This is a genomic window from Alcaligenes sp. 13f, assembly GCF_020496585.1.
GTDB classification, from domain to species: Bacteria; Pseudomonadota; Gammaproteobacteria; order Burkholderiales; family Burkholderiaceae_B; genus Alcaligenes; species Alcaligenes phenolicus.
The window spans coordinates 230,687-288,357 of record NZ_JAHKKC010000002.1; the positions used below are offsets into that span (position 1 = coordinate 230,687).

The window sequence follows — 57,671 nt, forward strand, 5'->3', positions numbered from 1 at the left end:
GACCAACCATCAGAATGTGGAAGGCACGCATCAAAATGCTTATGCCATTTGGGGTTTCAAGGTCGCTTATCAGCATGACAAGCATTGGAGTGCTTATCTGATGGCAGATAACATTTTTGACAAGACGTATGCCAGCAGTTATGTGATTCGACGTTCGGCTTCGGAGGCGATGCCTACTTATCTGGCGGGCAATGGCAGGAGTTTCTTTGGTGGGGTGAAATATAACTTCTGATTGTTTTTGATGCCTTGGTTTTTGGCTTGATGATTAGTTAACGATTAGGCAGGAATTGTCTCAGTGAAGACGCCCCTCTGGCCTGCGCCGGGGCCTTGGGGCTTGAGCACTTGCCGGTGCTGCGCACCGGTCCCCTTGTCAAGAGATCAGGCAGGGCGCACCCAGAACTCACCCGGTACTTGGTCCCCCGGACCAAGTACAAGCGTCGGGTTCAAACAGCTGGGTGCTTGAACCCCCGCCTGATCTCTCGCCTGCGGCAAGCACTCTGAATCGCCCCAAGGCCCCGGCGCAGGCCAGAGGGGCTCACAGGGAATTCTTGCCTTAAGGCTTTCCGACTACAGGGGCGTGACTTGGGCTTTCATTGCACGGTCCCTTGAATCGGCCACGGGTTTATGACGCTGCGTCTGGGTGGATTAAGGCCCGCTTGTATCTGAATTGTTGTTGTTGTTGTTGTTGTTGTTGTTGTTGTTGTTGTTGTTGTTGTTGTTGTTGTTGTTGTTGTTGTTGTTGTTGTTGTTGTTGTTGTTGTTGTTGTGTAGTGCTGTGGGAGAGTGCCTCTGACGTGTTCAGGGGCTTTTTTTTGGTCTGTTTGGATGTGTGTCTTGATCAGGATCAGCCGATAGGGCGGTCAGGGTGCATTTTCAGAATTATCTGACAGACCGGGGTGGAATGGGTCGGTAAGTTCAGGGTTCACCGTTCTCTTACATCCTTAGGTTTGTCAGCCATGATGAATACATACTTGTTGACCACTGAAGATATTGATCCTCGCACTTTGCCCGAGCAGGCCGTGCTGTATGCCCATCTGTTGACACGAGATGCCATGAATGATGAGTGCGTGCGCAAGTTGATGGCCGCACCGCGTTTTGTGCGTTCGGACAAGAGTATCCCGTATGTGGTGCTCAAGGATATGCGAACGCATCGCTGGACCCTGATTCGTGCCTGGCGCGAGTATCTGGAGATCAAGCGCGAGCGTTTGGCCAGTCGTTTGGGAATCAGTGTGGCGGAATACAACGTGATCGAGAAAGGTCTTGTTCCATTGAGCCTGACGATGTTGGCTCTGTTGGCGCAGGGAATGGGTCTGGACGAGACGCAGTTGCAGATGTCTCCGTATCAGCCCGTGCTGGAACCTTTGGCTTTGAGCTAGTGCCAAGGGATTAAAAAGAAAGCTACGACAGGAAAGGGCAGGTGCAGGCAGCAGCTTGTGCCAGGCTCAAAAGCAGTTCCGGCCCCATCACGTTTATCGCGCGATGGGGCCGGTTTTCTGGTGCAGGATTTGGCTGGTTTTACTCGGCCGAGTCTTCGGTTTGCAGTTTCACTACCTGCTTGGCTCGGGTGTCTACATGCAGGGAGAAGATGTCGGGGCGCGAGTAGTGGCCGTAAACATCAAAGTCCAGGTTGGCCTGTTTGAGCAGGTCCATATCCAGTTCGGCGTACAGCTCGGTTTCTTCGTCAAACACCGGGCCGGCCAGCACTTCGCCGGTGGGGCTGACGATCATGCTGCCGCCGTGCATTACGTAGCTGTCCGGAGCAAATTCGCCGGGCAGGGCAAATTCTTTCTGGAAGGACTCGGGATAGTTGTTCAGGCGGATGGCCTGGCAGGCGGACAGCACAAACACACGGCCTTCAACGGCGATGTGAATCATGGACGAGGCCCAGGTGGGGCGGTCGTCTGCCGTGGGGGCGCAGTACAGTTCGGTGCCTTGGGCATACATGGTCTGACGCAGGGTGGGCATGTAGTTCTCCCAGCAGATCACGTTGCCGATTCGGCCCATGGGGGTGTCGACAGTACCCATGGTGGAACCATCGCCAAAGCCCCAGACCAGACGTTCCTGGCCGGTAGGCATCAGTTTGCGGTGGATGCCCACCACGCCTTTGCCCGGAGCCAGTGTCAGAGCGGTGCAGTACAGGGTGCGGCCCATTTTTTCGATTACGCCCATCACGGTGTAGACACCGGTTTGGGTAACGGCATCGGCCAGTGCTTCCAGTTCAGGGCCCCCCAGGGTGACAGCGCCTTCCACATACATCTGGTACAGGGCACGGCCTTCAGGACGGCGGTTGCCGATGACGCTGCCAAAGCTGATGCCTTTGGGATACCCGCCCAGAAAGGCTTCGGGAAAGACAGCCAGGGTGGCGCCATTGGCAGCCACACGCTGCAAGATGGCGGCGGCTTTTTCTACACTGCTGGCAGAGTCAAACGGGATGGATGCCGCTTGTATAACTGCAACTTTGCTCATAACTAGGTCTCCTTTAAAGGTCAGCCTGCGGACAAGTCCACGTTTTTGGTTTCAGGCAGGCGGGTATACAGGATCAGGAAGCACACCAGGGATACGGCAGCCAGGTACCAGGCCGGTACGTTGGGGTTGCCTGTGTACTGGATCAGGGCGGCAGCAATGAAGGGGCCAGGACCAGCCAGCAGTGCCGACGAGACGTTGTGACCCAGTGCGGCGCCGGTCGAGCGAATCGAGGCGGGGAACACTTCCACCAGCAGCACGACGTTCATGACGGCAGAGATGGCTACCAGGAAAGCCATGATGATCAGGCCCAGCAGAATCAGCGCGGGTTTGCCAGAGTTCATCATGATGAAAATCGGGTAGGCCATGATGGTCAGACCCGCAGCGGCAAACAAGGCCAGTTTGCGGCGACCGTAGTGGTCCGAGAAACGGCCAACCAGTGGGTGCAAGATGCAATACACCACCAGCGAGGCACTGCACAGCCACAGGGCCGAGGTCTTGCTCATGCCCAGGATGGAAACCAGGTGGTTATTGGCGTAGGTGATGAAGTAGTACAGCGACACCAGGAACAGGGCGGAGAACGCAAAGGACAGAACAAAGGCGTTGAACTTGTCCTTGGACGAGACGCGCTCCAGTGTGTTGTTGGCTTTCTTTTCCTGCAGCTCGTGGTAGACGGGGGTGTCGTTCAGTTTGCGACGGATAAAGACCGCAATGAAAGTCATCACAATCGACAGCACGAAGGGCACACGCCAGCCCCAGCTGTAGACCTGGGCTTCGGTCAGCGTGGCGTTGATGGCGGCAGCGGTGGCGGTACCCAACAGGAAGGCGATGCCGGCGGTGAAGGTCACCACGCTGGCGGCGGTGGCACGACGGTTGGAGGGGGCGCTTTCCACCAGGAAAATACCGGCAGCGGACCACTCGCCACCCACCATCATGCCTTGCAGGAAGCGCAGCACAACCAGCAAGATAGGAGCCGTAATGCCGATGGTGTCATAGCCAGGCAGCAGGCCAATCAGAGTAGTGAACACGCCCATGCCAAAGACGGTAATCATCAGCACGGTCTTGCGGCCAAAGCGGTCGCCAATCGGGCCCAGAATCAGGGCGCCAAAGGGGCGCGAGACAAAGCCCACGGCAAACACGGCCAGGGACGACAACAGGGAAACGCCAGCGGCGTCGGATGGAAAATAGATGCTGCCGATAATGGCTGCAAAGTAGCCATAAATCGCGAAGTCAAACCATTCCATGAAGTTGCCAATACCAACGGCAACAACTTGTTTTTTACTTAAGCCCGGCTGGCCTGGGGGGGCCGATTTGGCATGTGCAGGGGCGACGGTAGCAGTGCCCATAAAGATCTCCTCGAGCAGGGCAGGTGAATACCCGACCCTTATTGTGGTTGTGGCTGATTTTTAGTCTAATCAAGCCAAATAATTATTCAAACTAATTAGAAAAATGGCTTCCATTAATATCGCTAATATCAGGCGGATGGATCTGAACCTGCTGCTGGTGTTCCAGTGCTTGATGAACGAGCGCAGCGTGACCAAGGCCGCCAATGCCCTATTTCTGACCCAGGGCGCTGTCAGCGCGTCTTTGCGCAAGTTGCGGGTGGTATTCAATGACGAGCTGTTTACCCGTGGTTCGCACGGAATGACGCCTACGCATCGGGCCTTGGAGATTGCCCCGCAGATATCCGAGGCCCTGAAAAGCATCTCGGCGCTGGTCACATCCGAGCAGGAGTTCGATCCAGCTCGCTCCAGCCGGGTTTTTCGCATCGCTTTGTCCGACGATCTGGAAAATATGCTGGCCAAACGCATGATTCGCATGGCTGACGAGCATGGCTGGACGATCAGTTTTTCCTTCTACCAAACGAATAGCTATTTGTGGCCGCAAAGCATGGTGGAGCATGGGGCGGATCTGGCGATTTGCTCCAGCCCCAAATTTCTGAGCACCATGCACAAGTCGCAAGTGCTGTTTTCCGCTTCCTATATCTGCATTTACGATAAGCAGTCCATTGCGTTTTCAACCCCCATCAGCAAGCAGGAGTATTTGCATGCTCATCATGGGCGGGTGTCCTTTGACGGCTTGCGCGGCTTTGTTGATGAACTCTTTGATGCCGAGCGACTGCAGCGCAAGGTCAAGGCCTCGTTCACGCATTTTTCCGGGGCAATCAACGCCATTATTGGCAGCCCTTTGGTGCTGACCATGCCCGATTACGCCGCCCGCTCCTTTGTGGAATGCAATAGTCGATTAGCCGTCTCGCCGGTGCCGTTGCGAGTGCCATCTTTTGTGGTGTCCATGATTTGGGACATCAACAAGGAACATGATGAAGAAAGCCGCTGGTTGCGGCGTTTTGTGCTGGAGCTGACCGAGTCTGTCAGCCAGTGACGTGCTGCTGATACGATCCGGCGGCGTACTATTGCCCCTGTTCTGTTTTCTTTTCTACTATCCGCCATGCGAATTTTATTGATTGAAGACGAGCCTGATTTGGCCCTGTGGCTGACGCGCAGCATGCAAAAGAAAGGGTTTGCAGTCGAGTGGTCCAACGACGGGATGGTGGCCTACCATCGTTTGCAGATCGAGGAATTTGATGCGCTCGTCCTGGACCTGGGCTTGCCGGGCATGGACGGACGTGCCTTGCTGGCACGTCTGCGTTCGGAGGATAACCGGACTCCCGTGTTGATTTTGACGGCTCGCGACTCCTTGCAGGAGCGAGTGGAAGCCCTGGAGTGTGGGGCGGACGATTTTTTGCCCAAACCTTTTCGTATTGAAGAGCTGGTGGCGCGCGTCAATGCCCTGATTCGTCGTAGCCGGGGCAAGGACAAACCGCGTATGGCGTGTGGCAGCCTGATCTATGACTTGTCCACACAGCGCTTTACGCTGGATTCGGCGCTTCTGTCCGTGTCACCGCGCGAGGCCGAGGTGCTGCGTATTCTGGTGCAGCGTAGCGGAGAACCTGTGAACAAGCAGTTCATCCTGGATCGGCTCAATGACAAGGATGAGGATGAAATCAATATTGAAGCTATCGAGGTATTGGTGCATCGCTTGCGCAAGAAACTGCAGTCCTCGGATGTCCATATCGTCACTTTGCGCGGCGTAGGTTATTGCCTGGAGCCTGTGGGCGATGATGAGCCTTAGCGTATTGCCTTATCGGGGGCAAATATGGCCTTAAGCAGTCTGCGTCGTACTTTGTTGTTCATGCTGATTCCTGCGGCCTTGCTGACCTCGGGCGTGTCCCTGTTTGTTTCCAGCATGACTCTGAAGGATCAGGTCAACGCCGCGTTTGACCGGGCTTTGGCCGGTGCCTTGAAGTCCATGTCGTCCAATGTCTTGACCATTAGTGGCGGGCTGGCGATGGAGCAGTCTTACTACATGATGGAGTTCATGGAGTACACCATCAGTAGTCAGGTGTATTTCAGGGTGGCTACTGAAGATGGTTTATCGGAAATTGGCTTTACCGGTATGCCGCTGCCAGTGCGGCGTCTGCTCAGTAATCAGCCCGTTTTCTATGACGCTGAATATCTGGGAGAGCCCTTGCGCATCGCGGCGGTGGCGCTGGAATCGGATGGACGCTTGCAGACTTATCAAGACAGCCGAATCCTGATTCAGGCAGGTGAAAACCTGAGCGAGCGCCATGCTTTCATACGTAAAGTCATTATCCAGAATCTGATTCAGGACATGGCGGTGTTCAGTCTTTTCATTGTTCTGATTCTGGCTGGCACCTTGTTGGCGCTACGCCCTTTGCGCAAGTTGAGCGCCGAGGTACGGCATCGTTCCCCCGACAACCTGGAGCCGATCAGCGAGGCCAGCCTGCCGCGAGAGGTCCGGCCTTTGGTACAGACCATCAATTTGCATATGGATCGTTATGCACGCAAATCACGCGAGCAACAGCAGTTTCTGGACGATGCCTCGCACCAGTTGAAAACCCCCTTGGCTGTTTTGCTGACCCAGGTGGATTTTGCCCTGTCTTTGGCCAAGACCGATGAAATGAAGGAGGTGCTGGAGGCAATTCAATTACGCTTGAACAACACGGCTCAGATGACGCATCAAATGGTGGCCTTGTCCAGGGTTCGCGATGCTGCTGACCAGCTACGCACCCGCGCGGCCTTGGGCACAGTCGACTTGTGCCAGCAAGCCGGGCTGGTGGTGGATGAGCTCTGGAGCCTGGCGAGGTCCAAGCGTCAGGACCTGGGCCTGGACGCGCCCTCCACCCCTGTTCGGGTAGCCGGGGAGGCTTGGCTCTTGCAACAGGCTTTAAGCAATATGGTCAGCAATGCCATCAAGTACTGCCCACGTGCTGCATGCATTACGGTAACGGTGCGCAAGGAAGGGCCGGTGTGCAGCATTCAGGTTGAAGACGATGGTCCGGGTATGAGTGCTGATGATATGGCCAAGGCGGGCCATCGTTTCAGGCGTGGCGAGGCGGGGAAGGCCTTGCAGGGCTCCGGTTTGGGGCTGGCGATCGTACAGGCTATTGCACAGATTCATGGCGCCCGCATGAGCTTGCGGACAGGCCCGCAGCAGCGTGGTTTGATTGTGCGTTTGGAGTTTGATTCGCTTGAACACTGATTGGATTGTTCAGGGTATACCCTTGAAAATCGTGTTTTTTGGCGAAATTGAAAGGTAGGCGAAAGCTTCGCTCCGGTAAGGTCGCACCCATTACAACGACCAAGATCCTCCTGGAGGCGAATCAATGACTATCCACATGAAACTACGGGTGCTACTGGCCAGCAGTATTCTGGGCTTGAGCAGCCTGAGTGGCGTACAGGCCCAGCAACCCTCCAAGCCTGAGTGTATTGCTCCAGCACAGCCAGGCGGCGGGTTTGACCTGACCTGTCGTGTAGCCGTGAACGGTTTTCTGGAAACCAAGCTGCTGGAAAATCCCATGCGCACCGTCTATATGCCCGGCGGTGTAGGGGCGGTGGCCTATAACCATATCGTGGCGCAGCGTCCGGGCGACGGCAATGCGATTGCTGCTTTCTCGGGTGGCTCCCTGCTGAATCTGGCACAGGGCAAGTTTGGCAAATACTCGGTAGAGGACGTGCGCTGGCTGGCGTCGATTGGCAGTGATTATGGCGTGGCCATTGTGCGTGCGGACTCGCCTTATCAGGACCTGAAATCCCTGATGGAGGCCTTCAAGGCCGACCCGACCAAGATTGTTCTGGGAGCGGGTGGTTCCGTGGGAGGGCAGGACTGGATGAAGGCTGCATTGACGGCCCGTGCCGCAGATGTGGATTTCCGCAAAATGCGCTTTGTTGCCTTTGAGGGCGGTGGCGAGGCGATGACGGCCCTGCGCGGTGGCCATATTCAGGCCTATATGGGCGATGCAGCCGAAGCTCACACCATGCTGGAGGGTGGGGCGCCTATTCGTGTTCTAGCTGTCTTTAACGATAAGCGACTGGACGGTGCGCTGGCCGAGATTCCCACGGCCAAAGAGCAGGGCTTTGATATCGAGTGGCCTATTATTCGCGGCTTTTATGTGGGCCCCAAAGTCTCTGACGAGCAATATCAGTGGTGGGTTCAGGCGTTCGAGCAGCTGATGAAAACGCCCGAGTTTGCTCGCATGCAAACCCAGCAGGGCCTGTTCCCCTTCAATATGAGCGGCCAGGAACTGGATGCTTACGTAAAACAACAAGTACTTCAGTATCGAGAATTGGCTGACTCGTTTGGCCTGATCAAGAAGTAAGTTTTTACGGTACTCCCGGCCGGTTTGCGCCGGGAGTGCCGCCTGTCTGCCCCGTCGTCCATGGCGGGTGAATCCGGAGATTCCAATCATGACGCTGAATGATCGCGTACTAGGCGTGGGCGCGCTGGTGCTCGCTGCCTTGATCACCGCTTTTGGCTACGACCTAGAGCCGCCTTTTTCCTATGAGCCTGTTGGCCCCAAGGCCTTCCCTTTATTGCTGGCCTTGATCATTGCTTTATGCGGGCTGCGCCTGATTATCAAAGGTGGTGGGACTGTGCCTGCCAACCCCAGTGGAGCCAATGGCCGCATCTTGATGATGGTGGCCTACCTGGCGGCTTATGCCTGGCTGTTTCAGTGGCTGGGTTTCATCATTGCCACCACGCTGATGGCTACCTTGGTAGGCCGTCTGTTTGGCGGTAGCTGGAAGCAGGCCCTGATTGGCGGGCTGGCGATGGGAGTGGGGCTGTTTCTGCTATTTGATTTGGGCCTGGATGTGGTTCTGCCCTACGGCATCCTGGGAGAGTGGTTATGAGCTCGATTCTTGATTATTTGAGCGTAGGCTTTGGCGTTGCTTTTTCTGCCCAGAATCTGCTGGTCGCCGCGATTGGCGCTTTTATCGGCACCATTGTGGGCGTGTTGCCTGGGCTGGGGCCGATTAATGGTGTAGCCATGCTGGTGCCGATTGCCTTTGCCATGAAGCTGCCCCCGGAGTCTGCTCTGATCCTGCTGGCCGCTGTGTATGTGGGTGCGGAGTATGGTGGTCGTATTACCTCCATTCTGATCAATGTGCCCGGTGAAGCGGCAGCGGTCATGACGACGCTGGACGGTTATCCGCTGGCGCGCAAAGGTTTGGCCAGTGTGGCCTTGTCCTTGTCGGCTTTTTCCTCGTTCATCGGGTCCACCATTGCCATCTGCGGTATTGTGCTGCTGGCTCCCATGCTGGCGGGCTGGGCGGTTGCCTTTGGCCCGGCCGAGTATTTTGTGCTGATGGTGTTTGCCTTTTGTGCGCTGACCAGTTTGTTGGGGGATGAGCCAGTCAAAGGTATCCTGGCCGCTATGCTGGGCCTGTTCATTTCTACGGTGGGAGTGGACGCCAACTCGGGGGTATATCGGTACAGCTTTGATATTCCGAACCTGGCAGACGGCATTGATTTTGTTGTTGTCGTGATTGGTTTGTTTGCTGTGGCAGAGATGTTGCAGATGCTGGAAAACCTGTTGGGTGGCGTGTCGATCGAAGTACCTAAAAGCAAGCGCAAGCTCTTTAACCTGAAAGAGCTGGGCATGACCTGGTGGAGCACCGTGCGTGGTGGTGTGATGGGTTTTTTCATCGGTATCCTGCCCGGTGCCGGGGCCAGTGTGGCCTCTGCGGTGGCCTACGCCAATGAGAAAAAATATATCGAAGGCAAAGATCCCAATGCCATGTTTGGCCAGGGCGATATGCGTGGCCTGGCTGCGCCAGAGGCGGCCAATAACAGTGCTGCAACCGGCTCCTTTATTCCCATGCTGACACTGGGCGTGCCAGGCTCTGGAACAACGGCGGTCATGATGGGTGCCCTGACGCTGTACAACATCACGCCGGGGCCGGTGCTGTTTGAGTCTCAGCCACAGATTGTGTGGGGCTTGATCGCCTCCTTGATGGTCGCCAACGTCATGCTGTTCTTGATGAACGTGCCCATGGTGCGGGTCTTTGCCTCCATGCTGGCTATTCCTCCGCGCCTGTTGGTGCCTGGTATTTTGGCGATCAGCTATATCGGGGTCTATGCCATCAATGGCACGAGCTTTGATCTGCTGCTGGTCGTTGGTATCGGCGTTCTGGGCTACTTCCTGCGCAAGATGAACGTGCCCATGGCACCGATGGTGCTGGGAGTGGTTCTGGGCAATATGATGGAGCAGAATCTGCGTCGCGCGCTGTCCATCACGAACGGTGAAATCGGTATTTTGTTCGAGAGCAAAGTTTCAATTGCCTTGTGGATCGCGGCCGTTTTGGTTAGTGTAGGTCCGATCGTGCTGCGTCGTATTGCAGGGCGCAAGCAACTGCACGACGAGACATAAATAGGGGGACCCCACCGCTTCGGTGGGGCTTTTATCGGGAGAAAGCGCCAGGCTGCGGCCTGGCCTTGTTGTTTTTGTTATGGCTATCTGGTTTCGAATTGCCCTGGGTTTTGGGGTGGCCCTGCTTGGTGCCCTGGTGGCCAGTTGGCTAAGTATGCCTTTGCCCTGGATGTTGGGTGCCCTGATCTTGACGGCAGCTACCAAAATGGCGGGCAGTCCGGGGGCCTGCATGCCGCTGGCACGCAATGCAGGTCAATGGGTTATTGGGACATCCCTGGGGCTGTATTTCACCCCAGCCATGGTGCATTTGATTGGCAGTAATGCTCTGTTTATCGTGATGGGCATGGTGTTTGCGCTGGTCTTGTGCTGCATAGGCACATTCATGCTGACCCGTTATGCCGGTACGGATCTGCGTACTGCCTGGTTTGCCAGTGCAGTAGGGGGAGCCAGCGAGATGACGGGGCTGGCGGAGCGTTATGGCGCACGTCCGGATCTGGTCGCCTCTGCACATGGTTTGCGGGTGCTGATGGTCGTAGTGATTATTCCCTTCGCGTTCGAGGCTTTGGGCTTTTCGGGGGAGCAGGCGGGAGCTGTCGTACGGCCTGATTTTTTGAACCTTCCTGGTCTGGCTCTGCTGGTGCTGTTAAGCAGTGTGGCCGGCTTCCTCTTTCAAATCTTGCGTTTGCCCAACCCTTGGGTGCTAGGCCCTTTGTTGGTGGTGGCCATTCTTACGTATAACGACATTATTTTGTCGGGCCTGCCGATACAAATTTCCAACTTGGGGCAGCTGTGCATTGGCTGGGCTCTGGGCGACAAGTTCGGGCCGGACTTTTTCCGTCGTGCTCCCAGGTATTTGGGGGTCGCTGCCATCAGTAACCTGATCAATCTGTGCTTGGCGTTTGCCTTCGCCTATGGCCTGTATCGGCTTTCCGATATTGCCTATCCCACGTTGGTGCTTGGCGTTAGCCCAGGCGGCATTGCAGAGATGGCGATTACCGCCAAAGTGCTGCAACTGGGAGCGCCGATGGTGACCTCCTTTCAGGTGGCGCGCATGGTTTGCGTGTTGGTGTTGACCGGACCTTTATATACCCGTCTTGCCCGCTACTTAAAACTGAGTTGAGGGCTGTTCGTATCAGCCTGATGAAAAAAGCCCGGTGTCTGACCGGGCTTTTTTTTGCATCAAGAAAGGGTGGCTTGCGACAGAGGGTTAGCGGCCAGGCGTGACTTTGCCATGCTCGCCGATCTCGGTCAGGCGCTCGCCCATCAGGGTGGCTTTCAGCATTTTTCCGGCTTGTGCCAGCTTGCCTTCGCGCACGCTCCAGTACTCCGCACTATCAATATGCACGCACACCAGCGCCAGATCAGGGTCGGTAATACCCTCGGCAAACCAGGCTTCAGTCATGGTGTTCCAGAAGCGTTCTTTCTGGTTCATGGAGTCGACCACGCGGGCCATACCGGACACCGACACATAGGTGTCGCTTTTAGGATCGGCATAGCTGACGTTCACATGCGGATTGGCGCTCAGATTACTGACCGGGTCACTGCTGCGCGACATGAAGAACCATAGCTTGTCATGCTCATAGTCCTCTTGGGTCGACCCCATTTTTGCCTTCTGGGTTGTCATGGGCCAGGCATGGAGTTCGCCATTGGCCGCATGGGTGACGAACATCGCAAAGCGGATGTCCTTGATAATCTCTTGCAGATGTTCAAAGGAAGATTCAATTGTTTCGTTCATGGCATCTCCTTGAGAAGGTTGAAGAGTTAAGACTGCTTACTTAATCACCCCGCAAGCAAAGCGTCCGCCACCGCCGCCCAGGGGCGCGGGGTGGTCGGAGTGGTTGTCACCGCCTTCGTGAATCATCAGGGAGCGGCCCTTGATCTGATCCAAGGACTTCAGGCGTGGGGCCAGAACGGGTGTGCTGGCGGTACCGTCAGCCTGTACATACAGGGCGGGCAGGTCGCCCAAGTGGCCGTTGCCCCATGGGAAGCCGTGCTTGCCGGTTTTTGCAGGATCCAGGTGGCCGCCCGCTGCTCCGGCAGGCGTTACCTTGCCGTCTTTTTCGCTGGGGGCGCAGCTGGCGTTCTCATGCACATGGAAGCCATGTACACCGGGTTTCAGGTTTTTCAGGTCTGGCGTGAAAACCAAACCATGCTCTGTCTGACGGACGCTAACCTGGCCGATCTGTTCGCCAGCACCGCTTTCGGTAGCCATATTCATGGGGATGATGACGTCGGCCAGCGAAGGGGCGGATAAAGCAAGGGTGGCGCCTGCGGTGGCCAAGACCATTGCGCATCGCGCTTTGAAGGAAGAAAAACGCATAAGGCTGATTCCTTTGCTGAAATAAAACAGAAGGTGAGATCAGCCTAGCATTGCAGCCGCGCCATGCAGTTAAGAGACGTTTCTCTTTGTCAGTAAAGTCGGCCTGAAAAAGTGCCTGAAAGCGGTGGACCAAGAAAGGTTTAGTCGGTCCGACAAGGGTAGTCCCGGCCTATCGTCTTTTCCAGAAAACGAGTTACTGCCTTGATGCGGGGCAAGTATTGCAAGTCCCGATGCACTGTCATCCAGATGGTGCGACGTACGGTAACTTGTTCATCCAGCAGCTTGATCATGCCCAGTCTTTCCGGTTTGGCAAAAGAGGGTAGCATGACGATACCTGCACCGGCTGCGGCGGCAAACATCTGGGCAATCATGCTGGAGGACTGAAAAGCCAGCTTGGGCCGGGAGATGATTTCATTAAGCCAGCGCACGGTATCCAGCTGGATCAGGTCGTCCACATAAGAGGCAAAGTGGTGATCCAGCAGGTCGTCCAGATCACAGGGATGACCGTGACGGGTCAGGTACTCGGGAGACGCGTACAGATGTAGCGGAAAGGAGCCCAGGGGCACCACATCAATGGACTTGCCTGCCATGGGAAAAAAGCTCAGGAATACATCTGCTTCACGCCGGTTGACGTGCATTTGCTGGGTCGTCGTGACTAGCTCAATGGCGATTTTGGGGTGTAGCGATGAAAAGCCCTGAAACTCTGCCGCCAGATATAAGGAGGCAATGCCTTCCATGGAGCCGACCCGCACTGTGCCGGAGGGCTCTTTAGGGCGATCCCCCAATTGTTCTGCCAGAGCCACGGCACTGGCTTCCATGGACTCCACATACTCCAGCAAGCCTTGCCCGCCTGCGGTCAGATGCAGACCCTGGTTACTGCGCTCGAAGATAGGCGCGTTAATCGTTTCTTCCAGTCGGCTGATATGACGGCTCAGGGTGGACGGGTCTACCTTCAAACGTCTGGCGGCCGCGCCCAGGGTGCCGCAGCGCGCCACTTCCAGGAAAATTTTCAGATCATGCCAATTGGGATCAATAGGAGACATGGCTACAACCCTGGACAAGAATATTTGCAAGGCGGGTATCAAATAATGGACGAAACCCGTGCGTATTTTTAAGTCTACTGCGAGCTATCACGGTATAGATCAAGCTTTCAGGGAGTTGCAAATTTGCAATGTACCTTGTGTTGGGGACGGCCTTGTTTGGAAAGAGAAATAGAGGCTGCCATGTACCCCCGAGGCAACGGAAGTACATGGCAGGTACTGCTAGCAGGGTGGGTCAGACGATGGCCTTATTCCTCCATCGTTTCCGAACTGGCTACCTGACCGTCCTGCACGGGCTCACTGCTACGTGATTGTTTACCGCTTGCGCTGTTTGGTCCTCGGAAAGTAGCGGGCGTGATGCGTCGACGATCAATGGACAGATCAAACACATCGAAGCGGTTGTAGTAGCCCACAATGTCGTGGAACTGCTTGGGTTCCACGCAGGCGTTCAAATCGAAAGTGGCATAGGCAATCCCTTCTTCATTTTGCAGAAAGTCGCCTACGGATGCGCCGGTGGGGTCCAGGAACTGGGTTGCCGCGCGCGGGGTGTTTTCCAGCACTTCGCGCGCCTGGGCATCCCCGCCTTCGGTCAGGGCATCAAGCATGGCCTGGTCCAGGAAACCGGCATTCAGAATGCCGAAGACTTTGGACTCAAAAGAGTGGCCGCCTGCTCGTATTTTGTTGGCTGCCACATTGTCAAAGTTCTGGCCTGATTTGGGCATGCGAGTCGGCCAGATAGCCGGCCAGGCGGAGATGTGAATCTGCTCGCCCTGGGCCGCCAGTGAGTAGCGGGCCAGCGGGTTGGTGTTCTCCCCGCAGATCAGGGCACCGATGCGGCCAATGCGGGTTTGGCACACGCGCAGACCATGGCCATCACCCGGAGCCCAGACCATTTTTTCGTAGAAGGTGGGCACCAGTTTACGGTGGTGATTCAGGATGGAACCATCATCGCCAATGATCACATTGGAATTCCAGATGCAGCCTACGCTGGCCTCGGTGCTTTCGCTAAAACCCAGGGACACAAAGATGCCATTGCGCTTGGCAGCGGCACGAATCTGGGCGATTTCCGGGCCATCAATATGGATGCTGTTGGCTGCCATTTTCTTGAACCAGTCGTGGTTGTAAATGGGCGCCCACAGCGCGGCCCAGACTGGAAAACCGGGGATGAAGGCTTCGGGAAAGGTAATCAGCTCGGCACCGTGGCGGGCGGCCTCGTCAATAATGGCAATGGCCTTGCGTACCGAGGCGGCCGCGTCCATGTAAACAGAGGCAATATGTGCCGCGGCAACTTGAGTGATTGGAAGTGACATGGTGTGTTTCTCTCTACGTTTAGTGAACCGTGGCCTTGGCCACACCTAATCCGGTTTCCCGGCGAACCGACATCTCTACCCACCTGGATTCCGACAGGGCGCTGCGGGTGAACAGCGAGAACAGAATCACCAGTAAAAAGCCCAGAGGGATGGAGATAATTCCGGGATTGCGCAAGCTGATCAGGGGCTTGGACAGGCCCACCACGCTGCTTGCATCGGCAGGAATGGCATCTGCCGTGGCCTGGGCTGCGTTGCGTTCAGTGACCAGCTTGTCGCGCAGGGCAGGGTCGCTTGCCGTGTTCAGCTTTTGATTGACGGTGGTGACAGTGGCCAGTGCCGCTTCTTTTTGCAGCAGCGGGTAGCTCATGTTGGGCGATACCAGCACCAGCCCGATGGACAAGATCGTTCCGCCTACTACACCCGCCACCACACCGGCGGTATTGCAGCGTTTCCAGTACAAGGTGCAGACCAGCGCTGGCAGGTTGGCCGATGCGGCAACGGCATAGCCCAGGCCCACCAGATGCGCCACGTTCTGTCCCTTGGCCGCAATACCGGCAGCGATGGAAATCACCGCCATCAGCAAGGTGGCGATACGCGCTGCAATGACCTGTTCGCGCTCGGTGCCTGCACCGTTGCGAATTGCGCCGATATACACGTCATGGGCCAGGGAGGAAGCCGCGGCCAGTGTCAGGCCGGCCACCACCGCCACAATCGTGGCAAAGGACACGGCAGCCACCACGGCCAGCATGAAGTTGCCCATCATGCTCTCCGGCCCCCCACCCAACAGTTGCGCCAGCATGGGCGCGGCCAGATTGCCGCCCTTGTCCAGGCCCAGAATTGCGCTGGGGCTGACATTCAGTGCGGCAGAAAAACCGATCACCACAATGAACAGATGGCACAGGCCGATGGCTAACATGGCGTACAGTGCCGATTTGCGGGCGGCTTGCGCATGTGGCACGGTGAAAAAGCGCATCAGGATATGTGGCATTGCGGCGGTTCCCAGCACCAGTGCCATACCCAGCGAAATCTGTTCGACCGGGTTTTTCAGATACAGGCCCGGTTCCAGAAAGCGCTGCCCGGCCTCGGCCACACCCAGCGAGGATTGCCCCAGGAAATTGATCACATGATTCTGGATGGCGAGGCTGGAAATGACCGAGCCAAAAAACGCTTCCACGTTAAAGCCGTAGGGCGCCCAGGACAGAATCACCAGCACGAAGCAGAAACTGATCAGCAGACCAGCCTTGAGCACTTGCACTGAAGTAGTGGCACGCATGCCACCAAATAACACGTAAATCAGCATCATCAGGCCGACGATGCCAACAGAAACCTCATAGGGAATCCCGATCAGCGCCCGGATAATCACGGCACCGCCCACAATCTGCGGGACCATGTAAAACAGCGCGACCAGAATGCTGGACCCGGCCACAACCAGCTTGGTGGCACGGAAGTTGTTTCGATAGGACAGCACATCGCCCAGCGTGTAGCGACCCAGATTCCGGCAAGGTTCGGCCACCAGAATCAGCACTGGAATGAAGGATACGAAAAAGCCCACCAGATAGCTGATACCGTCCAGACCATATATCGCGATCAGCCCGGAAACGCCCAAAAACGCGGCGGCTGAGAGGTAATCCCCGGCAATGGCCAGCCCATTGAAACGGGCGCTGATACCGCCGCCCGCCGTGTAGAAGTCGCTGGCAGTGGCGTTGCGGCGTGCCGCCAGAAACGTGATGCCCAGCGTGAACAAGAACAAGAAGGCGAATACTGAAAACGTCAGCACCCTGTTGCCTTCATTAACCAAGGTGCTTTCCTGTGCGAGCGCAGCTTCGCTGACAGCCATCAAGGCTGTCGCAAATACTATTTTTTTCATGATGAGCCCCTTAAACGGTCGCGGAGCGCATTGAGAACTGCTGGGATTCTTCTTGTGTTAACTGCTGCACCATCTTGTCCAGGTGACGCAACTGGACGGCATAGCGCCAGGCCACGGCACCCCCCACCAGATACTGGGCGATCAGATACCAGAGCCCGAAATTGGTGGAGTTGCTCAGTTTCAGACGAAAAAGCTCGGGGCTAAGACTGGAAAGAATGGGAACCAGAAAAAAGAAGGCCATGCTGACAAACAACAACCGCAGCACCACGCCTCTTCGCTTGCGTACCAGATCCTGGAATTGAGGCTTTGCGTACAGCGCCTCATAAACCTGGGCAGAGATATCCGCCATGTTTGTCTCCTTTTTTGATTGGATTTGTATTTGCCATTCTTAAGAAGGAGGGCGCGATAGGAAAGCGCCAATGTTGCAAGCCCTCTTGCAAATTTGCAGGATGAGGTGGGATGCCACACTGCAGGGACTTTTCTATATCTAAATGAGAATTATTGTTAATATGCTCGCTTCATTCGACATCCGTCTCTTGTATTTGCCATGTCCCGCCGCCCCACGTCCAAGAAAGGCTGGCTCGCTCATTACAGCGGGCTGATCGGCTCGTGGGCCAAGCGCAGCTCTTTGCCGCAGGACGCGGAAGATGCCGCGCAGGACTCCATTGAAGGCTTGCTGCGCGGCGAACATGCTGCGGCACTGAATCAAAAAGCCTATATGTATCGCAGTGCGCAAAACCAGCTGATCAGTGAGATCCGCCGTCAGTCGCGCCACGACGTGGTGCCTCTACACGATTTGCGAGAGGAGGAGCACCCGGTAGGTCTTGGCCCCGAAAGTGATCTGCGCATGGAGCAGCTTAGCCAGGCGTTGCGAGATGCCTTGCAGGAGCTGCCCTTGAAGTGCCAGCAAGTGTTTTTGTGGAACAAAATAGAGGGCTATACGCAAAAGGAAATTGCAGAGAAGCTGGATCTGACGCCCAGCTCGGTGGAAAAATACATGAAGCGGGCATTGCGGCATCTTCAGAAAAAGTTACAAAGCTATGCCCCTCATTGATTCCGGATTTCCTTATGCATAAACGTCTTATCAGTGAAGGGCACGGTTTTGTGCCCTGTGTCCCTGGCGACGCGAGCCATGCCTAAAAACGACAATCCCACCCCCTCTTATCTGCCCCAAGAGCAAGCGCTGGACTGGTTTTCCAGAGAGCAGCTCGGTGAGCTGACGCCGCAGGAGCAGCGTGAGCGGGATGCGTGGTTGGCGCAGGATCCGGCCAATGAGCGGGAGTACCGTTCCTTGCAGCAGGTCTGGCAGGTGGCGGACCATCTGCCCATGGACGAGATGCGGGAGATCATGAATCGTCCGGCGAAAGAGGTGCCCAACTTTGCGCGTCGACGCTGGGTGATGGGTACAGGGGTGACGCTTGCAACGGTGGCCGCCGGGGCCTGGTTCAGTCGTTCGATGTGGGCCGAAACGCCTGTGTTTACCCAGCGCCTGTTGACCGCACGCGGCGAGCGCAAGCAGCTTGAATTGCCGGATGGTTCGCGTCTGGATTTGAATACGGACACGGAGGTGAACATCGCGTTTTACGCGTCGCGCCGAAACGTGGAGCTGCTGCGGGGCGAGGCCCTGTTTGCGGTGCAGTCCGACAAGAATCGCCCCTTTTCCGTAGACGCGGGTCAGGCGCAGGTGCTGGTTACCGGGACGCAGTTCAATGTGCGTCGAGAGGCGGAGAGTGTCGCCGTGGCTGTGCGCGAGGGCTCGGTGCAGCTTTCCACAGGCCCGTGGTGGCGCCGGGACCGGGCGATGTTATCGGCTGGGCAGGTATCCAGCGCGGTAAACAACAAGGTGATGCCTTTAGCTCAGGAGCGTGTGGAAGCGATTATGGCCTGGCAAGAGGGGCGCATCGTGTTCCGTGATGTGCCTTTGACGACGGTGGCACAGGAGCTGAGCCGCTATCTGGAACACCCCTTGCGGGTGACAGACTCACAGATCACCAAGTTGCGCATTTCGGGCACATTGAGTATTGAGGAACCAGCAGCGGCGCTGGATATCCTGCCGGACATCGCGCCAGTACGGGTGGTGCGACAAGCGGATGGCAGCGCTTTGTTAATGGCGCGTTAAGGTTACGGCTCGTTTTGCGTTTGGCAGCAAGCAATAAGCCACGAACCGTGAAGTGCGAATGGTGAACAGCGATTCGAAGACGAACGATGCTGTGCTGTTGAGTTCCGTTGCCAAGCAAGTCGTGCACCACTATTGATACATTTTGTATCAAAAAGAGCAGTGAGAATCATTCCGGAAAATTTTTCGCTACGGCGTCTTACTTATGGGGGCCTGCTTTCCAGATCGGAAACAGGCTAGCCCATAGCCTTGGCCAAGGGCGTCTGCGCACCATGCGCGTACTTATTTTTTGGAACTCTGTTCATGCTGGACACGCAAGCAATACCCGCCGCCGCGCGTCGGGGTACGACATCGATTGGTCTTAACGCCCTCGCACTTTCCCTTTTTCTGGCTATTGGTCTGTACGCACCCCATGCCTGGGCGCAGGAAACGCCGGTGGCGATCAGCATTGCCGCACAACCCTTGGAGGCCGCGCTGGAAAAGCTAGGTGCACAGGCCGGGTTGCAGATTTTCTATCTGCCTGACGCGGTTAAAGGGATTGCGGCTCCCCCTGTGTCCGGCAGTCTCACGGCAGATCAGGCCTTAAGTCGCTTGCTGGCAGGCACGGGTCTGGAATTTCGACGTAAGGGCAAGAATGTGTCCCTGACCCGCCCGGTGCAGGGCGAGACGACGCAGCTGGCTCCGGTTCGTGTGGTGGGGCGTGATCTGTCTACTGAAGGCTCGGGCTCCTATGCCGTTCAGGCGACCACGGCGGCAACAGGTTTGCGTCTGTCACCACGCGAGACCCCGCAGTCCGTCAGTGTGATTACACGCCAGCAGATGGAAGATATGAATTTGACTACGCTGGGCGAGAGCTTTAAGACCGTCACGGGGATTGCAACGTCCATGTCGGATATTGACCGCACCGATATTCATTCGCGTGGTTTCTATATCGACACTTACCAATACGATGGGGTGTCTATTGCCACACAGAATGATTTCTTCGGAACTTCCAACTTTGATCCCATTCTTTACGACCGCATCGAGATAGTGCGTGGTGCTACCGGCTTGATGACGGGGGCGGGCAATCCTGGGGCTTCGGTGAATATCGTGCGCAAACGCGCGACCAGCGATGTGTTTACCGGCACCGCCTCTGTTGGCATAGGCTCTTGGGACCATCACCGGGGCACGATTGATCTATCTACGCCCTTGAACAAGGACGGTACCGTGCGTGCCCGCGTGGCAGGGATGATGGAGGAGCGCGATTCGTATATCGATCGTTACCACACGCGCAATCGTGCCTGGTTAGCGACTGCGGAAGCGGATCTGACGCCTGACACGACTGTGCGGGTTGGAGTAGAGCATCAGGCTAAACGTCCGACGGGCGTGACCTGGGGCGGTCTGCCTACGCTGGATAACAAGGGCGGGGATCTGGATTGGCGTCGCTCTTTCAGTGTCGGTGCAGATTGGACACGCTGGGATACGACCAGCAATACCTTCTACGCGGGCATAGACCATCGCTTTTCCAATGGCTGGTCCTTGAAAGCCAATGTCAGCCGTCTGGAGAGCGAGTACGACTCCAAGCTGGTGTATTTGATGGGCCACCCTGATCCTGTCACCGGCTTGGGCATGACGTCCTTGCTGAACAACTCGCATCAGGAGTTCGATCAGAACAGCGCCTCGCTGGAACTGAGCGGGCCATTTAATGCCTTCGGCCAGGAGCATGAGGCTTTTGTGGGAGTGATGGGCAGCAAGTCCAACTACCGTTATGGCAACCACGCTCCGCAAGGCAATACGCCAGTGGGTAATGTCTTTGAATGGGACGGCTCCTATCCCGAGCCGGTATGGGGGAGTTTTCAGCCGTTGGGCGAACAGGAAACGCGCCAGAATGCGGTCTATGGCGCTCTGCGCCTGTCCTTGAGCGATTCCCTGAAGCTGATTGTGGGTGGTCGACAAACCAATTGGAAGCGCGAGTCCGGCAATGACACCATGAACCATCATGTATTCACGCCGTACGCTGGCCTGCTGTACGACTTCAACGATAACTTCACGGCTTATCTCAGCTACACGGATATCTTTCAGCCCCAGACCTATCGTGATGCCAGTGGCGGCTTTCTGGACCCGGTGCAGGGCAAGAGTTATGAGCTGGGTCTGAAATCCGAGCACTTTGATGGCAAGCTCAACACTTCGCTGGCATTGTTTCGTATCGAGCAGGACAATGTGGCCGAAAAAGACGGTGACAGGACTGTACCTGGCTCCAGCGATTTTGCTTATCGGGGGGCCAAGGGCGTGACCAGCGAGGGCTTCGAGCTACAGGCTTCGGGTGAAATTCAACCTGGCTGGCAGGTGTCCGCAGGCTTTGCACGTAATCTGGTGCGCAATGCTGAGGGTGGTCCTTTTAAAACTTCTGAACCGCAGAACCTGGCGCATTTGCAAACTTCCTATATCGTGCCGGGTACCGAAGGGAAGTTGACGGTAGGCGGCGGTGTGCAATGGCGCAGTCATGTTTATGTGGATAGAACTGTGGCGCCAAATCTTAGCGCACGACGCGAGCAAGGTTCCATTTTGCTGGCCAACTTGATGGCGCATTACCGCTTCTCGCCTAGCTTGTCGGCCCAGTTGAACGTGAATAATCTGTTCGACAAAAAGTATGTAGACCTGACGGAGGACTCTCAGGGCTTTTACGGTGCACCGCAGAAGATCATGCTGACGATGAAGTACCAGTTCTAAAACAAAAGCCCTGGTCTGATGCCAGGGCTTGATATTGCGAAGCAGAGGTTTGTGGAATCAGTCCTCTGCTTCCACCTCTTCCACGGACAGCAGCTCCTGGTGGTCGAAGTACAGATGGGAGCTGATTACGGGCGAGGAGTCGTCGGCCTGTGCACTTAGTTCCAGACAATCGCCGGACAGATAAAGATCAGTCAGCAGAGCGGGCTTGCCATTCATCCAGATTTTCCCGCTGACATCCTGATACCGCTGCTTGAGCTGCAAGCGGTAGTCCGTCCCGTCCAGACCTTCCCATTCCCATTCACCGGCCACCTGCGCGGGCACAATCCATTTGTAGATTTTGATGCCGCCTACATGCAGGATCTCGTCGGCTTCCCAGTCTCCCATATCAAAGGCGTGCGACACAATGCGCGCACCGGGTCGCAGCTCCTGCAACAAGCGTGGGCGCAGGATGGCATTGATGGTGTCCATCAAGTACAGCGTCACGATGGTGGCCTGGCTGAAGTCTGCGGTAAACAGATCCTCTTCCACAAAGTCCACCAGATACTCCACGCCGGCATGGCCGGCTTGCTCCATGGCATCGGCAACGCGCAGCGGGTCCAGTTCGACGCCTATGCTGGTGCAGTGGTATTTTTTGGCGGCCGCAATAACAATGCGCCCATCGCCACAGCCCAGGTCATACAAGACGTCCTTGCGCCCGGTTTGAGCCAGTTGCAGCATGGTGTCGATGACGCGGTCGTCGCTGGGGACGAAGGGTACGTCCAGAAAAATGTCAGGTTCCACGATGGAATGGTCGTCAAGGTCTTTAATCAGGTCTTTGAACAATAGCGGTCCTTATCAATGGTGTTGGGCGAAAATTCGTTTAAATTCGGCTATCTATAGTGTAAACCACAGCAAAATAAGCCAAAATTCGCTTTTTGTGTCGATATGGACGATCATCAGTCTATGTCAGACTTATATGGCTCGACCTCATCCACGCCCGCCAAGTTAAAAACCCGTCTCCAGCATATACGAATCTCGCCCAGAGAATCGTTACGTATTCGTTCCTTGGCCGATCACATGCAATATGCTGACCCGTTGGGACATGCACAGTCTCTGGGCATAGGCCCGGCTGTCTGGCCCTTGTTTGGCCTGGTATGGCCGTCCAGCATTCAACTGGCGCGCAAATTGAAAAATCGTCCCATTCGGGCGGATGAAAGCATTCTGGAACTGGGCTGCGGATTGGGCCTGACCAGTCTGGTGATGCATAAACGTGGCGCGCAAATCCACGCCAGCGATTGCCATCCCATGGTGCCGCATTTCCTGAAGCTGAATCAGGCTTTGAATGGCTTGTCCGATCTGCCGTATGTCCATGCCCAGTGGGGGGAGCAATCTTGCCCTGATTTATTGGCTTCTTTGGGGCTGAAACCCGCCCGGCAGCGTTATGACCTGATCGTGGGCAGTGACCTGTTGTATGAAGGGAATACGCCCGCCCAATTAGCCCAACTGGTAGACCAGCGTGCGAAGAAGCAGGCCGAGGTCTGGGTAGTAGACCCGGACCGGGGGCATCGCAACAAATTTACTCAGGAAATGTCGCGCTACGGTTTTGAGCTGGTGCGACAGGTCTGCTTGCGCGATCGCCCCATTTTGATGCCCGAAGGCAAGGAGGTGTCTTACAAGGGGCGTTGTTTGCAGTATCAGCGCAGTTAGAAAAAACACATCATCTCAGGCTTTTTTACCTGAGGGGCTGGAGTCAGTCAGCGCTAGCAGAAGCCCCACATAAATCGGACACGGGACCGATTTGTGTGGGGCTTTTTTATATTCAAACAGGTTTACTTGGGGCCGGCTGCTTTCTCAGGGATTCGGCGGCGCAAAAGGCGAAGGCGCTGATGGCCGTGGCGGTCGTTGCGGATAAGCCGAGGTCCCGAAGTTCGAGCCCATCCGATTGCTGCTTGTTGCCGGATTGACCAAACCCATTGCATTCGGGCCTTTCTGGATGATGGCTTCAGACCCTAGTCCTGGCGCGCCGGGTGTTGTGCCTGCTTTGGGCTGCATTTGCTGGCTCAAGCAATCGTAGGACAGGGCCGCCTGTCCATCCACTACTACACTGACACAGCCGGGAGACACATCGGACGGGGGCTTTTTTGCGCCTTCAATCTGCGTGTTTTGCTGGGCCATGCTGCCTGCCTGAACCAAAAACAATAAGAAGAAAAGGAGAGGGCGCATAGGGTGGTGCCAATAAAAAGAAGTCACACCATAACGGCGTTCGGGTTCCACACACCCTAGCGCAAGCCTTCACTTTTCTGGGTGAAGTTTTCATGACAAAGGCGGCGTATTTTGCCGCTGTCATGGGGGCAGGCACATCGTGCCGTTGGGGACGAGTCTTCCTGTTTGACCCCCGCCGTCCAGAAAGAATTATGAAGTTTTTGTTACAAACGAAAGTTTTCGATTTCTGCTGCGTCTAGATGTCAACGAGTCGCGCGGCGTGTCGTCCCAGCAGGGGCACACCGACACAGCGCTCATCAGATTGAGGATCGGAAGCATCGTGATGCCAGCAGAAATTTCAGGGCGCAACGTCCGTTTGTCCGGGTGGAGGGGCCACCCCTTTTGTGCTGCGCCAGTGATGGCGCTGGCTTTGTTGCTGCCTCATAGTGCCTTTGCGCAGGCTCAGGGCAAGGTCAACATCAATGAATACATTGTGCGTGGCAATACCGTGCTGGATGCCCGCAGCATTGAAAAAGCGGTCTACCCCTTTTTAGGCCCCGAGCGCAGCCTTGAGGATATTGAAAAAGCGCGCGACGCCTTGCAGGAAGTCTATAACGCGCAGGGCTATCAGTCGGTTTACGTGGACCTGCCCGAGCAGGCCGTGGCTGATGGCGTGGTGTTTTTCCAGGTCACGGAAACCAAGGTAGGCCGTGTGCGCGTGGTCGGTGCTGAACACTATTCGCCGCTGGCCATCCGTGACGGCGTGCCGTCCTTGCAAGAAGGTCAGGTGCCAGATTTCAGCAAGGCGCAGGCGGAACTGGCGGAGCTCAATCGCGGTGCCAGCCGTCAGGTCATGCCCATGGTGAAAGAAGGGCGTGTGCCCGGCACCATGGACGTGGATCTGCGCGTTGACGACAAAAGCCCCTGGAGTGCCAGTGTGGGCTTGAACAATGATTACAGCGCCGACACCAGCAAGCTGCGTGGCATGGTCACTCTTGGCCACGACAATCTTTGGCAAAGCGGCCATACCTTCTCCCTGACCTACTTCACGGCTCCGCGTGACATGCAGGATGCCAAGGTCTGGTCGGCGGCCTACACCATGCCTTTGTCCCCGCGCTGGAGCCTGGCGTTCTCTGGCTACAAGTCTGACAGCGATGTCTCGACTGTTGGCGGCACCAATGTGCTGGGCAAGGGCCAGTCCTACGGCATTCATGCCACCTACACCTTTCCGCAGTCCGGCTCCTGGTATCACACCGCCTCGATTGGCATGGACTACAAGGATTTTGAAGAGCAAACCCGTTTTGGTGAGACCAGTGACCGCGTGCCGCTGACGTATCTGCCCTTCACGTTGGCCTACAACGGCTACCGCTATACCGAAGACTCGCAAACCAGTGTCGGCCTGACCTTGACGGGCGCCAGCCGCAGCCTGTTTGGCCTGAACAGCGAATGGGAAGAGTTCGACTACAAGCGCTGGATGGCCAGCCCCAGTTTCATGGTGTTCAAGGGCGATCTGAACCACACCGAAACTTTTGCCAAAGACTGGCAGGCCTATGGCCGAGTGGGCTTTCAGATTGGTTCAGGCGCTCTGGTTTCCAACGAACAATTTTCGGCCGGTGGCGCGACCAGCGTGCGCGGTTATCTGGCCGCTGAGCGCAGTGCAGACGATGGCTGGATGGCCAGCGTCGAGCTGCGCACCCCCTCGCTGGCCCGCTGGATTGGCCCCTCGGTTAACGAGTGGCGCTTCTACGCCTTCAGCGACGTTGCACGTTTGCGCTTGCGTGATCCCCTGCCTGAGCAAGAGTCCAGCTTTCATCTGGCCAGTGTGGGCATCGGTACGCGTCTGCAAATGTTTGACTGGCTGTCCCTGCATGCCGACTGGGCTTATCCCCTGACGCAAGGCGTCAACACCGAACGACACGATCCGCGTGTGCACTTCAGCCTGCGCGCCTCCTTCTGACCCCCTTAGCCAGAACAATCTGCCTGATTTTGTTCCCGGAGTAATTCGATCATGAAACGCCTTCTTCTTTTGATGCTCGCCATGATGGTGGGCTGGCTACCCGCCGTGGCGCAGGCCTGGTGGCAGCCTGATTGGCAGTACCGCAAGCAAATCTCTGTTGATACTACGCCTGAAGGCGCGGCCATCAGCGAAAACGTAGGCCGCACCCCCTTGCTGGTGCGCCTGCATACCGGCAATTTTTCCTTTGATGGCACCAATGAAAATGGCTCGGACCTGCGCTTTGTGTCCGGTGATGATCAGACCGTGCTGAACCACCAGATCGAGAGCTTTGACCCCTTGATGGGCATGGCGCTGATCTGGGTGGATATTCCTGAGGTGATGGCCAGCCAGAAGCAGGATATCTGGATGTACTACGGCAACGAGAAAGCCCCGGTGGCTTCCAATGGCCAGATTACCTTCGATCCCAACTACACCCTGGTCTACCACTTTGATGGCGCCGCTGGTGCACCTTCGCGTGACAGTACGGCGTACATCAACCACGCTCAAACAGCCCCAGCGGGCGTGATTGACGGCGTGTCCGGACGTGCCGCCCAGTTTGTGGGTACAGCGCCCTTGATGCTGCCTGCCAGTCCTTCCCTGGCCGTGCCAGCAGCCGGTGCTTTTTCTTTCAGCGCCTGGGTGCGTGCAGATCAGCCCCAAGGCCAGCAATTGGTCTATGCCCGTCGTGATGGTGCCAACAGCTTTCTGATCGGTCTGGACCAGGGCGTGCCCTTTGTTGAGATCAATGGCCAACGCAGTCCTGCCGGTGCCCCCTTGTCGCCCAGCACCTGGCAGCACCTGGCCGTGACAGCCGATGGCAGCCAAGTGATTCTGTACGTCCAGGGCCGCGCCACGGCTTCCCTGAATGCCAGCCTGCCACCGCTGAGCACGGTTGCCGCTTTGGGTGGTGATGTCCCCGGCACTTTGCTGGCCGCGCCTGCTCCTGTGGCGGCTGAAGTAGTTGGCGCTGAAGGTGCCACGCCCGGTGCAACTGTCTCTGCCGGTGCCGAGGCCACAGCGCCTGTCGCCGCTCCAGTCGCTAACTATGCGCCCTTTGTTGGCGCGATCGACGAGCTGCGCTTGTCCAAAACTGCCCGACCTGCTGCCCTGATTTACGCCGATGCACTGGCACAAGGAGCCGAGTCTCGCCTGATTGCGTACGGTGCGGATGAAGAGCAGTCCGGCTTCGGTTTCGGTGCTCTGGGCTTTCTGCTGAAAGCCGTCCCGATGGACGCCTGGATTGTGATCGCCGTGCTGGTATTCATGATGTTCCAGTCCTGGGTCATCATGTACCGCAAGAGCCGTCAGGTGGGCCGTGTACAAGAAGCCAACCGTCAGTTCCGTGCTGCATTTGGTGAGTCCGGCGGCAAGCTGGATGCGGTACAGACCGACGCCAAGGCCGAACAGAACTTTGCTCATTCCTCTTTGTGGCGCCTGTACCGCATGGGGGTGAAAGAGCTGCACAACCGTCAGGCCCAAGGCATGAAGGCCTTGTCTCCCAACACCATCGAAGCCATCCGCGCTTCCATGGACGGTGTTCGCACACAAGAAAATCAGGCACTGGGTGCACGTCTGGGCATTTTGTCCAACGCGATTGCCGGTGGCCCTTATATCGGTCTGCTTGGCACGGTGCTGGGGATCATGGTGGTGTTCCTGGGAACCGCGATGGCAGGTGATGTGAACATCAATGCAATTGCTCCCGGTATGGCTGCTGCCTTGCTGGCGACTGCAATGGGTCTGTTCGTCGCGATTCCGGCCCTGTTTGGCTACAACCGCCTGATTGGCCGCAATAAAGATGTCAGCGCGGATATGCGTGTGTTTGTGGACGAGTTTGTGACTCGCTTGGCTGAAATCCATGGCCAGAACAGCGCGCCCGGCAAAACCAAACACGACAAGCACGAGGCGGCATTGGCTCAAGGCGCTGACCTTGATCTGGCCCACGCCCAGGCTGCTGGCTCGGCATAAGGAACGGACATGGCAGCCCTACGAGACGACGACGATGACGGCGCAGCCGTTGACGGCATCAACATTACCCCGCTGGTTGATGTGCTGATGGTGGTGCTGGTCATGTTCATCCTGACCGCCACCGCACAAATTTCCGGCATTCAGGTGAATTTGCCCAAGGCCAGTTCCACCGTGTCCCTGGTTCAACCCAAAACCAAAGCCATCTCCGTGAACGAAGCGGGCCAGGTGTTTCTGGATGCCTATCCGGTGACCCTGCCCGAGCTGGAAGACCGCTTGCGTACCGAGAAAGCCCTGAATCCGGATTTCCCGGTCATTGTGCGCGGCGACAGCATTGTGCAGTACCAGAAAGTGGTGGAAGTGCTGGATGTGTTGCGGCGCTTGGAACTGTCCCAGGTCGGTCTGGTGACCGGCAAACCTCAGTAAGTTAATTGGTGTTCTAACGATGTTGCCAAACTCATCCAAACCGCAAGCCAACCAACGCGCACGCTGGCGTCGGCTGGCCATCAGGGTGCTGGTTGTGGTGCTGGTGGCGCTGCTGGGCTGGTGGGTCTGGAAATGGGCCAACGACATGGCAGGGATCAAGCGCCAGGTGCCCAAAGAGCCCATGTTGATTCCTTTGCCGCCACCGCCTCCACCGCCGCCCGAACCCGAGCCGCCACCGGAACCTGAAGAGCCCAAAGAAGAGGAAGTGGTCGAGCCGGAGCCTGAACCCGAGCCTACGCCGGTTGAAGAGCCCCAGCCGCAGGATGAAGCGCCACCTACGCCATCGGACGATTTGTCAGACCCGATGCAAATGGACAGCGACGCCCAGGCCGGTACTGACAGTTTCAACATCAGTGCCGGACAGGGACGAGGCATGGGCGGCAGTGGCGGTGGCCGTGCAGGCAATGCCACCTATAGCCAGTACCTGGCCTATGCGCTGCAAAAAATCCTGCGTGAGGACAGCCGCACCCGCAACTTGGTCTACCGCGTTCAGGTGCAGTTGTGGTTGACCGAAGACGGGTCCATTACCCGTGTCGCCCTGGCGCAGTCCTCGGGCGATACCGAGATTGATGAGGCCTTGGTAGCTGCCTTGCGTGAAGTCGGGCGCTTGAGCGAGCGGCCACCGGCGTCGGTAAGCATGCCTATCCGAGCCCAGGTAACGGGTCGTAGGCCCAGTTGATTGTCTGCCTTTTTTGACCGAATGATTTGGAGTGCGCTTTTCATGAAAACCCATCCTAGTCGGCTGGCTTGCGCGGTGGCGCTGGCCTTGACCTGCACCGCTGGCCCTGTGCTGGCTCAGGCGCCATCCCAGAACGCCACCGTTAACCTGATTCGTCTGCTGGTGCAGCAAGGCGTCTTGCCCCAGGCTCAGGCCGATGCCCTGGTGGCTCAGGCCGAGGCGGAAGCGGCCCAGGCTCGTAAAGCCGATATTGGTGCAGCAGGTGCCGCCCAGGCCCGGCCAGGTGATGTGCGTGTCACGTACATCCCGGAGACGGTGCGTGAGCAGATCCGTGAAGAAGTGAAGAATGAAGTGATGTCGCAAGCCAAGGCCGAGAACTGGGCCCAGCCCAACACCTTCCCGGACTGGGTGTCGCGCATCACGGTTGAAGGCGATGTACGCGTGCGTAACGAGTCGCGCCTGATGGATGGCGCGAACAGTAACGAGTTGATCAACTTTGCGAAGTGGAACGACAACGGCCCCATTCCTACCGTGGTCGAAAACAAGCCCTATGGTTTGAAGATTCCTTATCTGAACAGTCGCCAGGATCGCCGCAACCTGTGGCGTATCCGTGCTCGTCTGGGTGTGAAAGCGACGCTGTCCGAGCGTTGGGAGGCCGGTATCCGCCTGGCCACGGGCAGCGATGACAATCCGGTGTCCACTTCCGATACGCTGGGCAACGGCATGGGCAAGAAGCACCTGTGGCTGGATCAGGCCTACTTGTCTTACCGTCCTACCGATTGGGCCACTATTGTGGCGGGTCGCGCCTCCAGCCCCTTTGACTCCACGGATCTGCTGTGGTCGTCTGACTTGAATGTCGATGGGATTTCTGCTGCCTTCAAGCACGCGATGTCGGATCGTCCAGTGACCGTCTTTGGCAATCTGGGTGCCTATGCGCTGGAATACGCCAACACGCCATGGGATCGCAACAGCCTGTCCGAAGGCTCCAGCGAAAACAAATGGCTGTTGGGTGCGCAGATCGGTGCTGAATGGAAGATCAACCAGCGCAACAATCTGCGCGGCAGCGTAGCGTACTACCACTTTGACAATATCGCCGGCCAGCGCTCCAGCGCGTGTACTTTGTACTCGTCCAGCGATGTGTGTGACACAGACTGGTCGCGTCCGGCCTTCATGCAAAAGGGCAATACCGTCTTCCTCTTGCGTGACATCCGTCAGTGGTCGGCAGATCCCAAGAACTGGAACGAATGGCAATACGTGGGCCTGGCCTCCAAGTTCAACTTGCTGGACGTGAACATGCGCTGGGATACCGAAGTCATGAATGGCTTGAACCTGCGTTTGGCCGGTAATTACGTGCGTAACCTGGCTTACGACAGCAACAAGATGGCGGATCGTGCTGGTGGTCTGCACAACATCGCCTCCAACGGTACTTACGATGCCTCCGGTAACCCGACGGGTATCGAAAGCGGCGGCAATGCCTGGATGGTTCAAGCGACCTTGGGCAGCAGCCTGGGCTTGAAGGACAAGGGCGATTGGCTGGCTTTTGCGGGCTACAAGTACATCGAACCGGATGCCATGCCTGATGGCTATAACGACTCTTCCTTCCACTTGGGTGGCACCAATGCACGTGGCTACTTCCTGGGTGCAGGTTATGCCTTCGAGAAGAACGTAACCGGCCATCTGCGCTGGAGCAGCTCCAAGGAAGTCTATGGCGCACCGCTGTCTATCGACATCATCCAGCTTGAACTTAACGCCAGGTTCTAAGCCATGAAGATATTGAACTCATCCTGGAAGCCGTGTGTGCAGCCAAGTGGGCGCAAGCCTTTTCTCATGACGCTGGGCGCGCTGCTGCTGGCGGGCCTGGGCCAATGGGCTGGCCCAGCCATGGCACAAAAATCGGATATGGAGGAGCGGCTGCGCACGCAGTTGCGCTCCAGCACGCAGCAATTGCAGCAGTTGCAAAGCCAGCAAGCGCAGTTGACGGCCGCTAAGACGGCTGCAGAAACCGAACGTGATGCGGCCCGCAAGGAGGTCGAGCAACTGAAGGCCCGTTTGGACAAGGCCAGCAAGCAGGCGCAAAGCTTGCAAGACGAGCAGGAGGGCATCAAGACCTCTGCGCGTCAGCAAGTGGCGGCAGCGCAATCGCAATTAGGCCGTGCGCGTAACGAGTTTGAAACCTTGCAGGTGCAAGCTCGTGCCACTGAAACGCAGCGTGCCAGCCTGGCGTCCAGTCTGGCCCAGCGCGAAGAGGAACTGGGACTGTGCACGGCAAAAAACAAGGAATTGTATGCAGCCGGGAAAGAAATCCTGGCGGCGTATGAGCAGTTCAGCACGGGCGACTTGCTCAAGATCCGACAACCGCTGGCCGGCTCTGCACGCGTGAAGTTCGACGAGCACGCGCAGGCGCTGGGCGACAAGCTTTATGACGGCTTGTACACGCCCGGTGCCACGTCGTCGGAACAGCCGCCTGTCGCGCCCTGAGCCTTATTGATTGATACCCACAAGGAATATGTATGACTGACTCCCAAACCATCCAATCCGTCTCCTTGAAGCAATTGCAGGAGTTGTTGCAACAGATGGGCTATCGCGTGACCGAGTCCGAGCAGGCTGGGAATCGCCAGCTCTTGTCGGCTTCGCAAGGCATTGGTTTTGCGCTGCGCCTGGGTAATCCTGCGCATGAGGCGGACCAGGCACTGGATTACACCTTGAGCTGCGCTTTGCGCGTTCAAGGCGAGATGCCTGCCGGTATCGAATCGGCCTGGAATATTGGCAAGCGTTTTGCTCGCCTAGCGGTACAAGGCGAGTTTCTGGTGCTGGAAATGGACGTTATCGTGGCCGGTGGCGTTGCACCAAGCTACCTGCAAGCTACCGCTGAATTGTGGGACCGCTTGTTGCAGGAATGCCTGCTGTTTTTGCGTCAGCATGCGGCGGCGAATAATGAAGCCCAGAGTGCCGACAAGGGTGAAGCGGTTGCTGTTCAGCCAGAAGTAGCCCAAGAGACTACTGCGCCTGTCGACGCTGAACAAACTGAAGCGGCACAAGCTTGAACCAGGTGAGCACGATGACACACCCCAAATTTCTGCTGCAAAGTGTGCTGGCTCTGAGCCTGTCGGCCCTGTTGGTGGGTTGTGGGAAAAATGGCGATGCTCAAGCCCAGCAGCCGCAAGCTGCCGGGCAACAAAGCAGCGCTCCGGCATCGACGGCAAAAAGCAGTGCTGCGACGCCTGCGGTCGCCACGCTGGGACAGGTGGTGGTCAGCCAGGACGAGTTACAGCAGTTCCTGCAGGTTTTGCCCGCAGCACAGCGTGAAGCCATGCGTAATGATCGCGTGGTGCTGGAGCAGTGGCTGCGCAGCCGCCTGGCCGAGAAAGCCGTGGTAGAGCAGGCCAAGGCTCAGGAATGGGACAAGAAGCCCGAGATACGCAGTGCCATTGAAGAAGCGCAGAATCAGGTGATCCTGCGCAGCTATCTGCAATCCGTGTCTGAACCTGCAGCGGATTACCCGTCCGAGCAGGATCTGCAAACGGCTTATCAGGCCAATCAGGATCAGTTCCAGTTGCCGGCCATGTATCGCTTGAGCCAGATCTTTTTAAGCGTGCCGGACAAGGACGAACAGGCTTTGGCGCAAGCGAAGAAACGGGCCGATGCCTGGGTCAAGCAAATGCGCGAAGGCAAGGCGGATTTTGCGGCGCTGGCCAAAGAGCATTCGGACGAGAAAATCAGTGCCGAGCGGGGTGGCGACAATGGCTTTTTACCGATTAGCCAGTTGGTGCCAGCCATGCGTGCCACGGTTGCCAAGCTGGAACCGGGCCAGCTGAGTGATCCGATTGTGCAGGCCGATGGTGTGCATATTCTGCAGTTGACTGATCTGCGCCCGGCTAGCGTGCGTTCGCTGGAGGAAGTGAAGCCGGCGCTACGTGATGCCTTGCGTCGTCAGCGACAGCAGGAAGCAACGCAGGCCTATGTGGCCGGCATGCTGGATGCCGATACGGTAAGCGTGGATGGCAAGGTGTTGAGTCAGTTGTTGCAGCAGACCCCATAGTCTTGAACCCTGGGGGTGATGCTGGCTGTTTGTACCGGGCAAAATGTTGCAGGCAGCAGGCAGCAGGCAGCAGGCAGCAGGCAGCAGGCAGCAGGCAGCAGGCAGCAGGCAGCAGGCCCAGGGGCAGGGCGGGTGAAGGAGAGTGGCATGCGATTGTGGCGGATCAGCAGTACGCATTGGGAAAAGCAGCATGAAGCCACGCCGTGGTTCAGTGCCAAAACTTCTTCCATCTCCATCTACCATGCCTCCCCTCTGGCGGCAGTGTGCGCGTATTTATTGCGACACTGCCTGCCTCATCCAGACCTGATCCCCAGCCACCAGACCCTGCACTCAGTCGGTGTCAGCCAGAATTTGATACGCCGTGCGCAGGTCTCGCGCCACTGGCATTTCAATCTGAAAGAAACGCGCGACCTGACCTTTCGCTGGCGCTTGCTGGCCGACCGGCCTGTGCTGTGTGTGCCTGCCTTGAACGGGGCGAATCAATATTTGATTGATACCCGCTCGCCGCTGATTTCCTTGATTCATCTGTACCGCCAGGATGCTCAGGCGCTGGAGCGCAGCCTGGAACAGATGCGTGAACACCTGCAGGGCGCTACGCCCTGGCTGGTGCTGCGCTAAGGTGGCTTGGCACGTAAAGCGGGCGGGAACTGTCACTATGTTGTCATTGGGGACTTCTACAATCGCCTCGCCTCACCCCTTTTCGTTTCACTGTCCGACGCCGCGGCTAGACCTATTAACGTGCGCATGACCATGACTCAGGTGGCGATCAGTGTGGCGGTGTTACTCGGCGCTTTCTTGTTATTTGCCTGTGCAAGTCTCGCAGTTGCCCGGTCTGATGCTGACACCCTGCTAAATTCTTCCGAACGTTTGTCTTTCGACATTCAGGCTCAGCCTTTGGCTCAGGCCTTGAAAGCGTATGGTCAACGTTCTGATCTCTCTGTGCTGCTGGACGGTGCCGATCCGCAGCGACCCATGCCAGCCGTGCGCGGCGAAATGACGCGCAAGCAAGCTTTGTCCTCCTTGCTGCATGGTTCGGGCTTGCAAGCCTATTACGTGGATAACCGCTCGATTGTGATCCGCTTGCCCGATAGCAGGCCGGGCAAAGTGGCCACTGGTCAGCGCCCCTTGAATCTGAATCACATCTCGGGCGTGCGTGATGGTGCCCATGATTACAGTGCCTATGTCACCCGAGTCCAGCAGACCGTGCGTAATGCCTTGTGCCGATCGCCCCAGACCCGCCCCGGCGCATACCGGCTGGCCATGCAGCTGTGGCTGAACCCGCAGGGGCAGGTGGAACGCGTGCACCTGTTGGGCTCGACCGGGCAGGCCAGCCGCGATCAGGCGATCAGTCAGGTGCTGGACTCACTGGCAATGGGCGTGGCCCCGGATGCCAGTCTGCCGCAACCCTTGGTCCTGTTGCTGGCTCCCGTCTCGGGCCATGTGCGTGACGACTGCCCTGTGCAGGCCGGGAAGTAGATCATGTCCGAAGCACTGCGTAGCCGTTTGCGCCAAAGTCTGATCGCCCGTTACACGTATTTGCGTCGGCGGCTGGAGCGCACGATAGGTTCGCGTGAAGATGCGGCGGATGCCTTGCAGGAAACCTGGATACGGATAGGGGGGGTAGGCAATGGAGTATCGGTGAACAATGACGAAGCCTACTTGCTGCGCATGGCCACCCATATCGCCATTGATTCCTACAAACAGCGCAACAGCTTGCTGACTGCCATGGATCTGGACGCCTTGAGCCATATTGCCGATGACACCTACGATACCCAGCGTTGTGCCTGGGCGCGCATCACGACGGCGCAATTGCTGGCTGTGCTGCAGGACATGCCGATTCGTCAGCGCACGATTTTGATGGCTTCGCGGGTAGATGGTCTGACCTATGCCCAGATCGCCAAACAGTACAATATTTCGGTTTCCCTGGTGAACAAGGAAATGATGCGCGCGCTGGACTATTTGCGACTGCGTTGCGCGGAACAATTCAATGATGCTGTGGGTGTCAGCGTCTCCGACAGCCTTACCGACGCTTAAGTTTTGCCCCATGAGTCCTTCTTCCTCCTTCCCGTCTGACGCCGTGCGTACCCAAGCCAATCAATGGTGGGTGCGGCTGCATTCGGGCAGTGCCCGGCAGTCCGATGCGCAGAGCTTTCAGCAATGGCTGGAGCAAAGTCCCGAACATCGTGTGGCCTGGCAGGAGTTGACGGTAACGATGGACACGGTAACGCCGGGTTTGCAGGCCGCCAGAGACTTGTTGCCGGAATGGAAAGCTCCCGCTGCCTCACCCGTATTTACGGCCCGGCGCGCCTTCATGGGGGGAGCTTTTGCAGCCTCGGCCCTGGCGGTGGTGGGAGTAGTACATCCGCCCTGGGGCTTGTGGCCATCGTTCACGGAATTGACATCGGATTTTCGAACAGGGGTGGGCGAGCAGCGCGAGATTCAACTGGGGCAGGCCGTTGCCATTCAGATGAACACGCAAACTTGCATCAACCGCCGTGATACCGCCCAGGGAGCAGGTATTGAGCTTGTTGAAGGTGAAGTCGAAATCCGGGTGCTGGATGGAGCGACCAGCCACCTCCACGTCCAGGCTGGGCCAGGACGTATGCAAGCACAACAGGCGCAGTTCAACGTGCGCTACACGGGGAAGAACGTAACGGTGACGTGCCTGCAAGGGCAGGTCCAGGTACAGGCGAATCAAACCGTTACTTTGCAGGCGGGCCAGCAAACGGTTTACGACTATGAGCGCATCCACGCGGTGCAGCGCCCTAACCTGGACCAGGTCAGTTCCTGGCGACGTGGTTATCTGGCTTTTGAAGGTCAGCCTCTGGCCGATGTAGTGGAAGAATTGAACCGCTATCGGCCCGGAAAAATCGTGATTTACAGCGATAGTTTGAAGAGCCGCCCGGTGTACTTGAGCTTGTCCATCAGCGATATGGATTTGGCCCTGGATATGCTGCGCGCCATGTCCGGCATACGGGTGCAAGAGTTGGCGGGTGGTATTGCTCTGGTAAGGCAGGCGTAGTTACATAAAGTAACAAAATAGGCATGATTGATTTCTCGCCAAAACCAGTCTTGTAGATATGGATACGAAATCCCTCCAGTCTTAAGTCGGGAAACTCAAGCAATGTCGCCACGCCTACGCAGTTTGTCTTCCAAGTCATCTGATCCTAGAAACCCTGTCGATAGAGCTTCTCGCGACACGTCCCGGAATCGTCTTACGCCGCTTGCCCGCGCGATAGCCGCTTTGCTGGTAAGCGGTGGTTTGGGGGGGCAGGTCTATGCTCAGAGTCAGCCGGTGTCCGGAGCCTGGTTTGCGGCTCGCGGCGCGGTAGAGCGCAATGTTTCGGGCGCACAAGGGGGGATGGTGGACCCCAGCAGTGGCGTGCTGAATTCGGCGGCACGCCAACATGCCGAAGCACGTCAGCAATTGGCCCGTTCGGTCGAGAACCTGGGTCGTACCGCCAGTGCGATTGCTGCTCAGCAAGCTGCACAAAAAGCCGCGCGCGAGGCTGCTGCCAAAGAAGCCGGTGTGCCGGACGGTTATGTGCAAGGCGGGGTGTGGGATCGTGATGCTGCAGGCAATCTGCACGTCTGGACCGGCGCAGAGCGTCCGGTGCACACACAAGACAATGGTCAGCACACCGTTGCCATCAAGCAGACCGAAAGCAAAGCCGTACTGAACTGGGAAAGCTTTAACGTGGGCCGCAACACCACGGTTCAGTTTCAGCAAAAAGTGTCCGATGCGGTGTTGAACCGTGTTGTGGGAGCGGATACCGCCCCGAGCCAGATTCAAGGCGCCATCAAGGGTGATGGCACCGTGATGGTGGTGAACCAGAACGGGGTAGTGTTCAGCGGCACGTCTCAAGTGAACGTGCGCAATCTGGTGACAGCCGCCGCCAAGATCACGGACCAGCAATTCAAGGAAGGTTTGTATGGCAAGGACGCCAACACGGCGTCCTTCACTAATGCGCAAGGCAAGATCGAGATACACGCCGGTGCACGTATCGGCACACATGCGTCCGAGACCGTGAACCAGGGCGGGGGCTATGTGCTCTTGCTGGGGCAGGAAGTGCACAATGCAGGCAGTATCTCGACCCCGGGCGGGCAGGCTGCCTTGGCCGCTGGCGAGAACTTCATCATCCGCAAGGGGATGGGGACAGAGGAAAACGTCAATTCCACCACCCGTGGCAACACGGTGGTAGCTCAGGCAGGGGCATCCGACAAGGCGGGCCTGGTTCGCAATACGGGCGTGATTCAAGCCGCAACGGGCGACATCACCTTGGCCGGGCGCACGATCAGCCAGGACGGCGTGCTGGTGGCCAGCACCTCGGTTCACAACCGAGGCACGATTCATCTGCAGAACAACAAGACGGATGCTCAATCCAGCGTGACCTTGGGCAAGGATAGCGTCACAGCGATTGTGCTGGACGAAAGCGCTGCTACCGCCCTGGATGTACAACGCGAAGCCTTGATCAAGGAGTCGGACAAGGAAGGCGACGGCCTGCGTCATCGCCGTGATCAGTCGCTGGTACAGATTGCCAGCGGTGGCGATGTGGTTTTTGACGCCGACAGCCTGACGCTGGCGACGGGTGGTCAGGTCTTTGTGGACGCGGCCAGGAACAGCGAGGTACGTCAGGACGCCGTGATTGATGTGTCCGGCCATGTGGGTGTTCGCGTGGCGATGGAAGCCAACAACCTGATGATCAATATTCAGGGTAATGAGCAGCGCGACGCTCCGGTCAACCGCGAGGGCGACAATCTGCGCAGCAGCGATGTCTGGCTGGATCGCCGCAACCTGGTGTTTGTTCCTGCTGGCACCAATGGCTATGAAAAGGACCGTTGGTACACCGCGGGCGGGCTACTGGAAGTGGGTGGTTATCTGGGCGTCGCCAGCCATAGTATTGGCGAGTGGGCTGCCCAGGGCGGCACCGTGCAGTTCAGCGGTGCCAGCGTGGTGACGCGTCCCGGCTCCTTGATCAACTTGTCGGGCGGCACGCTGGATGTACAAAGCGGTTATCTGCGTCAAAGCTGGCTGCGGGGTGTGGATGGCCGTCTATACACGGTCGATAGTGCACCGGGCGATTTGCTCTACACCGGCTTGTACAAGGGTTACGAGCAGACCAGTGCGCGCTGGGGTCAAACCCGCAGCTTCTATAACCCGATTCTGGCTCCTACCCAGCGTTACGAAGAAGGCTATACGGTAGGACGTGATGCGGGCCGCCTGGTTATTTCGACCAAGGCGGCGGACCTGCAAGGGCATATCGAATCCGAGGTTTACCAGGGCCCGCGCCAGATTCAGGCACCGGCTCCCAAGCTGGATGGCTATCAGCAGTCACAAACGGCTGTAGCGCGTCGGGCCGAGCTGATTCTGGGTGGCTGGACGCCGGTTTATGACAAGGACACGCAGAATCTGAGCTATAGCCCCAGTGCAGTGGTTGAGCAGATTGTGATTGGCAAGGCTCAGGCGCAGGAGGGGGGGGAGCAGTCCGACGCGACGTCCGGCCCTTCTCGCATCAGCCTGGATTCCGATTGGTTGACGCAAATGGGTCTGGGGGCTCTACGTGCCTATGCCAGCCAAAGTGTGGAAGTCAACGACGCGCTGGAGCTTGCTCTGGGTGGCGAGATCGCGCTGCATGCCAATCAGGTCGATGTGAAGGCTGACCTGACGGCGCGCGGTGGCCGTATTGTGCTGGGTGATCTGGTGGATAAATGGACCAGCGCCAGTTTGGGCTGGCAATCCAGCAAGATTGCCGATGTGGCAGCCGGCGCTATTGCTGCCACACGAATTGACTCAGGCGTCACCCTGGATACCAGAGGCCTCTGGAGCAATCAGGAGCTGGATAGTCGTGCGATGCGCTATCTGCCGTGGCGTAATGGTGGTGAAATCATTTTGCGCAGCAGCGGTGATGTGACTGTGGCCGAACACGCGCTGCTGGACGTCTCTTCGGCGGCGGCCTACATGGCCGATGGCTCGGTGCTAGGTGGCAAGGGTGGCAATATCACTCTGGCCGCTGATGCGTATATATCCGGCGTATCCGGCATAGGTGGACGACTGGTCTTCGAAGGTGAAATCCGTGGTCATGGTGTGGCTGGTGGTGGCACCTTGCGCTTGCAGACCGGGGAGACTGTCGTGTTGGGTGGCACGGTGCAGGGCAGTGATGGCGTCCTGCAGGCGGGTCAAAGCTCTCTGGCCGATTTGCTGACGACCGAGGCCTTTACCATTGCTGCTGGTGCGATCTTGCCGGTGGATTTCCACTACATGCGTACCCATGCCGCCGCTGGCGAGGTTATTGGCGGGGCGCCCAAGGTTGAGCAGGCCAATCAGTCCAGCTGGATTCATTTGACGACCCCCTGGACCTTGCCCAAGCCAAGCAACGAGAACTCCAGTTATTCGGTTTGGCTGTCCAATGGCCAGCAGTTGCGGGTAGACGGTTATAGCTGGAGCGTGGCGCCAACCTTGCCAGCGGGAACGGTGATCATGGAGATCATGAATCCCGCCGGCTTCCCGACCAACTATGTGGTGCCGGCAGATATCCTGCCTGATGGCATTGCCATTGCGCCATCCCCCGGTGTTTACAAGGCTGGCACGGTCGCTCATGCCGATTTGAGCTATAGCGCAGGCACCTTGCTGCGTGCCGGAACGCGCTTGACGCAGGATGTGGCCGTGGGGACCATGCTGCATCTGGACAGCAGCCTGTTCCAGAAAGGGTTTGCGAATTACGACGTGATAGGCGGTTACGGCGTGGCCGTGGCAGAAGGGGCCAATCTGGCGCTGAACATGCCCGTCATGCAGCTGGATCTGCCCGCTGCACGTCAACTGGCCAATGGTGGGGATCTGAGCCAGCTTGCCTCCCTGTGGTTGCCACCCGAGTTCAGCGAATCGCCCGAAAAAGGCTCGATCAGCCAGCGCGGCGGTGCCGATCTGAGCTTGACGGCAGGTTTTGAGTACAAGCAGCAAGATGTGGACCCCAGTGGCCCCACCCTGTCCGTGGGCAAGGCGGCGCATATTAGCGTAGATGATGGTCGCAACATTATCTTGCAAGGCAGCGGTCAGATTACGGTGGATGGCTCCTTGCGAGCCTCGGGTGGCAAGATCGGTATCTATGGCCTGAGTGCTGGTAGCGAGGACGTGCGCCACCTCAAAGGACACGACGGTTCAATCTGGTTGGGCAGCAATGCCGTGCTGGATGTGTCGGGCAAGGCCATGACGGCTGTCGATACCCAGGGTCAACGCTACGGCAAGGTGCTCAATGGTGGCCGTATCGAAATTGGTAGCAAGTACCAGCAGGCTGCGACGCAGGTCAAGGCTATCGACAGCTTTGTCATTGTGCGCGAAGGCGCGCGCCTGCTGGCATCCGGAGCCGCAGCGACTTTGGATATGCCTGGTCAGGGCGCGCAAACTATCGCTTCCAATGGCGGTGTCATTCATCTGGCCAGCTTCAACGGGCTGTATCTGGATGGCGATATGCAGGCCTGGGCCGGTGGTGCCAATGCGGCGGGCGGAACTTTGTCGGTCGCCCTGGAGTCGCCGAACTATGAAATGTCAGGTGGGCCGGGTGATCGCGTATTGGCACACCGCGAAATGACCTTGGTGCAAGAGCAGCAACTGGAAAATCTGCCGCTTGATCTGCAAGCTGGTCGTGCTGATGCGGGTTTGGCCTACGGCCATGCTCGTGTGGGTGTGGACCGCATTCAGGCGGGGGGCTTTGATAATCTGGCCCTGCTGTCCAACGGCATTTTGTCGATTGAAAACGGTGTGGATTTGCAGATGGGCCAAAGCCTGCATCTGGCCACCCCCAAGATTGCCTTGGCCCCTGGCTCTATGCCCGGTGCTATGGTCAAGCTGGCCGCGCCTCATGTCCGTTTGGCAGGGGCAACGCATCCCACCCGCGACAAGTATGTGACGCCGCTGATTCAGGCTCTGAACAGTAATGAAGGCCGATTGCCCGAGCTGCTGCCAGACTCCTATCTGCGTATCGATGCCAATGTGCTGGACATAGCCAACCAGATCGCCTTCGGTGCGTTGGGCCGGTCCTTGCAAAGTGGCAAGGCCGAGGTATCGCGTGCCGGTTTTGATACGGTGGATCTGCGCGCGCAGAACGACCTTCGTTTCTTGAAGCATGCGGTCGGTGATCGTACACAGCTGCTGACCGAAGGGGATCTGGTGCTGGCGGCTGGCCGCATCTATCCGGGAACTGGCGTGACGGCGGAGGTGATTTCCGGCCGTTATATCCAGCGCGATCAGTGGAATAACCCGCTGACACAGTATGACCCGCAGCGCAGCTTGCGTATCGAGCGCATTGGCAGTGGCCCTGTCGCCCAGCCTTATTCTGCCTTGGGTGTCTTGCGCCTGATGTCGGGCAATATTGATCAGGGCGGTGTGTTGCTGGCTCCCTTGGGGCAGTTGGAGTTGGGGGTGGGTGTAGGTGGCGCCTCGCAAGCCCCAACCTCCATGGTGATGCGCCCTGGCAGTATTACCTCGGTCAGTGCCGCGGGTTTGATCATGCCCTACGGCGGGACGGTGGATGGGCTGACCTATAACTATGCAGGTAGCGATGCGCCTTATGTGGGCCTGGGCGGTCTGCTGGGTAATCTCAGCCTGAAAGCCACCAGCGTGGACGTGCAAGAAGGTGCCTTGCTGGATCTGTCGGGTGGTGGGGAACTGACAGGAGCAGGTTTCCTGCCTGGGCGGGGTGGTTCTACGGATGCCCGTCTGCACCCCCTGATTCAGAGCACCAATAACGGCTTCATGCTGCCCGAGCTTTCTGGCAACCCGGTCTATGCCGTCGTGCCAGGTGTACAGCAAGTGGTGGCGCCATTGGCGGCCGACAATGGTGCAGGCGATCCTATGGTGGGACGCCAGATTCATATCGGAGAGGGCGTACCGGGCCTGGCCGCAGGGACGTATACCTTGCTGCCCTCTACCTACGCCTTGTTGCCTGGTGCTTACCGCGTTGAAATCAGTGGTTCGGGCAGTGCCAGTGCGGCTATGGGTGGCACCATTGCCATGCGTAATGGTTCCTACAATGTGGCCGCCCGTTTGGGGATCGCCAATACCCATGTCATGGATGCCATGCCCTCGCGCGTGGTGCTGACCTCGGCAGACACCCTGCGCCAGTATTCCCAGTACAACGAAACGTCTTACTCGCAGTTTGGGCTGGACTGGGCCATGCGCGATAGTGTCCCGCGCCCTCAACTGGAGCGGGATGCCCGCCAACTGCAGCTGGAGGCGAACCGTTTGCAGGTGGCGTCCGGTGTTGCCAAGTTTGAACCGGCCCAGAATGGCCGTGGGGGCAATGTGGTGCTGACTGGTCAGCGCATTGAAGTGCTGGCTGATGGGGCAGCGCCGACCGCAGGCTTTGATGGTATGTCGGTAGAGTCCGGTGTGCTCAATCGCCTGGGGGCGGCAGGCATCAGTATCGGGGGTTCACCTACCTCCACGTTTGCCTTGCAAGGTTATGGTTCGACCCGCGATGCCTGGCGTGTCAGTCTGGGCAACACGCGCACAGATGAAATCTATATTCGCGGCGGCGCCGTGCTGGAAGCCGCCCAGGTGTTTCTAGTAGTGGGTAATCGTGAAAAGGGCCTGACGGTTGAGCAGGGCGCCACGATCAACACCTTGGGCAAAGGCGCCGCGCCCTGGGACTCCAGCGAGGGCTATGTGCTGCAGCCCGGCCAGAAAGGGGTTCTGGCCTTGAGCAATGGCTGGCTGGATGTCACAGCACCCAGCAACGACGATAGTTGGGGCACGGTAGGGGCGGGCTTTCTGCATATAGGGACTTGTGCCGTCGGTAGCAGTTGTTCGGGTGAAACCCGCTTGTATTCTGAAGGCACGATTACTGCTGCCACCAATAAAACCTTTGAGCTGGATGAGTCGGTGCGCTATGGCACGCGCAATCTGGTGCTGGCTATGGGTGGCATCAATGTGGGCGGAGCGCAGGCCCTGTCCGACGCGTCTGCTGCGGGTATCTTGCCCTCCGGTCTGACGCTGAATCAACGTGTGCTGGAGCGCTTGCTGCGCGGCGATACCCAGATGGGGGCGCCTGCATTGGAGAACCTGGTGTTGACGGCGCGTGACTCCGTCAACTTCTATGGTGATGTCAATTTGAGCACGCTGGACCCGGTGACAGGCAAGTCGGCACTGGAGCGCCTGGTGTTAAGCGCAGCTGCCATTTATGGCTATGGCGACGCAAATAGTGAAGCACGTATCGAAACCGGAATTCTGGTCTGGAACGGAGCCACGACACCGGCGGGCAGCATCGTGGAAGGCGGCGCGGGCACGGGGAATGGCCGTCTGGTATTTGATGCTCAGCAGATTGAGTTTGGTTACGGTCCGAAAAGCCAGCCCGATACCGTGGGCATGCACGACCGTCTGGCCTTGGGCTTTAGCAGCGTGAACCTGAATGCCTCCGAGCGCATCACAGCCAATCACAAGGGCAGCTTGTCCGTGTACCACAGTCGTGGTGCCTGGGATGCAGCCAGCAATGGCTGGACCTATCAGGGCGGCAATCTGAACATCAGCACCCCCTTGTTTACCGGACAGGCCGGTTCGGTCAACAACATCCGTGCAGGTGGCAACATTGCGGTAACTCGTCCGCAGGGGAGCAGCACGGTGCAGCCTGATCTGGCCACAGCAGTGCACGCCTTGGGAGCCGAGTTGAGCCTGGATGCTGCCAGGTCCCTGGTCTGGGACAGTGCGGCCTTGCTGCCTAGCGGCAAGCTGAAGCTGTCTGCTCAGGACGATGTGGTTCTGCAAGAGGGTGCGCAACTGGATCTGGCAGGGCGTCCGATCGGCTTTTTTGATGTGAACAAGTACAGCTGGGGTGGCGAGGTTGTGCTGGAGAGTCGCGGCGGCAATGTGACCCAAGCGGCGGAATCCCTGATTGATGTATCGGCCCAGCACAATCGTGCAGGCAAACTGACGGCCCTGGCCTTGAACGGCTTGGTGGACTTGCGTGGCCGTATGTTGGGAGCTGGAACAGGGCATTACGATGCGGGCGGTACCTTGGTGCCTTTTGCCTCCGGCTTTATTGAGCTGCGTGGACAGCAGATTGCGGACTTTGCGGGACTTAACGCCCGTCTGAATGAAGGATCGGTGTGGGGTGGTCGCAGCTTCCAGCTGCGCCAGGGAGATCTGCTCATTGGCAACGAGCTTAAAGCGCGTGAAGTCAATGTCTCCGTGGACAATGGCAGCCTGACGGTCAACGGTACCATTGATGCCAGCGGTGAGCAGGCGGGCAGCATTCGCCTGGCTGCCAAGCGAGGGGTGACCCTGACTGGCAGCGCCGTGCTGGATGCCAGTGCCAGTGTGCTGCGTCGGGACAGTTATGGCCAAGTGATTGAAGCACCTAACCGGGCTGTCATTGAAATTGATTCGGGCCAGGGTCGTCTGGTTCTGGTCGATGGCATGCGCATGAATCTGAGTGTGGCTGGTTCCCATGCGAATTACGGCACTGTCGCTCTGAACGCACCGCGCCTGGGTGGCGCGACGGGCAACGATGTCGATATTGATGCACGCGGTGCACTCAACATTACCGGGGCCAGGTCGATTGCCGTCAATGCTTTCCAGCAATACGACGATGCGCAGCTCGGCCTCGATGAAACGGTAGATGGTCGCAGCTACCAGCGTATCGATCAGGACTACTTGCGTCAGAAGCATCTGGATAGTGAAACCTTCATCAACAAGGCTCTGGCGAATCAGGCCTTGATGCAAGGCAAGCTGGCCGGGCTGCGTGCTTATGGTGATCAATTCCACCTGCGCCCTGGTGTGGAGATTGTCAGCAATGCCGTCACGAATCCAGATGGTGATCTGCATGTGGATGGGGATATTGATCTGTCGGGCTACCGCTATGCCAGCGTAAATCCTCATGCTCAGAAAAGCTCGGTATATGGCTCGGGCGAGGCCGGGGCCCTGGTATTGCGCGCCGCTGGAGATCTGACGATTTTTGGCAGTTTGACGGATGGCTTCAATACCTCCGTGCTGGGTGTCACGGCTGATGATGGTGGCTGGGTTCTGCCCGCAGGTCGTATGCCTTTTGGCGGTGATCTCATCATCCCCCATGGCGGCATGGCCACGCTGGACGTGGGGACCCAGTTCGCGGCCGGTCGTACCGTTAACTATGACCTGCCCGTGGAGGGCATGAGCTTGCCACGCGGCACCGTAATCCCCAGCCTGATGAGTCTGGCGCAAGGCCTGTCCTTGCAGGCAGGAACGGTGCTGTCAGCGGCCGTGCTGGATGCGTCCGGGCAAGTGGTTTATGCCGCTGGCACGGTCTTGAAAGAGGCTGTGACACTACCAGCCAATATGCAGTTGGCCGCGGGCTTCCGTTTGCCGGAGGATGCGCAAATGGCGGCTACTCTGTGGCCCAAAGGCGTGCCCTTGCCGGTGCTCATGAAATTGAACCAGCAGGTTGCCTTGAAGAAAGGGGCGCTGGTGCCTTCCGAGACGGACGTGGTATTGCCGGGCGGGGCCGTGATGGTTGATCTTCGTCCTCGAGATGGGGATGACACGCAAGGTCGTATGCTGGCTCTGGCCTCCATGTTGGCCGCTGGCTCGCAGTCCTGGGATTTGCGTCTGGTTGCCGGGGCGGATACCTCGGCAGCGGATAATCGCTTGACGTTGATTGATACCGAGCGTCGCTTGATGCTGGCGGATACGCACTTTGGCCTTGGCGTGAAATCAACCGAAATTCCAGGAACGGGTAAACCAGCGGTGTATGGCTGGGGAGAGGTCAGCCGCTTTGAAGAGCTGATTGAGTTGCTGGCGGGGGGCTATTGGTTGAGCTTTGTGCCTGTCTCTGGTGAGCAGGTGACACAGGCGCAGATCGAAGAGCTGCAAGCGTACGGCATTATCGGCACCGATATCACTGAACTGAATATTTTTGGCATGGGCGATATGGCCGCCGAGCTCTCGCCCGCTACACCGCCCGAGATGCAAGACGTGAAACAGCCCGCCCGTGAACAACTGTTCAGTGTCCTGCGTACGGGCGTGGGTGATCTGGATCTGGTGTCTGGTGGCGACATCGAGATGAACTCGCTGTATGGGGTCTACACCGCAGGCACGCCGTCGGCATCGATGGGGGCGGCCTATAACCAGGCGCGTGGCAAGTTGTTCGATGGCACGATCTTGCGCGCGGAAGGCAAGCGTTTCGAGTCGCTGGTCGACGGTGGTGCGGACAGCCTGTATCAGGCCTGGTATCCCGAAAAGGGCGGCAATGTGTTGCTGCGTGCTCAAGGCAGTGTGAAGGGGGATCTGGTCGGCAATAACGACGGCAAGAATGATCAGAGCTACACCTTCTACAACACGCGTCAGCAGATTGCTTCTACGGCAGTGGGTAACTGGTTGTGGCGCCAGGGAACGGGTAGTGCAGTGTCAGCCTCGGAAGGGACTCCCAGTGCCTGGTGGGTCAACTTCGGGACATATGTGGCGGGTACCGCAAATGGCGGGTATAGCGAGTACGACACCTGGTTGTTTGCCAACGATCCTTTCCTGGCCGGCTTTACCGGTGTGGGTACTTTGGGTGGTGGCAACTTGACCGTGGAGGCCGGGGCGGATGCCGGCATGTTGAACCAGCGCGGTATTCGCAGCAGCTGGAATCAGCAGACGCATACGCCGCGCAGCCAGGGCTTGCATCTGGTGGTGGGCAGCACAGGCCGAATCACCCCGGGGGGCGAACTGGTACAGACAGGTGGCGGGGACCTGGTCCTGCGCCTGGGCGGCACACTGAACCCGAACCCCGATGTGCGCTTGAACGAGCATGACCTGAACAGCACTTTGGTGAATTTGCGAGGAGCGATTGCTCTGGATGCCGGCGCGGTTGGTGGGGTAAAGCTGGGCTTTGGTGGAACAGATCAAATGGATACGCGTCCTGGCAATATTTATGCCAGCGGCGGAGGGACCGCAACAGGTGGTCCGATTCTGGTCTTGGGTGATTCCGCAGTACGCATGCAAACGCGGGGCGATCTGGTGCTGGGCAGTACGGTAGACCCAGGGCGTACCTCGTCCTTAAGCTCAACGCCTTTCTCCGTAGATGGCCAGCACTATGACGGCAATGGTTGGTCCTGGTTCTCCTTGTGGACACCGGCGACGGCGATTGATTTGTTGAGTGTGGGAGGCAACCTGACGCCCACCACGTCCTGGGATGAGCGCAATGCGTATGAGGATACGCGTTGGGGCGACCCAGGCCGCAACCAGTCCCATAACGCAGATGGTCATTTCTATCCTTCTATCCTGCGTGCGGCGGCCGCTAACGGCAATATTCAGTATGGAGCCAGTGCCAGCGATGCCACTGTACCCAGCAATTCAATATTGCGTTATGGCTTTGGTACGGTACTGGCCCCTTCGCCAATGGGCGAGCAGTTTGTCAACGCAACAGGGCGTGGTGAACTGCAGTTCCTGGCGGGGGGCTCCATTCAGGCGGCCGGCTACGTTTTCTCGGCCTCGGCGGCAGACGCAGCGGCCATGTCCAGCCCCTTCCGTCCTGCCTTTGTAGGCTTGCTATCGCAGACAGGGGGCGGCGAGTACGGCTATAACCCTCGCATAATTCATAACGTGGATGGCGAGGCCGTCAAGCTCAACGACTGGTTCACCGTCAGCAGCAAGACGATCACTTCGCTGTACGGAGGCCGTCAAAATACAGGTTCCTTGTTTGTGTTTGGTACGCCGGTCAATATCGGTACTGCCGCAGCTCAACGTCAGCCCGCTCGTTACTACGCCGTCAACGGCGACATTGTTGGCTTGCGCGTCGGTCAGGAAGTGTTGTTGGGATACCCACCGGGCTCGCAGGGCTCACGTATGGAAGGCTCGGTTCCTGTGGCGATTCGGGCCGGGCGTGACATTACCGACTCGGGCACACGCCTGGGGCAGAAAGATGCCGTGGCAGGGGCCAAGAGTGCCACTGCGACGACACGCGGTAATTTGATTACCCATGCCTGGGCAGACGATATTTCCATTGTTGAAGCGGGTCGGGACGTGCGTAACAGCAGCTTCTACATCTTGGGGCCAGGTTTGCTGGACGTGTCGGCCGGGCGTCATGTGTATCTGGCTGACAAGGGCGAGATCAAGAGTCTGGGGCCCTTGAGCAGTGCCTTGTCCGATAGTCGTGGTGGCGGCGCCAGTATTTCGGTCTCGGCCGGAATGGGCGAAGGAGCGCATTGGAACGACTTTGCGGCGCGCTATCTGAACCCCGAGAATCAGGCTGATCTGGAGCTGCCGTTTGCAGATCAACAGGGCAAGGCGCTGTACATCTATAGCGGTGGCCTGACGCTGGGGCAATGGCTGCAACGCGAGTTTGGCTACACAGGCGATGAAGCCGGCGCACAAGCCTTCCTGCAGGAGAAGCAGGGAGAGCTGGACCAGGTACGCGATCAGGCCAGGGCTGAAGGCCGCAATGCCTCCAGTCGTCCCTTGGCGCGAGAGTACAAGCTGGAGAGCCAGCTGCACCTGGTCAATTGGTTGAGCACCCGCTTTGGCGACAAGAACGGCCTGGGCCTGCATTTTGATGCGGCCAGCATGGACGCCCGCAGCTTCTTCGAGGCCTTGCCGCCCGAGCAGCAACGCAGCTATCTGCGCAATGTGTACTACGCAGAGCTGAAGGCATCGGGCCGTGAGTACAACGATAGTGACAGCAAGCGCGCAGGCAGCTATTTGCGGGGTCGTGAAGCGATTGCCACCTTGTTCCCCGAACAGGATGCTCAAGGCAAGGCCTTGAGCTACACGGGTGATTTGACGATGTACAGCAGTGCGCTGTATTACGACGCGGATTACGTGAACAACACGGCGGGCAATAGCCGGCCTAATCCCAAGCTGGATTACATCACCAAGGCCGAGTGGGAGGCCTTGGGCAGTCCGGGTTACAACGTGTCGTTCTACGACGTGCTGGATGCAGGTATTCACACCAACTTTGGTGGGGACATCAGCATTCTGACTCCTGGCGGTCGTGCCCTGGTGGGGATTGATGGTGGCTTTAACCCTGGTCCAGGATCAGGTGTGATCACGCAAGGGGAAGGGGACATCAACTTCTTCTCGCAAAGCGACATTCTGATGGGGCAGAGCCGGGTCTTTACGACCTTTGGCGGCAATATTCTGGCCTGGTCGGCAGCAGGGGACATCAACGCGGGTCGGGGTAGCAAGACCACGGTGGTCTACACACCGCAACGTCGTGTTTACGATCTGTTTGGCAATGTGGCCTTGTCGCCATCAACGCCTAATACCGGTGCAGGTATCGCTACCTTGAACCCGGTTCCCGAGGTCCCGCCAGGTTATATCGATCTGATTGCGCCATTGGGAACGGTGGACGCGGGCGAGGCAGGGATTCGCGTGTCGGGCGACATCAATATCGCCGCCTTGCGTGTGGTCAATGCAGACAATATTCAGGTACAGGGCGAGTCCAAGGGAATTCCGGTGGTGGCGACTGTCAACACAGGCGCCTTGAGTAACGCCAGCGCGACAGCATCGTCGGCCGCATCGGCGGCGCAGGATACGGTCAACCGCGCTCGTGCACAGGCTCGTCAGAATCTGCCTTCGGTCATTACTGTGCAGATTCTGGGATTTGGGGATGCAGGGCAGTCAGGGGGCGGGGCCACATCATCAGGAGCAGGCCCAGCGACTTCCAGGATAGATGCCTCTGCGTATCGCCAAGACAGTACGGTGCAGGTCCTGGGACTGGGCGCCAATCCGCAATCCGCTCTGGATCGCTTGACGCCCGAGGAGCGGCGGCGGATGACACTGTAGCTTGAGCCTGGGAGATCTGATCATGCTGTCCACTTGCCTGCCCTTGCCTACACGCAAGCGTAATGAAGAGTGTGTGACGCCGCAGTATTCACTGTGCTTGTATCTGAAGGTGCACTACGAAGAGCTGCTGCGTCAATTGACCATCCGCCTGCGCTGCCGTGACCGCGCAGCGGATGCCTTGCACGACACCTGGCTGCGTCTGCATGGCAGCCGGGAGATCGGGCCGGTCGCCAACCCCCGCCTGTATTTACTGCGTATGGCCAGCAATCTGGCGATCGATGAATGGCGCGCCGAATCTGGCAGAGGGACGCTGGTACCCCTGGAGGAACTGGAAGAGCATCAGCAGATTTCCCCCATGCCGGGGCCAGAGTCCAGCCTGATCGGCCGATCTTTGCTGTCCGTCCTGATCTACGCCATCGAGCTGCTGCCCCGCCAACGCCGCGCCATCTTTCTGGCGGCCCGGCTGGAAGAACAGAGCCTGAGTGTGGTGGCCGAACGCTTTGGCGTCACCACCAGCAAAGCACGCAACGAACTGCGCCGGGCTGAGGCGCATTGCGAACAGGCGTTGCTGGGAAATTGGACGGAGCTGCGACAGGGGCGCAAGGCCTGTGTAACACCACCACCGACCATGACGGCCGGGTTTGGCTGGATGGCGGAGCCGGTGGGATTTTGAGGCTTTTATCGCTAATATCGATAATTTAATTTTATCGATATTGTCGATATTTGTTGTTTATCGAGATAATCGATATACTCAAATTATCGACATTAGCGATAAATAGATATGTACATACTTTCTACTAGTGATCAGCTTGGTTATCAGCTTGTTGCTCGACGCAAGGCTTTAGGTCTGACGCAGCAGGAAGTCGCATCTCGTTTGGGGATCAGCCAAAATCGTTTGTCCGAACTGGAAAGTCAGCCGAGCCAGTTAACCGTTGAGCGATTGTTAGCCTTGACTGGTATTTTGGGGCTGGAGCTAGCCGTACAACAGCGCTCTCAAGCCTCTTTAAGTACAAGTGAATGGTAGCCATGGCGCACCGTTCACAGCAACGCCTATTGGGTTTATGGGCAAATGGCCTTCGGGTAGGGACTTGGCAAGTAGCCGCCAATGGCGAGGATAGACTGACTTACGACCCTGTTTGGCTCGTATCATCACAAGGGCGTCCCCTATCGCTTTCTTTGCCGTTCACTATTGATAACGCGCCTTTGCGTGGTCCTCAAGTACGGAATTATTTTGACAACCTGCTACCAGACAGTGATGTAATCCGCCGTCGCCTGCAGACACGATTCAGAACATCCAGCACAGATGCTTTTGATTTGCTAACGGCTATCGGGCGTGATTGTGTTGGAGCTATTCAGCTGCTTCCCGAAGGTGAGGAGCCCGATGATGTCTTTGATATTCAGGCTTGTCCTTTAAACGAGGCTGAAATCGCTAACGCTTTGAGGGCGGCTACTGCTGCACCGTTGGTCTTGGGGCAACAGCAAGCGTCTGATGAAGACTTCAGAATATCTTTGGCAGGAGCCCAGGAAAAAACAGCCTTTTTATGGCATCACGGACAATGGTGTCGACCTGTTGGATCTACTCCGACAACGCATATCTTCAAACTACCATTGGGCTTGGTGGGGGGCCGCCAAGCGGATATGCGCAGTTCTGTAGAAAATGAATGGCTGTGTGCACAGATTTTGCGCGCCTTTGATTTACCTGTCGCTAACTGCGAGATGGCCAGTTTTGAAGAGCAAAAGGTATTGATCGTTGAGCGTTTTGACCGGAAGTTGGCTGTACAGTCTTATTGGCTGAGGCTGCCACAGGAGGACTTTTGTCAGGCAACAGGCAAGTCTCCTGATGCTAAATACGAGGCCGATGGCGGGCCGGGCGTTGTTGATATCGCGCGTATTTTGCAGCTGTCTGAAGCGAGGGAGCAGGACTTGCGTACTTTGCTGACAGCACAATTAGTGTTTTGGATGTTGGCAGCGACTGATGGGCATGCGAAGAATTTTTCGATTTTTCTATTGCCTGGTGGCCGTTACCGCTTGACGCCTTTGTACGATGTTTTGTCGGCTTGGCCAGTCACGGGTACTGGACCGAACAAGTTGGATGTGAATCGTCTCAAGCTGGCCATGGCCGTTCGCGGGAAAAATACCCACTACCGATTGCGTGATATTCAGCGCCGGCATTTCAACCACATGGCCCGACTGTGCGGGTGGGGAGAGAACATGGAGGGCCTGATCATGGATTGCTTAGGACGAGTCCCGCACGTGTTGGAGGTGGTCGCCCAGCAGCTGCCTGCTGAGTTTCCTATGGAAGTGTTTGAGGCAATTGAACTGGGAATACGTGAGTCCGCCAAGCGCTTGGAGGCGATGCCAGCGACACTGCTGTAGGCAAAGCATGCTGTCTGATGATCGATAGACGAGGTGTCCGAGGCAGGTAGGGGGCAGATTTCCACACTGAAATGAAAATGCTTTCACGTCGTGTGTATGGGTTAGAGTCTGCGCATCTGGCACGTAGAAAAACAAAAAGCCCAGTCGTTTGACTGGGCTTTTTGTTTGAATTCTTGGTGGCCTGGGGCGCACTCACATCACCCCTTGTAAGCCTTGTTTGTAGCCGTGTATTGGTTTTACGAGTTGATAAATACTGTCATTAATACTGTCACCGGCAGTAGCTGCTACCCCGATAGGTTATCCAGCAGGTTCTGCGCTGCGGCCCTGCCTGGATACCGTCCTACCAAAAAAGTCGGGAGGGCATGGGAAAACAGTAACCTTGATAACCTGTCTTTGGCAATTACCTTGTAAGCCAGTGTTTAAGCGCCTTCCAGAGAAAACAGAAAAGATAACTTTTTAATAACCTAACAGTAATCTGGTTATCCTAACTATAGATAATTTATTGTTTTTATTATTTCCTTATTAATCAACTGCTTATGGTTTGGTTATCTTTTTAGTTACTTCAGATTATCTTATAGGGGTAACCTCGGAAGGTTATATTTATCAATAGGTTATGAGTTGTTTTTGGCTCTGGTTATTGAGGTTACTGTTTTCCCACGCCCCACCCATGTCCAAGCCAGAACTAGACAACCCAGCTGGCCGTGTTTAATACGTCCTAAGCTGCGTCAAAGTGCGTTAGTGTTGCGTACCCCTTATTCCTTGTGAGCCGTGCCAATGGTGGGCCTCCTAGGGCTTGAGGGGCTGCGTTAAAAGGTGCTTATTCGGTGAGCGTCGCAGGCGCGGAGGGGACGGCGATACAGCAGCTCAGAGACTCGTTCGATTGAAAATTCTGTGTATTCTTGGTTGGTAACACTTTGGCGCGTGAAAAATGCTAATTTACTGTTTATTTAAACAGTATTTATCATGCTTACCTATCGTGAGTTGAAAGCGATTCAAGACGGGAATCGACGCAACCAGGACGTGATGAGCCTGCTGCGTGAAGTGAAGCGCCTGCGCGAGCTGGCCGTTTTGACGTACTCCATTCTTGGCACAATGCCGCTGACTGGGCTCGGTGAGAACATGAACCGGCTCAAACCCCTCATTGAAGCTCTCAGAATGGAGAACGCCGTTCAGGGCTATATTCGGGCCGAGGACCACCGTCGAGGATTTAATTTTCCGCACCGTACCGAGGGTCGGGACGGAGATATGGCGTATTACTTGAAGCGAGGCAATCAAGACCAATCAGGTTTAAAACCTTAATGGAGGTGCCAATGTGTGGACGCATTCGCCAGGCCCGAGAGCCTGTTGAGTATGAAGAGTCATTGAACTGGAATCCCCATGACCTGGGCAAGATTGGTAGTGGCTTGAAATATAATGTGCCTCCTGGCACTCGCCCATTTGTACTTCACCAGCTGGGGGACGGGACTGACCAGGTCGACCGGCTTTTTTGGGGATACAAGCCTGAATGGTACAAGCGGCCACCTGTAATAAATGCCCGATTAGATACCATATTGAAAAAGTCTCCGATGTGGCGCGGCCTACTTGGCAGACGTGTACTGGTACCAGCTGATGGCTGGTTTGAATGGACAGGTGAGCCAGGAGATAAGCAGCCTTGGTTTATCCACTCGCGGGACGGTAAGCCAATCTACCTAGCTGCCATTACGGCGTGGCAACCAGGTAAGGATAATGATGTTGAACATGGTTTTGCGATAGTGACTGACGCGAGCGCAGGCGGGATGGTGGACATCCATGATCGTAGACCAGTTGTTCTAACGCCTGACGCTGCTCGCGAGTGGACTGATCTTAATACCAGTACAGAGGCAGCTCTTGAACTACTGAGTACGGCACGACCTGAAACCGCCTTTCAGTGGCATCCAGTCACACGGCAAATGAGTAATGTGAAGTATCAGGCACCAAACACTAATCACCCTATAGCTGACTGATGGGCCTGTTTTTTTTAGTGGCCCCAGAGGTCACGAATCGTCTTTCATTTCGTATGGTTTGAACCGCACCACTTCTATGCCAAGCCAGTCATTTATCGAGCTGAGACGATTTTGCAGTGGCTCCAGCTCGTTTTTGATGAAGACTTCAGCAGCAGGTTTCACCGAACCAAAGCCTCCCGTTACCGTGGGCATGACGCCCATCAGTTGCGGTGGCACTCGGTGCGCTGCCAGGATGTCGTCTCGTGTCACGTTCTTGATGTTGAAAAACTCGTCCTTGGCTGCTACTTCTGATAGTGGAATGACCTGCAAACCTTTTTCTTTCCCGTTCGGCGCGTACATGAAGAGGTTACGGAAATTCCCGACGCCTTTAGTGCTTTTGACTGCTTGGCGCAGTGCGTTGATGTCTGTGTCATTGTGAATAGTGTCGGTCACATACATGATGTAGCCCGCGTGAGAGCCGTTCTTGTAGTAACGGCGGCGAAAAAGGGTAGCCTCTTCGTTGAGCCAGGCCGACGAGAGTGCAGATAGGTATTCGGGCACTCCGTAGATTTCTTGATGCAAATCTGGCTCACGTTGATGATAGACCTGCCCTGGCTCAAACCAGTGCTCTTTGCCCCACGAGTGAAGGAACACAAAACGATCCTCTTCCTGGCTTGCTCGTCTCACGTACTTGCCCAAGGCTGGTTTTAGCTTTATCGGGGCTCCAAGGCGATTGCAGCGCGCTTCCAGATAGCCATTGGCGAGCACCAGGTAGTCCAGCACGTAGGCGCTGAAATCCTCTCGGCTGAGCAGCGGATGCGGGATAAAGGCGCTGGCCAGAATGTTGCGCTTCACATAGATGGCGGAGCTGTGGTGTGGGCTGGCACGGAAGGATCGGGCTAGGCCATCCAGAGACACCGGCGGCTCATACCACTTTCCGGCATCTAGTACCTGGAAATGTTCCATGATGCGGCTTTTGTCCAGGACGGATTCAGGCTCGCCAAACGTGAAAGCTTCAATGCCTGGTTGCTCAGCCTGCACCTGGTCTGTCGCTTCGGTGACTGCGTTCATTCGCTAAACTCCAAAATATTGGCAGACGACTCGGTACTGCCGTGTAGCGGTTCGTGATAGATGGCATTCATGCAGGCCCAGGCCAGATCGGCGTGTCCTACGGCGCGTGTCCGGCCAGAGGCATAGGTCGCTTGGCGACCGCTTGGCGTGAGCTGCTTGCGGATAGACAGGAACGACTGGGCCAAGTCAACGGCACCGGCGTCAAACTCAAAACGGCCATTGCGCATGACGTTCTGCATTTTGAGCACCATCTCTGTTTTGACTTCGACCGAGTAGTTGATTGCTACTGCAGCCGGGAAGAACTTGCGGACCAACTGGTAGACAGCCCCGCCCATGCCGGTGGTGTCGATGCCGATATGCGTGACGTGGTATTTGCCGCAGAGTTTCTGGATCTCGGTGGCTTGCTGTTCGTAGTCCAGTCCTTTGAACTGGAGTCGTTCAAGCAGTCGGAACTTGCCGCCAGGGACTGCAGGCGGGGCTAGAACGACACAGCCCTGGTGGTCCCCGGTGTCGGCTGGGTCGTACCCGATCCAGACCTCGCGATTGCCAAAGGGGCGTGCAGCATGGGGTTTAAGGTCAGTCCAGACCTCCCACGAATCCACCATGCAGCGCTGCAGTAGTTGTAGCGGGAATACCGATTTGGTGTCGTCCAGGAAGATGCACAGCAGCAGGTTCTGAAACTCTTCCTCGGTGTACTCGAAGTTGCGCAGCTCCTCGATGTCGAAGAGGTCGCAGCCGCCTTCTTCTGCGTCATAGATCGTGACGATCTGACGCCAGATCCGGTCTGCGCACAGACGGCCCATTTTGAGCGCATTGTGGCTGACATCCATTTTGATGGTGGACTTGGCCTGGATCTTGCCCAGCTTTTCTCCGGACCAGAATGGGTATGCCTCATGACTCATGGCCGATGGCGTTGAGAAGTAGGTTTTACGCCACTTCTTGTGAATGGCCATGCCGGAGGCGACTTTGTTCAGCTGCTCAAAGTTCGGGATCCAGAAAAACTCATCCACGTACAGATTGCCGTGATAGCTCTGGGCGGTACGAAAGTTTGTACCCAGGAAATAGAGCGTGGCCCCATTGGACAGCACGATGGGATCACCGCGCAGCTCGATGTCCAGTACCTCCCGCACAAACGCCAAGATGTATTGCTTGAAGACGTGAGCCTGGGCTTTGGATGCCGAGATGAAAATCTGGTTGCGGCCTGTCAGCAGGGCGTCCAGCAGGGCTTCCCGTGCAAAGAACCATGTCGCGCCGATCTGGCGCGACTTCAGAATGATGCGTGTGCGCTGGTTCTTGGATTCCCACCATACCCGCTGGTACTGGAAGATCGACCCTTCAAAAGCTTCCACCAGCTTGGCGATCTGCTCGTCGGTCAGGTGGTTCTTGCGTGGTTTTTTACGCGGCTTGCTGTTCTGGGCCGCCAGGTTCGGGTTCAGGTCGACCTCGTTGCCGTCCGCGCCCAGGTATTTGCGCACCCGAGCGTAGCGTTCCATCTGGCGACCAAGCAGGTCGATCTCTTTGTAATCGGATCCGCTCTTGTTGGGGTTCAGGACGAGCTGCACCATGCGGCATTCCGTCGCACCCTCAATACGCTCCAGGGCAGAGGCAGAGTCCCAGCCATCGCGGCTTTTCCACGATCCCACGGTAGACCGGCGCTCGCCCAGGTGATGGGCAATCGCTGTTAAAGACCAGCCTTGCCAGTACAGAAACTTGGCCAGGCGGCGGTTGTCGTGATCGTGTTCTACGGTGAGCATGCCGCCAGAATAGGCAGGCCCCTCCTAATTAAACACTGTCTGATATTCGCCATCGAACATGGCGAAACCCGCTTGCTTGAGGCATCAGGCTGGCGAGGCAATCATGTCCCTATCGTCGTCAAACACAGCGAGCAAGGCATGAAATTCAAACCCAAGTTTTTCCGTGTGGCCACCGAAGGTGCGGCTACAGACGGGCGCACGATTACCCGCGAATGGATCCAGCAAATGGCCGCCAGCTACGATCCGAAGAAGTTCGGCGCTCGTATTTGGCTGGAGCATTTGCGCGGGATTCACCCAGACAGCAGCTTCCGCGCCTATGGCGACGTGTTGGCGCTTGAAGCCCGAGAAGGCGAGGGTGGCAAGCTGGAGCTGTTCGCTCAGCTGGATCCTACTGATGAGCTGGTTGCGCTGAACAAGAAGCGCCAGAAGGTCTACAGCTCCATCGAAATTAATCCTGACTTCACTGGGTCGGGCAAGGCCTATTTGACCGGTCTGGGCGTCACGGACAGCCCAGCCTCTTTAGGTACAGAAATGCTGCAGTTTTCCCAGCAGCAGGCCGACAACTCACCGCTGGCGGGGCGCAAGCAGGACAAGGGCAACCTGTTCAGCGTGGCTACGGCATTGGATCTGGACTTTGAAGAAGACCAGGATGAGCAGCCATCTCGTTTTTCCGAGAGCTTGAAGAACCTGGCCGCCATGTTCAAGAAGCAAAACAAGGCGACGGATCAAGATTTGACTGAGCTGGTCGAACTGGTCGGGGATGTAATTAAACACAGCACTGAGCAAGAGCAGGTGCTGGCGAACGTTCAGACTGCATTCAAGGGCCAGGGCAAAGAGCTGGCTGAGCTGCGCCAAGACTTCAACGATTTTAAGCAGC

Annotated in this window: 44 protein-coding genes (2 of these 44 running past the window's edge); 32 read left to right on the top strand and 12 right to left on the bottom strand. The window is 57.2% G+C overall.

Annotation, left to right across the window (positions count from 1 at the left end; translation table 11 throughout):
- Both KOE80_RS02505 and KOE80_RS02510 read left to right on the top strand, forming a co-directional pair.
- Positions 1-232 carry the end of a TonB-dependent receptor family protein gene (locus KOE80_RS02505; protein WP_226348277.1) on the top strand. Its footprint begins 1,877 nt before the window's first position, so 232 of the gene's 2,109 nt are visible here — the last part of the coding sequence; its start codon lies beyond the left edge, outside the window; it ends in the stop codon at positions 230-232.
- Between the two features lie 724 nt (positions 233-956).
- On the top strand, positions 957-1,376 hold the full coding sequence (locus KOE80_RS02510; RefSeq protein WP_226348278.1) for a helix-turn-helix domain-containing protein: 420 nt from the start codon (positions 957-959) through the stop codon (positions 1,374-1,376).
- Between the two features lie 139 nt (positions 1,377-1,515).
- Here KOE80_RS02510 and KOE80_RS02515 read toward each other — a convergent pair whose 3' ends face one another.
- Together KOE80_RS02515 and KOE80_RS02520 are read right to left on the bottom strand one after the other, a co-directional pair.
- A complete protein-coding gene (locus KOE80_RS02515; protein WP_021447211.1) occupies positions 1,516-2,466 on the bottom strand; it encodes a carbon-nitrogen hydrolase family protein in 951 nt (316 codons plus the stop codon).
- A 20-nt stretch (positions 2,467-2,486) separates the two neighbouring features.
- Positions 2,487-3,809, bottom strand: a complete 1,323-nt coding sequence (locus KOE80_RS02520; protein WP_035270190.1) for an MFS transporter — start codon at positions 3,807-3,809, stop codon at positions 2,487-2,489.
- A 103-nt stretch (positions 3,810-3,912) separates the two neighbouring features.
- Between KOE80_RS02520 and KOE80_RS02525 the strand changes: the two genes are divergently transcribed.
- The 7 genes from KOE80_RS02525 to KOE80_RS02555 all read left to right on the top strand — a co-directional run bounded on the left by KOE80_RS02525 (position 3,913) and on the right by KOE80_RS02555 (position 11,315).
- The gene (locus KOE80_RS02525) at positions 3,913-4,845 is read left to right on the top strand and encodes a LysR family transcriptional regulator (protein WP_226348279.1); all 933 of its coding nucleotides are present in this window, start codon (positions 3,913-3,915) and stop codon (positions 4,843-4,845) included.
- Between the two features lie 66 nt (positions 4,846-4,911).
- Positions 4,912-5,595 (top strand): response regulator, encoded by a 684-nt coding sequence (locus tag KOE80_RS02530; protein ID WP_060185405.1) that lies wholly within the window; start codon positions 4,912-4,914, stop codon positions 5,593-5,595.
- 24 nt (positions 5,596-5,619) lie between these two features.
- On the top strand, positions 5,620-7,026 hold the full coding sequence (locus KOE80_RS02535; protein WP_226348280.1) for a sensor histidine kinase: 1,407 nt from the start codon (positions 5,620-5,622) through the stop codon (positions 7,024-7,026).
- A gap of 124 nt (positions 7,027-7,150) precedes the next feature.
- Positions 7,151-8,143 (top strand): Bug family tripartite tricarboxylate transporter substrate binding protein, encoded by a 993-nt coding sequence (locus KOE80_RS02540; protein ID WP_035270195.1) that lies wholly within the window; start codon positions 7,151-7,153, stop codon positions 8,141-8,143.
- Between the two features lie 94 nt (positions 8,144-8,237).
- Positions 8,238-8,675 carry a tripartite tricarboxylate transporter TctB family protein gene (locus tag KOE80_RS02545; RefSeq protein ID WP_035270589.1) on the top strand — a complete coding sequence of 146 codons (438 nt, stop codon included), beginning with the start codon at positions 8,238-8,240 and terminating at the stop codon, positions 8,673-8,675.
- The gene (locus KOE80_RS02550) at positions 8,672-10,195 is read left to right on the top strand and encodes a tripartite tricarboxylate transporter permease (protein ID WP_009463441.1); all 1,524 of its coding nucleotides are present in this window, start codon (positions 8,672-8,674) and stop codon (positions 10,193-10,195) included. Before KOE80_RS02545 ends, KOE80_RS02550 begins: the two co-directional genes overlap by 4 nt.
- A gap of 79 nt (positions 10,196-10,274) precedes the next feature.
- A complete protein-coding gene (locus KOE80_RS02555; RefSeq protein ID WP_035270197.1) occupies positions 10,275-11,315 on the top strand; it encodes an AbrB family transcriptional regulator in 1,041 nt (346 codons plus the stop codon).
- A gap of 87 nt (positions 11,316-11,402) precedes the next feature.
- Here KOE80_RS02555 and KOE80_RS02560 read toward each other — a convergent pair whose 3' ends face one another.
- The 6 genes from KOE80_RS02560 to KOE80_RS02585 form a co-directional block, all read right to left on the bottom strand.
- Positions 11,403-11,930: a pyridoxamine 5'-phosphate oxidase family protein gene (locus KOE80_RS02560; protein WP_035270198.1), complete on the bottom strand. Its 528-nt coding sequence runs from the start codon at positions 11,928-11,930 to the stop codon at positions 11,403-11,405.
- A gap of 36 nt (positions 11,931-11,966) precedes the next feature.
- A complete protein-coding gene (gene sodC / locus KOE80_RS02565) occupies positions 11,967-12,515 on the bottom strand; it encodes a superoxide dismutase family protein (RefSeq protein WP_009463437.1) in 549 nt (182 codons plus the stop codon).
- A gap of 140 nt (positions 12,516-12,655) precedes the next feature.
- A complete protein-coding gene (locus KOE80_RS02570) occupies positions 12,656-13,558 on the bottom strand; it encodes a LysR family transcriptional regulator (protein WP_226348281.1) in 903 nt (300 codons plus the stop codon).
- A gap of 245 nt (positions 13,559-13,803) precedes the next feature.
- Positions 13,804-14,865, bottom strand: a complete 1,062-nt coding sequence (locus KOE80_RS02575) for a carbon-nitrogen hydrolase family protein (protein ID WP_226348282.1) — start codon at positions 14,863-14,865, stop codon at positions 13,804-13,806.
- A gap of 19 nt (positions 14,866-14,884) precedes the next feature.
- Complete coding sequence (locus KOE80_RS02580) at positions 14,885-16,732, bottom strand: cation acetate symporter (protein WP_226348283.1); 1,848 nt, start codon at positions 16,730-16,732, stop codon at positions 14,885-14,887.
- A 10-nt stretch (positions 16,733-16,742) separates the two neighbouring features.
- The gene (locus tag KOE80_RS02585; RefSeq protein ID WP_060185399.1) at positions 16,743-17,081 is read right to left on the bottom strand and encodes a DUF485 domain-containing protein; all 339 of its coding nucleotides are present in this window, start codon (positions 17,079-17,081) and stop codon (positions 16,743-16,745) included.
- A 198-nt stretch (positions 17,082-17,279) separates the two neighbouring features.
- Here KOE80_RS02585 and KOE80_RS02590 point away from each other — a divergent pair, with 198 nt between their 5' ends.
- From KOE80_RS02590 to KOE80_RS02600, 3 genes are all read left to right on the top strand, one after another.
- On the top strand, positions 17,280-17,786 hold the full coding sequence (locus KOE80_RS02590) for an RNA polymerase sigma factor (protein ID WP_088451931.1): 507 nt from the start codon (positions 17,280-17,282) through the stop codon (positions 17,784-17,786).
- Between the two features lie 78 nt (positions 17,787-17,864).
- Positions 17,865-18,851, top strand: coding sequence for a FecR family protein (locus tag KOE80_RS02595; RefSeq protein ID WP_226348284.1), 987 nt, complete (start codon positions 17,865-17,867; stop codon positions 18,849-18,851).
- A gap of 300 nt (positions 18,852-19,151) precedes the next feature.
- On the top strand, positions 19,152-21,557 hold the full coding sequence (locus tag KOE80_RS02600) for a TonB-dependent siderophore receptor (protein ID WP_083054802.1): 2,406 nt from the start codon (positions 19,152-19,154) through the stop codon (positions 21,555-21,557).
- A gap of 57 nt (positions 21,558-21,614) precedes the next feature.
- Here KOE80_RS02600 and KOE80_RS02605 read toward each other — a convergent pair whose 3' ends face one another.
- Positions 21,615-22,379 (bottom strand): class I SAM-dependent methyltransferase, encoded by a 765-nt coding sequence (locus tag KOE80_RS02605; protein WP_086069042.1) that lies wholly within the window; start codon positions 22,377-22,379, stop codon positions 21,615-21,617.
- A gap of 120 nt (positions 22,380-22,499) precedes the next feature.
- On the opposite strand from KOE80_RS02605, the gene KOE80_RS02610 reads away from it, so the two are divergent.
- Complete coding sequence (locus KOE80_RS02610) at positions 22,500-23,243, top strand: class I SAM-dependent methyltransferase (protein WP_051316297.1); 744 nt, start codon at positions 22,500-22,502, stop codon at positions 23,241-23,243.
- Positions 23,244-23,387: 144 nt separating this feature from the next.
- Here the strand turns inward: KOE80_RS02610 and KOE80_RS02615 are convergent, their stop codons facing one another.
- Positions 23,388-23,711: a hypothetical protein gene (locus tag KOE80_RS02615; RefSeq protein ID WP_147293845.1), complete on the bottom strand. Its 324-nt coding sequence runs from the start codon at positions 23,709-23,711 to the stop codon at positions 23,388-23,390.
- A 445-nt stretch (positions 23,712-24,156) separates the two neighbouring features.
- Here KOE80_RS02615 and KOE80_RS02620 point away from each other — a divergent pair, with 445 nt between their 5' ends.
- The 18 genes from KOE80_RS02620 (at position 24,157) to KOE80_RS02705 (ending at position 53,990) form a co-directional block, all read left to right on the top strand.
- Positions 24,157-25,695: a ShlB/FhaC/HecB family hemolysin secretion/activation protein gene (locus KOE80_RS02620; RefSeq protein WP_021447205.1), complete on the top strand. Its 1,539-nt coding sequence runs from the start codon at positions 24,157-24,159 to the stop codon at positions 25,693-25,695.
- A gap of 51 nt (positions 25,696-25,746) precedes the next feature.
- Entirely contained in the window at positions 25,747-27,699 is a 1,953-nt protein-coding gene (locus KOE80_RS02625; protein ID WP_226348285.1) for a DUF2341 domain-containing protein, read from the top strand.
- 9 nt (positions 27,700-27,708) lie between these two features.
- On the top strand, positions 27,709-28,122 hold the full coding sequence (locus KOE80_RS02630; RefSeq protein WP_009461843.1) for an ExbD/TolR family protein: 414 nt from the start codon (positions 27,709-27,711) through the stop codon (positions 28,120-28,122).
- 19 nt (positions 28,123-28,141) lie between these two features.
- Complete coding sequence (locus tag KOE80_RS02635) at positions 28,142-28,861, top strand: TonB family protein (RefSeq protein WP_035270206.1); 720 nt, start codon at positions 28,142-28,144, stop codon at positions 28,859-28,861.
- 42 nt (positions 28,862-28,903) lie between these two features.
- Positions 28,904-30,622: a putative porin gene (locus tag KOE80_RS02640; protein WP_137430599.1), complete on the top strand. Its 1,719-nt coding sequence runs from the start codon at positions 28,904-28,906 to the stop codon at positions 30,620-30,622.
- Positions 30,623-30,688: 66 nt separating this feature from the next.
- A complete protein-coding gene (locus tag KOE80_RS02645; RefSeq protein ID WP_021447203.1) occupies positions 30,689-31,339 on the top strand; it encodes a hypothetical protein in 651 nt (216 codons plus the stop codon).
- 32 nt (positions 31,340-31,371) lie between these two features.
- The gene (locus KOE80_RS02650) at positions 31,372-31,905 is read left to right on the top strand and encodes a YbjN domain-containing protein (protein WP_226348286.1); all 534 of its coding nucleotides are present in this window, start codon (positions 31,372-31,374) and stop codon (positions 31,903-31,905) included.
- 14 nt (positions 31,906-31,919) lie between these two features.
- On the top strand, positions 31,920-32,900 hold the full coding sequence (locus KOE80_RS02655; RefSeq protein WP_137430600.1) for a peptidylprolyl isomerase: 981 nt from the start codon (positions 31,920-31,922) through the stop codon (positions 32,898-32,900).
- A gap of 147 nt (positions 32,901-33,047) precedes the next feature.
- Complete coding sequence (locus KOE80_RS02660; RefSeq protein WP_226348287.1) at positions 33,048-33,518, top strand: hypothetical protein; 471 nt, start codon at positions 33,048-33,050, stop codon at positions 33,516-33,518.
- A gap of 126 nt (positions 33,519-33,644) precedes the next feature.
- Positions 33,645-34,376, top strand: coding sequence for an STN domain-containing protein (locus tag KOE80_RS02665; protein ID WP_026483708.1), 732 nt, complete (start codon positions 33,645-33,647; stop codon positions 34,374-34,376).
- A 3-nt stretch (positions 34,377-34,379) separates the two neighbouring features.
- Positions 34,380-34,934: an RNA polymerase sigma factor gene (locus tag KOE80_RS02670; RefSeq protein WP_226348288.1), complete on the top strand. Its 555-nt coding sequence runs from the start codon at positions 34,380-34,382 to the stop codon at positions 34,932-34,934.
- A gap of 10 nt (positions 34,935-34,944) precedes the next feature.
- Entirely contained in the window at positions 34,945-35,922 is a 978-nt protein-coding gene (locus tag KOE80_RS02675; protein WP_226348289.1) for a FecR family protein, read from the top strand.
- A 222-nt stretch (positions 35,923-36,144) separates the two neighbouring features.
- Entirely contained in the window at positions 36,145-49,632 is a 13,488-nt protein-coding gene (locus tag KOE80_RS02680; RefSeq protein ID WP_226348290.1) for a filamentous haemagglutinin family protein, read from the top strand.
- A gap of 22 nt (positions 49,633-49,654) precedes the next feature.
- Positions 49,655-50,305: an RNA polymerase sigma factor gene (locus KOE80_RS02685; RefSeq protein ID WP_143241239.1), complete on the top strand. Its 651-nt coding sequence runs from the start codon at positions 49,655-49,657 to the stop codon at positions 50,303-50,305.
- Positions 50,306-50,413: 108 nt separating this feature from the next.
- Positions 50,414-50,656, top strand: a complete 243-nt coding sequence (locus KOE80_RS02690; RefSeq protein WP_226348291.1) for a helix-turn-helix domain-containing protein — start codon at positions 50,414-50,416, stop codon at positions 50,654-50,656.
- Between the two features lie 2 nt (positions 50,657-50,658).
- Positions 50,659-52,008: a type II toxin-antitoxin system HipA family toxin gene (locus tag KOE80_RS02695; protein WP_226348292.1), complete on the top strand. Its 1,350-nt coding sequence runs from the start codon at positions 50,659-50,661 to the stop codon at positions 52,006-52,008.
- A 963-nt stretch (positions 52,009-52,971) separates the two neighbouring features.
- Positions 52,972-53,307: a hypothetical protein gene (locus KOE80_RS02700; RefSeq protein ID WP_226348293.1), complete on the top strand. Its 336-nt coding sequence runs from the start codon at positions 52,972-52,974 to the stop codon at positions 53,305-53,307.
- Between the two features lie 11 nt (positions 53,308-53,318).
- Positions 53,319-53,990: an SOS response-associated peptidase gene (locus KOE80_RS02705; protein WP_226348294.1), complete on the top strand. Its 672-nt coding sequence runs from the start codon at positions 53,319-53,321 to the stop codon at positions 53,988-53,990.
- Positions 53,991-54,020: 30 nt separating this feature from the next.
- Here the strand turns inward: KOE80_RS02705 and KOE80_RS02710 are convergent, their stop codons facing one another.
- Both KOE80_RS02710 and KOE80_RS02715 read right to left on the bottom strand, forming a co-directional pair.
- Positions 54,021-55,040, bottom strand: a complete 1,020-nt coding sequence (locus KOE80_RS02710; RefSeq protein WP_226348295.1) for a phage portal protein — start codon at positions 55,038-55,040, stop codon at positions 54,021-54,023.
- The gene (locus tag KOE80_RS02715) at positions 55,037-56,794 is read right to left on the bottom strand and encodes a terminase large subunit domain-containing protein (protein WP_226348296.1); all 1,758 of its coding nucleotides are present in this window, start codon (positions 56,792-56,794) and stop codon (positions 55,037-55,039) included. The genes KOE80_RS02710 and KOE80_RS02715 overlap by 4 nt, the downstream gene beginning before the upstream one ends.
- A 72-nt stretch (positions 56,795-56,866) precedes the next feature.
- On the opposite strand from KOE80_RS02715, the gene KOE80_RS02720 reads away from it, so the two are divergent.
- Positions 56,867-57,671 carry the 5' portion of a GPO family capsid scaffolding protein gene (locus KOE80_RS02720; protein WP_226348297.1) on the top strand. Its footprint extends 80 nt past the window's final position, so the window shows 805 of its 885 coding nt (coding positions 1-805); the start codon lies at positions 56,867-56,869; the stop codon falls past the right edge of the window.

Bases quoted from the DNA above. Each gene is read 5' to 3' on its own strand.
- KOE80_RS02690 (WP_226348291.1), top strand. From the start codon at position 50,414: ATGTACATACTTTCTACTAGTGATCAGCTTGGTTATCAGCTTGTTGCT.
- KOE80_RS02510 (WP_226348278.1), top strand. From the start codon at position 957: ATGATGAATACATACTTGTTGACCACTGAAGATATTGATCCTCGCACT.
- KOE80_RS02715 (WP_226348296.1), bottom strand. From the start codon at position 56,794: ATGCTCACCGTAGAACACGATCACGACAACCGCCGCCTGGCCAAGTTT.
- KOE80_RS02540 (WP_035270195.1), top strand. From the start codon at position 7,151: ATGACTATCCACATGAAACTACGGGTGCTACTGGCCAGCAGTATTCTG.
- KOE80_RS02530 (WP_060185405.1), top strand. From the start codon at position 4,912: ATGCGAATTTTATTGATTGAAGACGAGCCTGATTTGGCCCTGTGGCTG.
- sodC (WP_009463437.1), bottom strand. From the start codon at position 12,515: ATGCGTTTTTCTTCCTTCAAAGCGCGATGCGCAATGGTCTTGGCCACC.
- KOE80_RS02615 (WP_147293845.1), bottom strand. From the start codon at position 23,711: ATGGCCCAGCAAAACACGCAGATTGAAGGCGCAAAAAAGCCCCCGTCC.
- KOE80_RS02710 (WP_226348295.1), bottom strand. From the start codon at position 55,040: ATGAACGCAGTCACCGAAGCGACAGACCAGGTGCAGGCTGAGCAACCA.
- KOE80_RS02525 (WP_226348279.1), top strand. From the start codon at position 3,913: ATGGCTTCCATTAATATCGCTAATATCAGGCGGATGGATCTGAACCTG.
- KOE80_RS02610 (WP_051316297.1), top strand. From the start codon at position 22,500: ATGTCAGACTTATATGGCTCGACCTCATCCACGCCCGCCAAGTTAAAA.
- KOE80_RS02640 (WP_137430599.1), top strand. From the start codon at position 28,904: ATGAAAACCCATCCTAGTCGGCTGGCTTGCGCGGTGGCGCTGGCCTTG.
- KOE80_RS02575 (WP_226348282.1), bottom strand. From the start codon at position 14,865: ATGTCACTTCCAATCACTCAAGTTGCCGCGGCACATATTGCCTCTGTT.
- KOE80_RS02585 (WP_060185399.1), bottom strand. From the start codon at position 17,081: ATGGCGGATATCTCTGCCCAGGTTTATGAGGCGCTGTACGCAAAGCCT.
- KOE80_RS02535 (WP_226348280.1), top strand. From the start codon at position 5,620: ATGGCCTTAAGCAGTCTGCGTCGTACTTTGTTGTTCATGCTGATTCCT.
- KOE80_RS02550 (WP_009463441.1), top strand. From the start codon at position 8,672: ATGAGCTCGATTCTTGATTATTTGAGCGTAGGCTTTGGCGTTGCTTTT.
- KOE80_RS02675 (WP_226348289.1), top strand. From the start codon at position 34,945: ATGAGTCCTTCTTCCTCCTTCCCGTCTGACGCCGTGCGTACCCAAGCC.
- KOE80_RS02660 (WP_226348287.1), top strand. From the start codon at position 33,048: ATGCGATTGTGGCGGATCAGCAGTACGCATTGGGAAAAGCAGCATGAA.
- KOE80_RS02665 (WP_026483708.1), top strand. From the start codon at position 33,645: ATGACCATGACTCAGGTGGCGATCAGTGTGGCGGTGTTACTCGGCGCT.
- KOE80_RS02705 (WP_226348294.1), top strand. From the start codon at position 53,319: ATGTGTGGACGCATTCGCCAGGCCCGAGAGCCTGTTGAGTATGAAGAG.
- KOE80_RS02635 (WP_035270206.1), top strand. From the start codon at position 28,142: ATGTTGCCAAACTCATCCAAACCGCAAGCCAACCAACGCGCACGCTGG.
- KOE80_RS02630 (WP_009461843.1), top strand. From the start codon at position 27,709: ATGGCAGCCCTACGAGACGACGACGATGACGGCGCAGCCGTTGACGGC.
- KOE80_RS02655 (WP_137430600.1), top strand. From the start codon at position 31,920: ATGACACACCCCAAATTTCTGCTGCAAAGTGTGCTGGCTCTGAGCCTG.
- KOE80_RS02555 (WP_035270197.1), top strand. From the start codon at position 10,275: ATGGCTATCTGGTTTCGAATTGCCCTGGGTTTTGGGGTGGCCCTGCTT.
- KOE80_RS02670 (WP_226348288.1), top strand. From the start codon at position 34,380: ATGTCCGAAGCACTGCGTAGCCGTTTGCGCCAAAGTCTGATCGCCCGT.
- KOE80_RS02685 (WP_143241239.1), top strand. From the start codon at position 49,655: ATGCTGTCCACTTGCCTGCCCTTGCCTACACGCAAGCGTAATGAAGAG.
- KOE80_RS02560 (WP_035270198.1), bottom strand. From the start codon at position 11,930: ATGAACGAAACAATTGAATCTTCCTTTGAACATCTGCAAGAGATTATC.
- KOE80_RS02595 (WP_226348284.1), top strand. From the start codon at position 17,865: ATGCCTAAAAACGACAATCCCACCCCCTCTTATCTGCCCCAAGAGCAA.
- KOE80_RS02590 (WP_088451931.1), top strand. From the start codon at position 17,280: ATGTCCCGCCGCCCCACGTCCAAGAAAGGCTGGCTCGCTCATTACAGC.
- KOE80_RS02650 (WP_226348286.1), top strand. From the start codon at position 31,372: ATGACTGACTCCCAAACCATCCAATCCGTCTCCTTGAAGCAATTGCAG.
- KOE80_RS02600 (WP_083054802.1), top strand. From the start codon at position 19,152: ATGCTGGACACGCAAGCAATACCCGCCGCCGCGCGTCGGGGTACGACA.
- KOE80_RS02700 (WP_226348293.1), top strand. From the start codon at position 52,972: ATGCTTACCTATCGTGAGTTGAAAGCGATTCAAGACGGGAATCGACGC.
- KOE80_RS02515 (WP_021447211.1), bottom strand. From the start codon at position 2,466: ATGAGCAAAGTTGCAGTTATACAAGCGGCATCCATCCCGTTTGACTCT.
- KOE80_RS02580 (WP_226348283.1), bottom strand. From the start codon at position 16,732: ATGAAAAAAATAGTATTTGCGACAGCCTTGATGGCTGTCAGCGAAGCT.
- KOE80_RS02695 (WP_226348292.1), top strand. From the start codon at position 50,659: ATGGCGCACCGTTCACAGCAACGCCTATTGGGTTTATGGGCAAATGGC.
- KOE80_RS02620 (WP_021447205.1), top strand. From the start codon at position 24,157: ATGGCGCTGGCTTTGTTGCTGCCTCATAGTGCCTTTGCGCAGGCTCAG.
- KOE80_RS02570 (WP_226348281.1), bottom strand. From the start codon at position 13,558: ATGTCTCCTATTGATCCCAATTGGCATGATCTGAAAATTTTCCTGGAA.
- KOE80_RS02625 (WP_226348285.1), top strand. From the start codon at position 25,747: ATGAAACGCCTTCTTCTTTTGATGCTCGCCATGATGGTGGGCTGGCTA.
- KOE80_RS02520 (WP_035270190.1), bottom strand. From the start codon at position 3,809: ATGGGCACTGCTACCGTCGCCCCTGCACATGCCAAATCGGCCCCCCCA.
- KOE80_RS02645 (WP_021447203.1), top strand. From the start codon at position 30,689: ATGACGCTGGGCGCGCTGCTGCTGGCGGGCCTGGGCCAATGGGCTGGC.